The 53,852-nt window shown below is 72.2% G+C and carries 56 protein-coding genes, 2 tRNA genes and 1 pseudogene (2 of these 59 cut by a window edge); 16 read left to right on the top strand and 43 right to left on the bottom strand.

All coding sequences use genetic code 11. The annotated features are described in order from the left end of the window. From P3T35_RS22780 to P3T35_RS22750, 7 genes are all read right to left on the bottom strand, one after another. Window positions 1–624, bottom strand: the 5' portion of a protein-coding gene (locus P3T35_RS22780; RefSeq protein ID WP_101381645.1) for an adenosine deaminase. The gene continues 408 nt to the left of window position 1, outside the view; 624 of the gene's 1,032 nt are visible here — the first part of the coding sequence; its start codon is at window positions 622–624; its stop codon lies beyond the left edge, outside the window. A 50-nt stretch (window positions 625–674) separates the two neighbouring features. After that, window positions 675–1,946, bottom strand: a complete 1,272-nt coding sequence (locus tag P3T35_RS22775; RefSeq protein ID WP_280707506.1) for a DUF445 domain-containing protein — start codon at window positions 1,944–1,946, stop codon at window positions 675–677. A gap of 131 nt (window positions 1,947–2,077) precedes the next feature. Continuing rightward, window positions 2,078–3,037 carry an ATP-binding cassette domain-containing protein gene (locus tag P3T35_RS22770; RefSeq protein WP_101381643.1) on the bottom strand — a complete coding sequence of 320 codons (960 nt, stop codon included), beginning with the start codon at window positions 3,035–3,037 and terminating at the stop codon, window positions 2,078–2,080. 12 nt (window positions 3,038–3,049) lie between these two features. Further along, window positions 3,050–3,922 (bottom strand): ABC-2 family transporter protein, encoded by an 873-nt coding sequence (locus P3T35_RS22765; protein ID WP_101381642.1) that lies wholly within the window; start codon window positions 3,920–3,922, stop codon window positions 3,050–3,052. Further along, entirely contained in the window at window positions 3,915–4,721 is an 807-nt protein-coding gene (locus P3T35_RS22760) for an ABC-2 family transporter protein (protein WP_101381641.1), read from the bottom strand. Before P3T35_RS22760 ends, P3T35_RS22765 begins: the two co-directional genes overlap by 8 nt. 226 nt (window positions 4,722–4,947) lie before the next feature. Further along, complete coding sequence (locus P3T35_RS22755; RefSeq protein ID WP_101385175.1) at window positions 4,948–5,250, bottom strand: co-chaperone GroES; 303 nt, start codon at window positions 5,248–5,250, stop codon at window positions 4,948–4,950. A 153-nt stretch (window positions 5,251–5,403) separates the two neighbouring features. Next, on the bottom strand, window positions 5,404–5,748 hold the full coding sequence (locus tag P3T35_RS22750; protein ID WP_280707479.1) for a DUF3618 domain-containing protein: 345 nt from the start codon (window positions 5,746–5,748) through the stop codon (window positions 5,404–5,406). Window positions 5,749–5,911: 163 nt separating this feature from the next. Here P3T35_RS22750 and bcp point away from each other — a divergent pair, with 163 nt between their 5' ends. Continuing rightward, on the top strand, window positions 5,912–6,385 hold the full coding sequence (gene bcp / locus P3T35_RS22745; RefSeq protein WP_101381640.1) for a thioredoxin-dependent thiol peroxidase: 474 nt from the start codon (window positions 5,912–5,914) through the stop codon (window positions 6,383–6,385). A gap of 42 nt (window positions 6,386–6,427) precedes the next feature. Here bcp and P3T35_RS22740 read toward each other — a convergent pair whose 3' ends face one another. The 3 genes from P3T35_RS22740 to P3T35_RS22730 are packed head-to-tail and all read right to left on the bottom strand — an operon-like array spanning window position 6,428 to window position 10,171. Then, the gene (locus P3T35_RS22740) at window positions 6,428–7,444 is read right to left on the bottom strand and encodes an ABC transporter permease (protein ID WP_101381639.1); all 1,017 of its coding nucleotides are present in this window, start codon (window positions 7,442–7,444) and stop codon (window positions 6,428–6,430) included. After that, window positions 7,441–9,114 (bottom strand): sugar ABC transporter ATP-binding protein, encoded by a 1,674-nt coding sequence (locus tag P3T35_RS22735; protein ID WP_280707476.1) that lies wholly within the window; start codon window positions 9,112–9,114, stop codon window positions 7,441–7,443. Before P3T35_RS22735 ends, P3T35_RS22740 begins: the two co-directional genes overlap by 4 nt. A 10-nt stretch (window positions 9,115–9,124) precedes the next feature. Continuing rightward, entirely contained in the window at window positions 9,125–10,171 is a 1,047-nt protein-coding gene (locus tag P3T35_RS22730) for a substrate-binding domain-containing protein (protein WP_101381638.1), read from the bottom strand. Between the two features lie 334 nt (window positions 10,172–10,505). On the opposite strand from P3T35_RS22730, the gene P3T35_RS22725 reads away from it, so the two are divergent. Next, window positions 10,506–10,592 (top strand) — tRNA-Leu (locus P3T35_RS22725). Between the two features lie 60 nt (window positions 10,593–10,652). On the opposite strand, the gene rdgB is transcribed toward P3T35_RS22725, so the two are convergent. The 3 genes from rdgB to P3T35_RS22710 form a co-directional block, all read right to left on the bottom strand. Further along, a complete protein-coding gene (gene rdgB / locus P3T35_RS22720; RefSeq protein WP_101381637.1) occupies window positions 10,653–11,264 on the bottom strand; it encodes an RdgB/HAM1 family non-canonical purine NTP pyrophosphatase in 612 nt (203 codons plus the stop codon). 82 nt (window positions 11,265–11,346) lie between these two features. Beyond that, window positions 11,347–12,072, bottom strand: coding sequence for a ribonuclease PH (gene rph, locus P3T35_RS22715; RefSeq protein WP_101381636.1), 726 nt, complete (start codon window positions 12,070–12,072; stop codon window positions 11,347–11,349). A 108-nt stretch (window positions 12,073–12,180) separates the two neighbouring features. Beyond that, complete coding sequence (locus P3T35_RS22710) at window positions 12,181–12,414, bottom strand: PTS glucose/sucrose transporter subunit IIB (RefSeq protein ID WP_101381635.1); 234 nt, start codon at window positions 12,412–12,414, stop codon at window positions 12,181–12,183. A 363-nt stretch (window positions 12,415–12,777) separates the two neighbouring features. Between P3T35_RS22710 and P3T35_RS22705 the strand changes: the two genes are divergently transcribed. Beyond that, complete coding sequence (locus tag P3T35_RS22705; protein WP_101381634.1) at window positions 12,778–14,022, top strand: PTS transporter subunit EIIC; 1,245 nt, start codon at window positions 12,778–12,780, stop codon at window positions 14,020–14,022. Window positions 14,023–14,246: 224 nt separating this feature from the next. Then, the gene (locus P3T35_RS22700; RefSeq protein WP_101381633.1) at window positions 14,247–15,521 is read left to right on the top strand and encodes a PTS transporter subunit EIIC; all 1,275 of its coding nucleotides are present in this window, start codon (window positions 14,247–14,249) and stop codon (window positions 15,519–15,521) included. 60 nt (window positions 15,522–15,581) lie between these two features. Here P3T35_RS22700 and P3T35_RS22695 read toward each other — a convergent pair whose 3' ends face one another. Together P3T35_RS22695 and P3T35_RS22690 are read right to left on the bottom strand one after the other, a co-directional pair. After that, entirely contained in the window at window positions 15,582–16,328 is a 747-nt protein-coding gene (locus tag P3T35_RS22695) for an MBL fold metallo-hydrolase (protein WP_101381632.1), read from the bottom strand. Between the two features lie 214 nt (window positions 16,329–16,542). Then, window positions 16,543–16,734 carry a MerR family transcriptional regulator gene (locus tag P3T35_RS22690; protein WP_180356543.1) on the bottom strand — a complete coding sequence of 64 codons (192 nt, stop codon included), beginning with the start codon at window positions 16,732–16,734 and terminating at the stop codon, window positions 16,543–16,545. 147 nt (window positions 16,735–16,881) lie between these two features. On the opposite strand from P3T35_RS22690, the gene P3T35_RS22685 reads away from it, so the two are divergent. After that, window positions 16,882–17,361, top strand: a complete 480-nt coding sequence (locus P3T35_RS22685) for a type II toxin-antitoxin system PemK/MazF family toxin (protein ID WP_101381630.1) — start codon at window positions 16,882–16,884, stop codon at window positions 17,359–17,361. 16 nt (window positions 17,362–17,377) lie between these two features. On the opposite strand, the gene P3T35_RS22680 is transcribed toward P3T35_RS22685, so the two are convergent. From P3T35_RS22680 to clpS, 6 genes are all read right to left on the bottom strand, one after another. Beyond that, a complete protein-coding gene (locus tag P3T35_RS22680) occupies window positions 17,378–18,346 on the bottom strand; it encodes a cysteine synthase (RefSeq protein ID WP_101381629.1) in 969 nt (322 codons plus the stop codon). Window positions 18,347–18,357: 11 nt separating this feature from the next. Next, window positions 18,358–18,636, bottom strand: a complete 279-nt coding sequence (locus tag P3T35_RS22675; protein ID WP_101381628.1) for a MoaD/ThiS family protein — start codon at window positions 18,634–18,636, stop codon at window positions 18,358–18,360. 109 nt (window positions 18,637–18,745) lie between these two features. Beyond that, window positions 18,746–18,865 carry a putative leader peptide gene (locus P3T35_RS40440; protein WP_323809093.1) on the bottom strand — a complete coding sequence of 40 codons (120 nt, stop codon included), beginning with the start codon at window positions 18,863–18,865 and terminating at the stop codon, window positions 18,746–18,748. 139 nt (window positions 18,866–19,004) lie between these two features. Beyond that, window positions 19,005–19,427, bottom strand: a complete 423-nt coding sequence (locus tag P3T35_RS22670) for a M67 family metallopeptidase (protein ID WP_101381627.1) — start codon at window positions 19,425–19,427, stop codon at window positions 19,005–19,007. An 88-nt stretch (window positions 19,428–19,515) separates the two neighbouring features. Beyond that, window positions 19,516–20,094 (bottom strand): DUF2017 domain-containing protein, encoded by a 579-nt coding sequence (locus tag P3T35_RS22665; protein WP_101381626.1) that lies wholly within the window; start codon window positions 20,092–20,094, stop codon window positions 19,516–19,518. Window positions 20,095–20,185: 91 nt separating this feature from the next. Continuing rightward, window positions 20,186–20,479 (bottom strand): ATP-dependent Clp protease adapter ClpS, encoded by a 294-nt coding sequence (gene clpS, locus P3T35_RS22660; protein ID WP_035848862.1) that lies wholly within the window; start codon window positions 20,477–20,479, stop codon window positions 20,186–20,188. 187 nt (window positions 20,480–20,666) lie between these two features. Here clpS and P3T35_RS22655 point away from each other — a divergent pair, with 187 nt between their 5' ends. Together P3T35_RS22655 and P3T35_RS22650 are read left to right on the top strand one after the other, a co-directional pair. After that, window positions 20,667–22,022 (top strand): nicotinate phosphoribosyltransferase, encoded by a 1,356-nt coding sequence (locus P3T35_RS22655; protein ID WP_101381625.1) that lies wholly within the window; start codon window positions 20,667–20,669, stop codon window positions 22,020–22,022. A gap of 203 nt (window positions 22,023–22,225) precedes the next feature. Further along, a complete protein-coding gene (locus tag P3T35_RS22650) occupies window positions 22,226–22,813 on the top strand; it encodes an isochorismatase family protein (protein ID WP_101381624.1) in 588 nt (195 codons plus the stop codon). Between the two features lie 105 nt (window positions 22,814–22,918). On the opposite strand, the gene P3T35_RS22645 is transcribed toward P3T35_RS22650, so the two are convergent. Continuing rightward, window positions 22,919–23,959: a hypothetical protein gene (locus P3T35_RS22645; protein ID WP_101381623.1), complete on the bottom strand. Its 1,041-nt coding sequence runs from the start codon at window positions 23,957–23,959 to the stop codon at window positions 22,919–22,921. A 247-nt stretch (window positions 23,960–24,206) separates the two neighbouring features. Between P3T35_RS22645 and P3T35_RS22640 the strand changes: the two genes are divergently transcribed. Beyond that, a complete protein-coding gene (locus P3T35_RS22640; protein ID WP_101381622.1) occupies window positions 24,207–24,509 on the top strand; it encodes a hypothetical protein in 303 nt (100 codons plus the stop codon). Window positions 24,510–24,602: 93 nt separating this feature from the next. Here the strand turns inward: P3T35_RS22640 and P3T35_RS22635 are convergent, their stop codons facing one another. The 6 genes from P3T35_RS22635 to P3T35_RS22610 form a co-directional block, all read right to left on the bottom strand. Continuing rightward, complete coding sequence (locus P3T35_RS22635; RefSeq protein ID WP_348533430.1) at window positions 24,603–25,040, bottom strand: helix-turn-helix domain-containing protein; 438 nt, start codon at window positions 25,038–25,040, stop codon at window positions 24,603–24,605. Beyond that, a complete protein-coding gene (locus tag P3T35_RS22630) occupies window positions 25,021–25,404 on the bottom strand; it encodes a glyoxalase (RefSeq protein ID WP_101381621.1) in 384 nt (127 codons plus the stop codon). The genes P3T35_RS22635 and P3T35_RS22630 overlap by 20 nt, the downstream gene beginning before the upstream one ends. A 33-nt stretch (window positions 25,405–25,437) precedes the next feature. Then, window positions 25,438–25,911 carry an HIT family protein gene (locus P3T35_RS22625; RefSeq protein ID WP_101381620.1) on the bottom strand — a complete coding sequence of 158 codons (474 nt, stop codon included), beginning with the start codon at window positions 25,909–25,911 and terminating at the stop codon, window positions 25,438–25,440. Next, window positions 25,908–27,074 (bottom strand): S8 family serine peptidase, encoded by a 1,167-nt coding sequence (locus tag P3T35_RS22620; RefSeq protein ID WP_101381619.1) that lies wholly within the window; start codon window positions 27,072–27,074, stop codon window positions 25,908–25,910. The genes P3T35_RS22625 and P3T35_RS22620 overlap by 4 nt, the downstream gene beginning before the upstream one ends. A gap of 32 nt (window positions 27,075–27,106) precedes the next feature. Then, window positions 27,107–28,621 (bottom strand): PPE domain-containing protein, encoded by a 1,515-nt coding sequence (locus tag P3T35_RS22615; protein ID WP_143676868.1) that lies wholly within the window; start codon window positions 28,619–28,621, stop codon window positions 27,107–27,109. 64 nt (window positions 28,622–28,685) lie between these two features. Then, a complete protein-coding gene (locus P3T35_RS22610) occupies window positions 28,686–29,315 on the bottom strand; it encodes a hypothetical protein (RefSeq protein WP_101381617.1) in 630 nt (209 codons plus the stop codon). A 198-nt stretch (window positions 29,316–29,513) separates the two neighbouring features. Here P3T35_RS22610 and P3T35_RS22605 point away from each other — a divergent pair, with 198 nt between their 5' ends. Continuing rightward, complete coding sequence (locus P3T35_RS22605; RefSeq protein WP_101381616.1) at window positions 29,514–30,275, top strand: type VII secretion target; 762 nt, start codon at window positions 29,514–29,516, stop codon at window positions 30,273–30,275. 391 nt (window positions 30,276–30,666) lie between these two features. Here the strand turns inward: P3T35_RS22605 and P3T35_RS22600 are convergent, their stop codons facing one another. The 3 genes from P3T35_RS22600 to P3T35_RS22590 all read right to left on the bottom strand — a co-directional run bounded on the left by P3T35_RS22600 (window position 30,667) and on the right by P3T35_RS22590 (window position 33,450). Then, window positions 30,667–31,359: an endonuclease V gene (locus P3T35_RS22600; protein WP_101385172.1), complete on the bottom strand. Its 693-nt coding sequence runs from the start codon at window positions 31,357–31,359 to the stop codon at window positions 30,667–30,669. A 125-nt stretch (window positions 31,360–31,484) separates the two neighbouring features. Continuing rightward, window positions 31,485–32,132: an RDD family protein gene (locus P3T35_RS22595; protein WP_101381615.1), complete on the bottom strand. Its 648-nt coding sequence runs from the start codon at window positions 32,130–32,132 to the stop codon at window positions 31,485–31,487. An 82-nt stretch (window positions 32,133–32,214) separates the two neighbouring features. Then, window positions 32,215–33,450, bottom strand: a complete 1,236-nt coding sequence (locus tag P3T35_RS22590; RefSeq protein ID WP_101381614.1) for an RDD family protein — start codon at window positions 33,448–33,450, stop codon at window positions 32,215–32,217. A gap of 209 nt (window positions 33,451–33,659) precedes the next feature. Here P3T35_RS22590 and P3T35_RS22585 point away from each other — a divergent pair, with 209 nt between their 5' ends. Continuing rightward, on the top strand, window positions 33,660–34,103 hold the full coding sequence (locus tag P3T35_RS22585; protein WP_101381613.1) for an SsgA family sporulation/cell division regulator: 444 nt from the start codon (window positions 33,660–33,662) through the stop codon (window positions 34,101–34,103). Window positions 34,104–34,216: 113 nt separating this feature from the next. On the opposite strand, the gene P3T35_RS22580 is transcribed toward P3T35_RS22585, so the two are convergent. Further along, window positions 34,217–35,539, bottom strand: coding sequence for a glycosyltransferase 87 family protein (locus tag P3T35_RS22580; protein ID WP_280707454.1), 1,323 nt, complete (start codon window positions 35,537–35,539; stop codon window positions 34,217–34,219). A gap of 219 nt (window positions 35,540–35,758) precedes the next feature. On the opposite strand from P3T35_RS22580, the gene P3T35_RS22575 reads away from it, so the two are divergent. After that, window positions 35,759–36,238: a hypothetical protein gene (locus P3T35_RS22575; RefSeq protein WP_101381612.1), complete on the top strand. Its 480-nt coding sequence runs from the start codon at window positions 35,759–35,761 to the stop codon at window positions 36,236–36,238. 71 nt (window positions 36,239–36,309) lie between these two features. Here the strand turns inward: P3T35_RS22575 and hppD are convergent, their stop codons facing one another. Next, complete coding sequence (gene hppD / locus P3T35_RS22570) at window positions 36,310–37,443, bottom strand: 4-hydroxyphenylpyruvate dioxygenase (protein ID WP_101381611.1); 1,134 nt, start codon at window positions 37,441–37,443, stop codon at window positions 36,310–36,312. Window positions 37,444–37,662: 219 nt separating this feature from the next. On the opposite strand from hppD, the gene P3T35_RS22565 reads away from it, so the two are divergent. Continuing rightward, complete coding sequence (locus P3T35_RS22565; RefSeq protein ID WP_101381610.1) at window positions 37,663–38,181, top strand: Lrp/AsnC family transcriptional regulator; 519 nt, start codon at window positions 37,663–37,665, stop codon at window positions 38,179–38,181. A gap of 14 nt (window positions 38,182–38,195) precedes the next feature. Here P3T35_RS22565 and P3T35_RS22560 read toward each other — a convergent pair whose 3' ends face one another. The 5 genes from P3T35_RS22560 to P3T35_RS22540 form a co-directional block, all read right to left on the bottom strand. Continuing rightward, window positions 38,196–38,987, bottom strand: coding sequence for a S16 family serine protease (locus tag P3T35_RS22560; protein WP_280707449.1), 792 nt, complete (start codon window positions 38,985–38,987; stop codon window positions 38,196–38,198). A 25-nt stretch (window positions 38,988–39,012) separates the two neighbouring features. Continuing rightward, window positions 39,013–39,663, bottom strand: a complete 651-nt coding sequence (locus P3T35_RS22555) for a helix-turn-helix domain-containing protein (RefSeq protein ID WP_101385169.1) — start codon at window positions 39,661–39,663, stop codon at window positions 39,013–39,015. A gap of 451 nt (window positions 39,664–40,114) precedes the next feature. After that, window positions 40,115–41,866 (bottom strand): DEAD/DEAH box helicase, encoded by a 1,752-nt coding sequence (locus tag P3T35_RS22550; RefSeq protein WP_101385168.1) that lies wholly within the window; start codon window positions 41,864–41,866, stop codon window positions 40,115–40,117. Window positions 41,867–42,102: 236 nt separating this feature from the next. After that, window positions 42,103–42,486, bottom strand: a complete 384-nt coding sequence (locus P3T35_RS22545; RefSeq protein WP_101381609.1) for a type II toxin-antitoxin system death-on-curing family toxin — start codon at window positions 42,484–42,486, stop codon at window positions 42,103–42,105. Beyond that, complete coding sequence (locus P3T35_RS22540; RefSeq protein ID WP_180356542.1) at window positions 42,483–42,686, bottom strand: Arc family DNA-binding protein; 204 nt, start codon at window positions 42,684–42,686, stop codon at window positions 42,483–42,485. The genes P3T35_RS22545 and P3T35_RS22540 overlap by 4 nt, the downstream gene beginning before the upstream one ends. A gap of 136 nt (window positions 42,687–42,822) precedes the next feature. Here P3T35_RS22540 and P3T35_RS22535 point away from each other — a divergent pair, with 136 nt between their 5' ends. Further along, window positions 42,823–43,257 carry an SsgA family sporulation/cell division regulator gene (locus P3T35_RS22535; RefSeq protein WP_101381608.1) on the top strand — a complete coding sequence of 145 codons (435 nt, stop codon included), beginning with the start codon at window positions 42,823–42,825 and terminating at the stop codon, window positions 43,255–43,257. Window positions 43,258–43,291: 34 nt separating this feature from the next. Here P3T35_RS22535 and P3T35_RS22530 read toward each other — a convergent pair whose 3' ends face one another. Next, window positions 43,292–43,951: a class F sortase gene (locus tag P3T35_RS22530; protein ID WP_101381607.1), complete on the bottom strand. Its 660-nt coding sequence runs from the start codon at window positions 43,949–43,951 to the stop codon at window positions 43,292–43,294. Next, entirely contained in the window at window positions 43,951–46,560 is a 2,610-nt protein-coding gene (locus P3T35_RS22525; protein ID WP_101381606.1) for a phosphatidylglycerol lysyltransferase domain-containing protein, read from the bottom strand. Before P3T35_RS22525 ends, P3T35_RS22530 begins: the two co-directional genes overlap by 1 nt. Before the next feature lie 252 nt (window positions 46,561–46,812). On the opposite strand from P3T35_RS22525, the gene P3T35_RS22520 reads away from it, so the two are divergent. Both P3T35_RS22520 and P3T35_RS22515 read left to right on the top strand, forming a co-directional pair. Further along, window positions 46,813–48,069: a hypothetical protein gene (locus tag P3T35_RS22520; RefSeq protein WP_101381605.1), complete on the top strand. Its 1,257-nt coding sequence runs from the start codon at window positions 46,813–46,815 to the stop codon at window positions 48,067–48,069. Window positions 48,070–48,219: 150 nt separating this feature from the next. Further along, window positions 48,220–48,783 (top strand): hypothetical protein, encoded by a 564-nt coding sequence (locus P3T35_RS22515; protein ID WP_101381604.1) that lies wholly within the window; start codon window positions 48,220–48,222, stop codon window positions 48,781–48,783. 15 nt (window positions 48,784–48,798) lie between these two features. Here P3T35_RS22515 and P3T35_RS22510 read toward each other — a convergent pair whose 3' ends face one another. Continuing rightward, the gene (locus P3T35_RS22510; RefSeq protein WP_280707443.1) at window positions 48,799–50,247 is read right to left on the bottom strand and encodes an MFS transporter; all 1,449 of its coding nucleotides are present in this window, start codon (window positions 50,245–50,247) and stop codon (window positions 48,799–48,801) included. Window positions 50,248–50,374: 127 nt separating this feature from the next. Between P3T35_RS22510 and P3T35_RS22505 the strand changes: the two genes are divergently transcribed. Continuing rightward, a tRNA-Cys gene (locus tag P3T35_RS22505) sits at window positions 50,375–50,446 on the top strand. A 79-nt stretch (window positions 50,447–50,525) separates the two neighbouring features. Here the strand turns inward: P3T35_RS22505 and P3T35_RS22500 are convergent. After that, window positions 50,526–52,805, bottom strand: coding sequence for a molybdopterin cofactor-binding domain-containing protein (locus P3T35_RS22500; protein WP_101381602.1), 2,280 nt, complete (start codon window positions 52,803–52,805; stop codon window positions 50,526–50,528). Window positions 52,806–53,494: 689 nt separating this feature from the next. Continuing rightward, window positions 53,495–53,852: pseudogene (locus P3T35_RS22495) on the bottom strand ((2Fe-2S)-binding protein); its annotated part runs 146 nt beyond the window's last position; the annotation flags it as partial.

Below are 53,852 nucleotides of genomic sequence, written 5' to 3'. Positions count from 1 at the left end.
CTCCGGGCCGGTCGACTCACCGGCGTGCGGCACGCTGTGCAGGCCGGCGGCCCGGGCCCGGTCGAAGTACGGCTTGAACTGCGGACGCGGCACGCCGATCTCCGGGCCGCCGAGGCCGAAGCTCACCAGGCCGTCGGCGCCCACCTCCAGCGCCAGCCGGGCGGTCTCCTCTGCCGACTGCAGGCCGGCCTCGCCCGGGATGTCGAAGCACCAGCGCAGCACGATCCCGAAGTCCCGCTCGGCGGTGATCCGGGCGTCCTCGATCGCCTCCATGAACGCCTTGTCCGGGATCCCGCGGCGCACCGAGCTGTACGGGGTGACGGTCAGCTCGGCGTAGCGGATCTGCTGCCGGGCCATGTCCTCGGCCACGCCGTAGGTCAGCGCCCGGACGTCCTCGGCGTCCCGGATCAGGTCGACCACCGACAGGTACACCTGGATGAAGTGCGCGAAGTCGGTGAACGTGAAGTACTCGGCCAGCATCGCAGGGTCGACCGGCACCTTGCTCTGGCCCTCGTAGCGCGCCGCCAGCCCGGCCACCACCCGCGGCGAGGCGGAGCCCACGTGGTGCACGTGCAGCTCGGCCTTGGGCAGACCGGCGATGAACGCCTCGATCCCGCGCGACATCTCTTCTCCTCCACTGATCGTCAAGCCACCATTAGACCTCGCGCCGCCCGCTATCCGCCCAGGGCGGTGGCCACGGTGTGGATCAGCAGGCCGGCCAGCGCGCCGACCACGGTGCCGTTGATCCGGATGAACTGCAGGTCGCGCCCGACATTGGCCTCGATCTTGCGGGAGGCGTCCTCGGCGTCCCAGCTCGCCACGGTGTCGGAGATCAGCGAGGTGATCTCGGCGCGGTAGGTATCCACCACATAGGCCGCCGCGTCCTGCAGCCAGCCGTCGGTCTTGCGCTGCAGCCGCCGGTCGGTGGCCAACCGCAGGCCGAACGAGCGCACGCCGTGCCGGATCCGGCGGCGCAGCTCGCTCTGCTCGTCCGCCGCGGCGGTCAGCACCAGGGAGCGGACCGCGCCCCACGAGGAGGCGATCAGCTCCTGCACCTCGGGTCGGGCCAGCAGCTCGGCCTTGGCCCGCTCGACCCGCTGCTGGGTGGCCGGGTCGCTCTGCAGCTCCACCGCGAAGTCGGCCAGGAAGGTGTCGATGGCGCCGCGCGCCGGGTGCTGCGGGTCGTCCCGGATCGCGGTGGCGAACCGCAGCAGCTCCTTGTAGACCCGCTCGCCGACCTGCTGGTCGATGAACTTCGGGGTCCAACCCGGAGACTTTATGGCGACCTTGGCCACCACGTCCTCGTGGTGCTCGGTCAGCCAGTCGTGCACCCGCACCGTCACCAGGTCGACCACCCCGTGGTGCCCGCCGTCGGCCACCACCCGGCCCAGCATCCGGCCGAGCGGGGCGGCGACCTGGGTGGCCGCGGCCCGCCGGGTGATCGCCTCGCTTATCACCGCCTGCACGTCCTCGTCCCGCAGCACGGCCAGCACCCCGCGCAGCGCGGCCGCCGCCTCCGTGGTGACCCGCTCGGCGCTGCCGGGCGCGGCCAGCCACTCGCCCAGCCGCCGCCCGACGCCCAGCCCGGCGAGGCGCTCACGGACCACCGGGGCGGCGAGGAAGTTCTCGCCGACGAAGCTGCCCAGCGAACGCCCGAAGGCGTCCTTCTTGGTCGGGATGATCGCGGTGTGCGGGATCGGCAGGCCGAACGGGCGCCGGAACAGCGCGGTGACGGCGAACCAGTCGGCCAGCGCACCGACCATGCCGGCCTCCGCGGCCGCCGCCACGTACCCCGTCCAGCTCCCCCACCCCGCCGCCTTGGCCCAGGTCGACAGCCCGAACACCAGCGTCGCGACCGCCAGGAACCCGGTCGCGATCGCCTTCATCCGCCGCACCCCGCGGCTCTTCTCCTCATCGGCCGCGGTGAACCGCACCCCCGCCGCCATGGCCCCGCTGCGCTCGCTCTCCACCGCACCAGTGTCGCCGATCGCCGCGCTGTCAGACCGTAGCGATGAGCCCGCCTTCCCCCAGCCGCCCACCGCCATCCCCCGGCGGCAGGCGGCCCGGGAATCCCGCCCTACCCGATCGCCACCTCCCTCGCGTACATCCGCGCGATCACGTCCTCGATCACCGGCTCCCGCACCGACAGGTCGACCAGCGGGTACCGCTGCGCGACGGCGGCCACCAGCGGGGCCGCGCTGTCCTCGGCGGGGAACGCCAGCCACTGGCGGGCGCCCGCGACCTTGACGACGCGGGTGCCGGGGAGGTCGATCGGCGGGTGTTCGCGCACCAGGTCGACCACCAGGGTGCGTTCGCTGCGGCCGGTGGCGTGCAGGCCGGGCAGGTCGCCGTCGTAGACCACCCGGCCGTGGTCGATCACCATCACCCGCCCGCAGAGCTGCTCGATGTCGGTGAGGTCGTGGGTGGTGAGCAGCACGGTGGTGCCGGCGGTGTTGACCTCGCGCAGGAACTCCCGCACCCGGGCCTTGCTGAGCACGTCGAGCCCGATGGTCGGCTCGTCCAGGTAGAGCACCCGCGGGTCGTGGAGCAGCGCGGCGGCCAGGTCGCCGCGCATCCGCTGGCCGAGCGAGAGTTGGCGCACCGGGGTGTCCAACAGCTCGCCGAGGTGCAGCAGTTCGACGCAGCGGGCGAGGTTGGCCGCGTACCGGGCGGGCGGGATCCGGTAGAGGCGGCGGGCCAGTTCGTAGGAGTCGCGCAGCGGCAGGTCCCACCAGAGCGTGGTGCGCTGCCCGAAGACCACGCCGATCCGGCGGGCCAGCGCGGTCCGTTCCCGGGCCGGGTCGACGCCGGCGACCCGCAGCCGGCCGCCGCTGGGCACCAGGATCCCGGTGAGCATCTTGATGGTGGTGGACTTGCCGGCGCCGTTCGGTCCGATGTAGCCGACGCATTCGCCGGCCGCCACGGTGAAGCTCAGGTCGTCGACGGCGCGCACGGTCCGGCGCTCGCGGCGCCACCGTCCGGTCTTGGCGCGGACGGTGAAGGTGCGTGACACATGGTCGAGTTCGATCAGTTCCACGGTGGTCCTTCCTCAGCTTCCGGTGGAGCGGTAGGCCCGCAGGCCGGCCCGCCAGGCGAGCCCCGCGGCCAGCACGCAGAGCGCGGCGGCGAGCGGCGAGGCGTACTGGAAGGCGGTGGGCAGGCCCAGCGGGTCGGGGCGGTGCAGCAGGCGCAGGGTGGGCAGCCAGTTGACGAAGGCCAGCGGCAGCCCGAAGGTGACGCCGGCCACCAGCTCCTTGGCGAAGACGCTGGGCGGGTAGTGCAGCAGGGTGGCACCGCCGTAGGTGAAGGAGTTCTGGAACTCCTTGGCCTCGCCCCACCAGAACTGCAGGGTGGCGCCGCCGACGAACAGCGCGCTGAAGATCACCGTGCCGCAGACCAGCATGCCGGCGAGCAGCAGCAGCCGGGGCAGGGTCCAGGTCAGCGCCAGCGCCTGCATGGACCAGCCGAGCACCAGCAGCGACTGGACGGGCCGGCCTAGCCGGCGCAGCGCGAACCGCTCGGCGCAGACCAGGGCGAGTGCCGGGGCCGGGCGCAGCAGCAGCACGTCGAGGTCACCGGAGCGGATCCGCTGGCCGAGGCTGTCGACGCTGCCGACCAGCAGGTCGGCGGCGCCGAGGGCGAAGCCGGAGGTGCCGTACAGCAAGCCGATCTCGGGCAGCGTCCAGCCGCCGAGGCGGTCGGTGTGCCGGAACATCAGCACCAGCACCGCGAAGTCCAGCGAGGTGATCAGCAGGTTGCCCAGCGAGGTGAGGACGAACGAGGCGCGGTAGGACATCTGGGCGCGCGTCCACATGGCGGCGGTCAGCCGCCAGCAGGTCACCGACCAGCGGACCTTGGCGATCAGGGGCTCCCGATCCACGGGCGCCGTCGGGGCCTCGGCGGCCGTCAGGGTCTCAGCCACCCTGCACCACCACCTTGCGCACGGCCCAAGCCTGGGCCGCCCGGCCCGCCGCGAACAGCACGACGGCCCAGAGCAGTTGGGCACCGAGCTCGCCGGGCACCCGGGAGCCGCGCTCCAGGAAGACGTCGCACGGAGCCTGGATCAGCGCGGACCACGGCAGCGCCTGGGCGAGTTGGCGCAGCCCCTCCGGGAAGAGCGTCAGCGGCAGCAGCATCCCGGACATGAACATCGAGACCACCACCATCAGGGCCCGCAGCCCCTCGGAGTCGAGCAGCCAGAAGGAGCTGATCGAGATCAGGAACCGCAGTCCGAAGCTGACCAGCAGCGAGAGCAGCACCGATAGCAGGAAGACCGGCCAGGTGAGCAGGGAGTGCGGCAGCCGGGCGTGGCAGGCCAGCACCCCGACGGTCAGCGGCACCGCACCGCGGGTGAGCAGTTGGAAGCCGGCCCGGCCGAGGTCGCCGGCCAGCCACCAGCCGAGGAAGTCGACGGGGCGCTGCAGGTCGACGGCGATGTCCCCGTTGCGGAACCGCTCCTGCAGGTCGTCCTGGAAGCCGCCGCCCCAGGCGGCGACCGCGACCAGCAGGGCCTGGCTGACCCAGACGTAGGTGACGGCCTGCCCGGTGTCGTAGCCGCCGAGGTGCGGCCTGGTGCGCCAGAGGGCCAGGAAGCCGGCGGCCAGGATGAAGCCGAAGACGGTGTTGGTGAAGGCTCCGGCCACGGTCGCCGCCCGGTAGGTCGAGTAGCGGCGGAAGGAGCCGCGGGCGATGGCCAGGTAGAGCCCGGCCGAACCAGCCATCATTTATCTCCTTATCGACTTTTTTGCGGCGCGACCACCGCGCCGTCCGACATGACCCCACAGCGCATCAGCCCCGACCGACAGCCCTGGGGGGTACCCAGGCGTCGCTCGGGGCTCTGCGGAATGTGAAGTTGTGTCAGTTCACGCTAGCGGCACGGACCTTGATCACGCAGCCGATTAAGGGGTCGTTCGGGGGACGGCCGGCCGGCTTCGGCCACCGGTACGGCTACAGGTAGAGCCCGGTGGAGCCCTCGGCGTCCTTCAACCGCTCCGCCGCCACCGCGTGCAGGTCGCGCTCGCGCAGCAGCACATAGGTGGCGCCGCGCACCTCGACCTCCAGCTTGTCCTCGGGGTCGTACAGCACCCGGTCACCGGGCTCCACCGCCCGCACGCTCTGACCCACCGCAACGGCCTCGGCCCAGGTGCAGCGCTTGGAGAGTTCCGCCGTCGCGGGGATCAGGATGCCGCCCGTCGAACGGCGCTCGCCCTCACCGGCGTCCGTCTTCACCAGCACCCGGTCGTGCAGCATCCGGATGGGCAGCTTCTCGCCCAGCCGGTCGTGCCGGCCGTGCTCGGTCTGCCTGTTCTGCTCGTCGTCGTTCACGCTCACGCTCACGCCCAGACGGTACCTGGCCGGGGCCCGGGCCGGTGCGCGGGCCCGGGCCGATCCGGGGAAAACCGATCAGCTCTCCCGCTTGCGCTTGCGGGAGGCCAGCAGCACCAGCAGGCCGCCGCCGACCAGCGCCACCGGCACGATCCGGTCGGCACGCGGCTTGCCGTGCTCGTCGGTGAACTCGGCACGCAGCCGCTCCACCCCGCGGCTGGCGGCCACATAGGCCTTGCCGACCCGCTGCTCCACCGAGGCCAGCACCTTCGCCCGGGCCTGCGCGGTGATCGTGGACGGATGCACCCGCATGGCCAGCTCGTCGAGCGTGTCGGCCAGCTGGGTACGGGTCCGCGCGATGTTCTCCTCGATCTCCACGAGGGTCCGCCCCGCGCCGTCACGCACGTCCTTCGTCTTGCCCACCCGGGCCACCTCACTCACCTGACGTCCAGTCTGCTCCGGCCCAGTCTGTCAGCTCGACTCGCGGCTCGCTCGGCCCCACCCACCATCGGAGTCAGTACGGCCCACCAACGGCGGTAGGTTGGCATCCGGTACGACAGTGGTCCCGCACGAGGAGAGAACTACCGTGAGTGAGCGCCTCCAGGCGGGGGACACCGCCCCCGCATTCTCGCTGCCCGACGCCGACGGCAACCAGGTGTCGCTCGCCGACCACCTGGGCCGCAAGGTGATCGTCTACTTCTACCCGGCCGCCCTCACCCCGGGCTGCACCACCCAGGCCTGCGACTTCACCGACAACCTGGAGGTCTTCGCCGGCGCCGGCTACGACGTGATCGGCATCTCACCGGACAAGCCCGAGAAGCTCGGCAAGTTCCGGGAGAAGGAGGACCTCAAGGTCACCCTGCTGTCCGACGTGGACAAGAAGGTACTGGAGGCCTACGGCGCGTTCGGCGAGAAGAAGCTGTACGGCAAGACCGTGGTCGGCGTGATCCGCTCCACCGTGGTCGTCGACGAGCAGGGCAAGGTCGAGCGGGCCCTGTACAACGTCAAGGCCACCGGGCACGTCGCCAAGCTGCTGCGCGACCTCAAGGTCGAGGCGTAGCGGACGGGTGGTGGTCCCGGCTCCCGGGACCACCACCACCGGTCAGCCCGGCAACCCCACGGCCCGCTCACCGCTGCGCCGCTGCTGGATGACCACCGCCACCACCAGCAGCGACCCCTGGGCCACGTTCTGCCAGAACGAGTTGATGCCCTGCACGGTCAACCCGTTCTCCAGCGCCCCGAGCAGCGCCACCGCCAGCAGCGTGCCGCCGATCCCGCCCTTGCCGCCCTTGAGCGCGCAACCGCCGAGCGCGGCCGCCGTGATCGACTTCAGCTCCAGGCCCTCACTGCCGGAGACGGGCTGCCCGGAACCGGTCCGGGCGGTCAGCAGGATGCCCGCGACCGCGGCCACCACCGCGGCCAGCACATAGGCGGAGATCAGGTACTTGTTCAGGTTGATGCCGGCCAGCCGGGCGGCGGTGGGGTTGCCGCCGATCGCGTAGATGTTCCGGCCGATGTCGGTGTACTTCAGCAGCACGTGCACGGCCGCGGCCGCCACGATCAGGATCCACACCATCACCGGCAGCCCCGCGATCTTGCCGCGGCTGAGGAAGACGAAGACGGCGTCGTTCAGCACGTAGCCCTGCGCCGCGCCGTTGGAGATCAGCTGGGCCACGCCCTTGTAGGCGGCCAGGCCGGCCAGGGTGGCGATGGTCGCGTTGACCCGGCCGTAGACGATCACCGCGCCGTTGAGCACGCCCACCACCACGCCGACGCTGATCGCCGCGGCCATCCCCACCAGCGGACTGCTGCCCGCCGAGGTGAACGCCATCGCGCTGACCACCGAGGCCAGCCCGGCCTGCGAGCCCACCGAGATGTCCAGGCCGCCGCAGATGATCACCACGGTCTGCACCACCGCCAGCAGGCCGGTGATGGTCACCGCCTCGGCGATCACCTGGACGTTGGTCCAGCTCAGGTAGTTGCCGTTCAGCGAGCCGAACAGCGCCAGCACCACGGCCAGGGCGGCGATCAGGCTCAGGTTCTGGCCGCCGACCGCGGCCAGCGCGCCGCCGGCCCGCCTGGCCGCCGGTGCCCTCCGCTCAGCGGTGGACGTGGTCATGGCCGCCCTCCTTCGTGCCTCAGGTCGTCTTCGCCACTCGGATCGCCTTCGCCGCCCGGGCCGCCTTCGTCGCTCAGGTCGTCTTCGCCGCTCGGATCGCTGTCGCCGCCCGGGCCGCCTTCGTCCCTCAGGTCGCCCTCGCCACCCCGGCCGCCTTCGTCGCTCAGGTCGTCGGCCATCGCCAGCGCGAGGATCCGCTCCTCGGTGGCCTCGGCACGGTCCAGTTCCCCGGTGATCCGGCCGTTCTGCATCACCACGACCCGATCGGCCAGCCCCAGCAGCTCGGGCAGCTCGGAGGAGATCACCAGCAGCGCCACGCCCTCCCTCGCGAGGTCGGCGATGATCTGGTAGATCTCCGCCTTGGCGCCGACGTCGATACCGCGGGTCGGCTCGTCCAGGATCAGCACCTTGGGCTTGCGGGCCAACCAGCGGGCCAGTACCACCTTCTGCTGGTTGCCCCCGGAGAGCGTGCGCACCTCCTGCTCGATCCCCGGCGCCCGCACCCGCAGCCGGTCCACGAAGCCCTGCGCCAACTCCCGCTCGGCGCCCCGCCGGACGAACCGCCACCGCCGCAGCCGGTCCAGCACCACCAGCGAGGTGTTCTCCCGGATCGAGCGCTGCAGGAACAGCGCCTGCGCCTTGCGCTCCTCCGGCGCCAGCCCCAGACCGGCCCGGATCGCCTCACCCGGCCGCCCCGGCCGCAGCCGGCGACCGTCCAGCCGGACCGTGCCGCCGCGCACCGGCAGGTCGCCGGCCAGCGCCAGCGCCAACTCCGAGCGCCCGGCCCCGATCAGACCGGCCAGCCCGACCACCTCGCCGGCCCGCACCGCCAGGTTGACCCCCTGAACGTCGTCCGTGGTCAAGTCCTCGACTTGGAGCACCACTTGGTCGGTCGCCGCACGCTGACGGACGAACAGTCGGGAGAGATCGCGGCCCACCATCAGCCGCACCAGCTCCTGCTCCCCCGCCTCGGCCGCATCCAGCACACCGGCCAGCATGCCGTCCCGCAACACCGCTATCCGGTCGGCCAGTTGGAAGATCTCCTGCATCCGGTGCGAGACATAGACCACCGCCACGCCCTGCGCGCGCAGCCGGCGGATCAGCGCGAACAGCGCCGCCACCTCCTGCTCGGAGAGCGAGCTGGTCGGCTCGTCGAACGCGATCACCTTCGCCTCGCCGGTCAATGCCCGGAGGATCTCGACCAGTTGGCGCTGCGCCGGGGTCAACTGGAAGCCCAGCAGCTCCGGTTCGAGCACCCGGGAGAAGCCGAGCCGGTCCAGGTCGGCGGTGATCCGCCGGTGCAGTTCGGCCCGGTCCAGCCGGCGCCCGGCCCGGCGGGGCAGCGCACCGGCGTAGACGTTCTCGGCCACCGAGACATGCGGGATGATCTCCGGCTCCTGGGGGATGATCCGGATCCCGGCGGCCCGGGCCCGGGCGGGCGAGCCGAGCGCCAGCTCGGTGCCGCCCAGCAGCACGGTGCCCTCGGTGGGCTGGTGATCACCGGTCAGGATCTTCAGCAGGGTGGACTTGCCGGCCCCGTTCTCCCCCATCAGCGCGGTGACTTGGCCGGCCGGGAAGTCCAGGGTCACCCCGTCCAGCGCCCGGACCTCGCCGAAGCGTTTGCCGAGGCCGCGCACGCCCGCGCCGGCGGTCGTGGTCGTGGTCGTCACGGCAGCTCCCTCAGCTGCACTGGACGCCGGTCGACTGCCAGTTGGAGGCGTCGACCATAGTGGTCTTGGCGAACGCCTCCTGCGGGAAGTCCTTGCCGTTCCTGAGCTTGTCGTACATGGTCTGGACGGCGAGGGCGCCCACGTCGCCGCCGTTGATGTAGAGCGCGGCCTTCATGCCGGACGGCTTGCCGCTGCCCCAGTCCTTGCAGGCCAGGTAGGCGCCGAGGCCGACGCCGATCATGTTGTCGGCGCTGATGCCCGCGTTCTGCATGGCGGTGATGCCGCCCTGCACGTTCTCGTCGTTGCAGCCCCAGATCACCCAGTGCTTGACGCCCGGGTTGGCGGTGAGGGTCGCGGCCACCTTGTCCTGCGCGCCGGTCGGGGTGTTGTCGGTGGCGACGTCGATGTTCTGCACGCCGGGGACGGACTGCCCGAAGGCGTCCTTGGCGGCCTTCACCCGGTCGCCGCAGACCGTCACGTCCTGCTGCCAGGCGGAGATGGTGCGGGTGTCCGCCGCGCTCCAGCCGGCCTTCTTGAACTCCTCGGCGGCCCGCTCGCCGACCTGCTGGCCCATCTGCTGGCCGGAGAAGCCGATCCGCGGCACCAGGTCGGACTTGGCGCAGTTGGCCGGATTGGGGCCGGTGGTGCAGATCTGGTCGTCCGAGGTGAGCAGCGCGACCTTGTCGTCCTTGGCTATCTGCACCACCTGCGGGCCGACCGACGGGTCCGGCACCACGATGATCAGACCATTGCTCTTCTGCGCGATCGCCGCCTGGACGTCGCTGACGGTCTGGTTGGCGTCGCTGCCCAGGTTGACCACCTTCAGGTCCACCCCGAGCTCGGCGGCCTTCGCCTTGGCCCCGGCGGCCTCGCCGACGAAGTACTGCTGATCGCCCTGCTTCTGCAGGTACGTCATGCTGATCTTGCCGGCCACCTTGGCGGTGTCACCACCTGGGCCGCCGCTCTGCTGCCCGGTCGAGCAGGCCGCCAGCCCGAGCGAGACCAGCAGGCCGAACGCGGCCAACGCGGTGCGGGGACGGTTGTGCACAGTGGTCATGAGCTCGGGCTCCTAGCGGGAATGAGGACCACAATCCATCAGAACCGAACAGACTCACGTGAGATGGGGTCATGACACCGCCACCAGTCCCACCGGTCAAGAGCTTTCGCACAGATTCGCACAGGCCGCAACAGAATCGTTGTGCACGCGTCAAGCACCGACCACTCAACCGCCGCACCCGACCGGTCCAACGCCGCCCCCTGACGGGTCGTGAGCCCCTCACCCTTGAGGTCGACCACGTCGATGCCGAACTGCCCTGGCCCCACCTACTGCCGCCGTGAGAAGGCAGGTGCAGGCACTGCGGCCTGGCAAGTAGCATGATGCCTTGACAGGGGCGGCCTTGGCGTAATTGGCAGCCGCGCTGGGTTTAGGTCCCAGTGGGGGAAACCCCGTGAGGGTTCGAGTCCCTCAGGCCGCACCAGGCAGTATCCGAGAACCGAAGGCCGGGCCCCCAGGGCCCGGCCTTCGGCGTACAGCGGTCCTACCCCAGCAGCTCCCCCGCCACCTCCGCCAGTGCCCGGAACGCCTTGCCCCGGTGGCTGATCGCGTTCTTCTCATCCGGCGTCAGTTCCGCACAGGTGCGGGTCTCCCCCAGCGGCTGCAGGATCGGGTCGTAGCCGAAGCCGTGCCCGCCGGCCGGGGCGGTGCGCAGGGTGCCGAGGAGGCGGCCCTCGACGACGCGTTCGGTGCCGTCGGGGAGGGCGATGGCCGCGGCGCAGGCGAAGTGGGCGGCGCGGTGCTCGGGGGCGATGTCGGAGAGCTGGGCGAGCAGCAGGTCCAGGTTGGCCTGGTCGTCGCCGTGCTTGCCGGACCAGCGGGCGGAGAAGATGCCGGGTGCGCCGCCCAGCACGTCGACGCAGAGGCCGGAGTCGTCGGCGACGGCGGGCAGGCCGGTGGCGCGGGCCAGGGCGTGCGCCTTGAGGAGGGCGTTCTCGGCGAAGGTGACGCCGGTCTCGGCGACGTCCGGAACCTCGGGGTAGGCGTCGGCGCCGACGAGTTCGACGTTCAGGCCGGCGGCGCCGAGGATGGCGCGCAGTTCGGTGACCTTGTGCTGGTTGCGGGTGGCGAGGATCAGACGGCGGGGGGTGCTCATGGCTCCCCAGTATCCCGGACTGCCCGCGGGTGCGGGCGGTGGGCCGCACGGCCCGCCACCCGCCCGAGTCCCTGGGGGAGGGTCAGCCGGCCAGCACCTTGCGCTGGATGGCGTCCAGCTCGGCGCAGCCCTGGGCACCGAGGTCGATCAGCCGGTTGAGCAGGTCGCGGTCGAAGGGCTGCCCCTCGGCGGTGCCCTGGACCTCGACGAAGCGGCCGTCGGAGGTGCAGACGATGTTCATGTCGGTCTCGGCGCGGACGTCCTCCTCGTAGCGCAGGTCGAGCATCGGGACGCCGTCGATGATGCCGACGCTGACCGCGCTGACGCCGCCGGTGATGGGCTGGCCCTTGGCGCGCAGCAGCTTCTTCTCGCGGGCCCAGGCGACGGCGTCGACCAGGGCGACGTAGGCGCCGGTGATGGCGGCGGTGCGGGTGCCGCCGTCGGCCTGGAGCACGTCGCAGTCGAGCACGATGGTGTTCTCGGCGAGCGCCTTGTGGTCGACCACGGCGCGCAGCGAGCGGCCGATCAGGCGGCTGATCTCGTGGGTGCGGCCGCCGATCTTGCCGCGGACGGATTCGCGGTCGCCGCGGGTGTTGGTGGCGCGCGGCAGCATGGCGTACTCGGCGGTGACCCAGCCTTCGCCGCTGCCCTTGCGCCAGCGCGGAACGCCTTCGGTGACGCTGGCGGTGCAGAGCACCTTGGTGTCGCCGTAGGAGACCAGGACGGAGCCTTCGGCGTGCTTGCTCCAGCCGCGTTCGATGGTGATCGGGCGGAGCTGGTCGGGGGTGCGGCCGTCGATGCGTGACATAGTGCCTGAGCGTAGTCGCTTCGGACCCGGGTGGTCCGCCAGTGGGGCCGTACGCCGAGGGCCCGTCAGCGGTGGATGCTGACGGACCCTCGGCGAAGCGGTGCGGGACTACATCATGTCCTCGATGTCGGCGGCGATCGGGTCGGCGTCGGTGCCGATGACGACCTGGATCGCGGTGCCCATCTTGACGACGCCGTGGGCGCCGGCGGCCTTGAGGGCGGCCTCGTCGATGAGGGAGGGGTCCTTGACCTCGGTCCGCAGGCGGGTGATGCAGCCTTCGACCTCTTCGATGTTGTCGATACCGCCGAGACCGGCGACGATCTTCTCAGCCTTGGTGGCCATGGTCTTTCTCCCTCTGTCTCGGCGCTCCGGCGCTGATGCCGGGGCCGTCCTGCGGTGTGCCGTGCTGCGGGTGCCGGGAGGGGTGACGCGGACTCAGTTCGCCCGCGCCGCGTCTCCGGCGCGACCAGGATCGCCCGGTTCGGGTTGATCCGCCACGCTGGGCCTCGATCGGCCCAGTCCCGCGCGCGCCGGTCGGATCGTCCTCCCAGGATGACGGTGGGCGGGAGCCCGGGTCCTCCGGCGCTTTCGGCCGTACCACAACTGGTCTACACCAATGTGGTCGCACTTCCCAAAACGCGCGGGCCGGCGCCGGGGTTCCCACCGTCCGTTCGCACCCGGACCGGCCACCGCGGAGGGACGACGATGAGTTCAGCGAGCGCCGCGCCGCCGCGGAAACCGTGGTGGCAGACCTTCTACGGCGGCCTGCAGAAGATGGGCCGCTCCCTGCAACTGCCGGTCGCGGTGCTCCCCGCGGCCGGCATTCTCAATCGGCTGGGCCAGCCGGACCTGTTCGGCCCGCACGGCAGGATCGCCGACTGGCCGAACGTCGCCAAGGTGCTCGCGGCAGCGGGCGGCGTGCTGCTGGACCCGGTGCTCGGACTGCCGCTGCTGTTCTGCGTCGGAGTGTCGATCGGGATGGCCAAGAAGGCGGACGGGTCGACCGCGCTGGCCGCCGTGGTCGGGTTCCTCGTCTACTACAACATCCTCCGCCAGTTCCCGGTGACGCCGCCGACCAACCCGCCGACCTACCAGAACCCCGGGGTGTTCGGCGGCATCCTGCTGGGTCTGCTGACGGCCCGGCTCTGGGCGCGCTTCCACCGCACCAAACTGCCCGACTGGCTGGGCTTCTTCAACGGACGCCGGCTGGTGCCGATGATCACGGCACTGGTCGGCATCGCCCTCGCGGTGCTCGCCCTGTGGATCTGGCCGCCGATCGGGCGCGGCCTGGTGCACTTCAGCGACTGGCTCGCCGGGCTGGGCTCGCTCGGGTCGGCGATCTTCGGCGTGGCCAACCGCGCGCTGCTGGTGATCGGCATGCACCAGTTCCTGAACACCTTCGTGTGGTTCCAGTACGGCACCTACACGGACGCCCAGGGGAACGTCTGGACCGGTGACATCCCGCGCTTCCTGCACGGCGACCCGACGGCGGGGCAGTTCACCTCGGGCTTCTTCCCGATCATGATGTTCGCGCTGCCGGCCGCCGCGCTGGCGATCGTGCACAGCGCCAAACCGCACCGGCGCAAGGAGATCTACGGCCTGATGTTCTCGGTCGCGCTGACCAGCCTCGTGACCGGGGTCACCGAGCCGATCGAGTACTCCTTCCTCTTCGTGGCCCCGCTGCTCTATGTGGCACACGCGCTGCTGACCGGCGCCTCGATGGGCATCACCTGGGCACTGGGCGTGCACGACGGTTTCAGTTTCTCGGCGGGCCTGATCGACTATCTGATCAACTGGAGCCTGGCCACCAAACCTTGGCTGATCATCCCGATCGGACTCTGTTTCGCGGTGGTCTACTACGCGCTCTTCCGACTGATGATCCGCACGTTCAATCTGGAGACGCCGGGCCGCGAACCGGAGGAGGAAGTGGAGGACCTCACCAAGGCCTGAACCGCCGACTGAACCGGCCGTAATTACGCCGGGTAATGGTGATCATTAATCCTCAACAAGGTTTCGATTTCATAGCACTTCCGACCTGCGGGCCTATCGGCCCTTCCAGCCCCTCTCGCGGCATGCTACAAAACTGGTCTACACCACTAGTGGTGTAGACCAGTTCGCGTACTGGTCCCGGACCGCACCCCGCCCGGTACGCCATGCCGTGAGGAACCACCCGCATGAGTACGACAGCGCAGGCAAAGTCGCCCGCCGCTCCGTCCCCCGCCAGGAAGTTCGGCCAGAGCCTGCTGCAGGGCCTGCAGAAGATGGGCCGCAGCCTCCAGCTGCCGATCGCCGTGCTGCCGGCCGCCGGCCTGCTGCTGCGCCTCGGCCAGGACGACGTCTTCGGCAAGGACGGCCTCGGCTGGGACAAGGTCGCCGCCGTGTTCAACGCGGCCGGTGGCTCCATCCTCGACACCAAGTTCGGCCTGCCGCTGCTCTTCGCCATCGGTATCGCCATCGGCTTCGCCAAGAAGGCCGACGGTTCCACGGCGCTGGCCGCCGTGGTCGGTTTCCTGACCTACAGCAAGGTCCTGACGGCCTTCCCGATCACCGACGGCCACATCGCCGACGGCAAGTGGGTCGAGCCGACCTACCAGAACCCCGGTGTGCTCGGCGGCATCGTCATCGGCCTGCTCAGCGCGGTGCTCTGGCAGCGGTTCCACCGCACCAAGCTGGTCGACTGGCTCGGCTTCTTCAACGGACGCCGGCTGGTCCCGATCATCATGGCCTTCGTCGGCACCATCGTGGGTGTGCTGTTCGCCCGGTTCTGGGGCCCGGTCGGCGATGCGATCGGTCACCTGAACAACACCCTGATCAGTGCCGGCGCGCTCGGCGCGGGTGCCTTCGGCCTGGTCAACCGCGCGCTGCTGCCGGTCGGCATGCACCAGTTCGTCAACTCCTACGCCTGGTTCCAGGCCGGTGACTTCACCAAGCCGGACGGCACCGTGGTGCACGGCGACCTGACCCGCTACATGTTCGGCGACCCGCACGCGGGCCAGTTCATGTCCGGCTTCTTCCCGATCATGATGTTCGCGCTGCCCGCCGCCGCGCTGGCCATCGCGCACTGCGCCCGCCCGGAGCGCCGCAAGGCCGTGATGGGCATGATGATGTCGCTCGCGCTGACCTCCTTCGTCACCGGTGTGACCGAGCCGATCGAGTTCGCCTTCGTCTTCATCGCCCCCGCGCTGTACGTGGTCCACGTGATCCTGACCGCGGTCTCGATGGCCGTGACCTGGGCGCTGGGCGTGCACCTCGGCTTCACCTTCTCGGCCGGCCTGATCGACCTGCTGCTCGGCTGGAGCCACGGCCGCAACCAGTGGCTGGTCATCCCGATCGGCCTGGTCTTCGCCGCGATCTACTACTTCGTGTTCCGCTTCGTGATCACCAAGTTCAACCTGCCGACCCCGGGCCGCGAGCCCGATGACGAGATCGAGGACCTCACCAAGGCCTGAGCCGGTACCGCCGGAGGGGCCCGCTCGGCAGCGCCGGACGGACCCCTCCGGCGTGGGTGCTCAGACCTCGTACACCGCTCCCGCCTTGGCCAGCTCCACCGGGCCGGCGAAGGCGGCCTCGGCGTCCCGCAGGTTGCGCTGCGGGTCGGTCCACGGCGGGATGTGGGTCAGCACCAGGCGGCGGGCCCGGGCGGCGGCGGCGTGCTCCCCGGCCTCCCGGCCGTTGAGGTGGATCGCCCGGTAGGTCTCCTTGCCGTCGGTGTAGGCGGCCTCGCAGAGGAAGAGGTCGCAGTCGCGGGCCAGCTCGACCAGTTCGGGGCTCTCCCCGGTGTCCCCGGAGTAGACCAGCGAGCGGCCGTCGTGCTCGACCCGGAAGGCGAAGGTCTCCACCGGGTGGTTGACCCGGGCGACGGTGACGGTCAGCGGGCCGATCTCGATGGTGCCGGGGCGCAGCGTGCGGAAGTCGAAGACCTCGGTCATGCCGGGGGCCTCGGGCATGTCGTAGGCGCGGGCCATCCGGCCCGGGGTGTCGGCGGGGCCGTAGACCGGCAGCGGGGCCGGCACGCCCTCCAGGCGGTAGTTGCGGGCCACCCAGTAGCCGCACAGGTCGATGCAGTGGTCGGCGTGCAGGTGGCTGAGGGCGATCGCGTCGACGTCGTAGAGGCCGATGTGGCTCTGCAGGGCGCCGAGCGCACCGTTGCCGAGGTCCAGGACCAGCCGGAAGCCGTCGGCCTCGACCAGGTAGCTGGAGCAGGCGGATTCGGGGGACGGGAAGCTCCCGGAGCACCCCACCACAGTCAGTTTCATCCCGAGCCCCTCCGCCGGATCCAGGTCCCGCGCACGCTGGTTACCGCCGGGTCACACCGGTGGGTAGCGGCAGCGGTCGCCTGTCGAGGGTAAGGGCGGAGCGGCACTTTGCCCCCGTCTCCGTGCCGGGCTGTGGCTGGAATCACCAGAACGGGGCGGCGCGCGGATCCCGTGGCGCGCCAACGCCTTCGGGCGGCCCGGTGCGGTCGGCGGGTCAGCGGTGGCCGGGGCGGCGGCGGGCCCAGGCCTTGATGGTGGCGGGGTACCAGCGGGGGTGGCCGCCGTCGTCGACGAAGTCGGGCTCCGGGAGCAGGCCGTGCCGGCGGTAGCTGCGCACGGTGTCGATCTGGACGCCGATGTGGTGGGCGATCTCCGGGTAGGACCACGCTTCCCGCACGCCAGTCACCTCCAGGGGTTGCGACGGCTGTGCCGAGGCCAGTCAATCCGCTCCGGGTGGGCGGCACGGGGTGCGGCGGGCGCCGTGGCGGTTCCGTGACGAACCGGCAGCATGGGGCGGATATCTGCCCAACTGTCACACCGGTACGGTCATCGCATGAACCTCGCGCAGCACGCCACTGCCTCGACCTACCCCCTGCTCGGTCTTGCCGCCCTGGTGCTGCTCGTCCTGACGGTGCTGCTCGGTCGCCGCTCGCGCGGTTCCGGATCGAGCACCGCCCCCGCCCGCACCCCCGCACCGCGCCGGCCGGTCGCGGCGGCGGGCACTCCGGCGCCGCGCGAGATCTGGTGGGCCGAGGTGCCCTTCGAAGACGGGCCGGGTCACAAGGACCGCCCCTGCCTGGTGCTTTCGGTGCACGGGCGCTCCGCGACCGTGGTCAAGATCACCAGCAAGCACCACCAGCGCCCCGGGGTGCTGGCGCTGCCGCCGGGGTCGGTGGGCGACCGGGAGGGCCGGGCCAGCTGGCTGGAGACCGACGAGCTGCGCGAGGTGGCGCTGACCGCCTTCCGCCGCCGGGTCGGACTGGTGGACGCACCGACCTGGGCCCGTACCGAGCGTGCGGTACGGGCCCGTTGAGCGATCTGGCGGCGCGTCAGGCCCAGAGCTGGCCCTTCAGCGCCTCGACGGCCTCGTCGGTGGTCGCGGCGGTGTAGATGCCGGTGGACAGGTACTTCCAGCCGCCGTCCGGCACCACGAAGACGATGTCGGCCCGCTCGCCCGCCGCGGCGGCCTTGCGGGCGACCCCGAGCGCCGCGTGCAGGATCGCGCCGGTCGAGACACCCGCGAAGATGCCTTCCTCGGCGAGGAGTTGACGGGTGCGCCGGACCGAGTCCTCGGAGCCGACGCTGAACCGGCTGGTCAGCACCTCGGCGTCGTAGAGCTCGGGGACGAAGCCCTCGTCGAGGTTGCGCAGCCCGTAGACCAGGTCGTCGTAGCGCGGCTCGGCGGCCACGATCTGCACGCCCGGCACCTTCTCGCGCAGGTACCGGCCGACGCCCATCAGGGTGCCGGTGGTGCCCAGGCCGGCCACGAAGTGCGTCACGGTCGGCAGGTCGGCCAGGATCTCCGGGCCGGTGGTGGCGTAGTGCGCGCCGGAGTTGTCCGGGTTGCCGTACTGGTAGAGCATCACCCAGTCCGGATGCTCGGCGGCCAGCTCCTTGGCCACCCGCACGGCGGTGTTGGAGCCGCCGGCGGCCGGTGAGGGGATGATCTCGGCGCCCCACATCCGGAGCAGCTCGCGCCGCTCCTCGCTGGTGTTCTCCGGCATCACGCAGACCATCCGGTAGCCCTTGAGCTTGGCCGCCATGGCGAGCGAGATGCCGGTGTTGCCGCTGGTGGGTTCGAGCACGGTGCAGCCGGGGGTGAGCCGGCCGGCCGCCTCGGCCCGCTCGATCATGTGCAGGGCCGGGCGGTCCTTGATCGAGCCGGTCGGGTTGCGGTCCTCCAGCTTGGCCCAGAGCGTCACCAGGCCCGCGTCGTTGCCCGGCACGGCCGCGGAGAGCCGGGGCAGCCGGACCAGCGGCGTGTTGCCGACGGCTGCCAGCGGGCTGTCGTAGCGCATGAGCCGGCGCCTTACTTCGCGCCGCCGGCCACGGCGGGGAGGATGGTGACGCTGTCGCCGTCGGTCAGGCCGGTGGCGAGGCCCTGCAGGAAGCGGACGTCCTCGTCGTTCAGGTAGACGTTGACGAAGCGGCGCAGCTCACCGTTGTCCAGCAGGCGGGCGGCGATGCCCGGGTGGCGGACATCGAGGTCGGCGATGAGCTCTCCGAGATTGCTGCCGGTGCCGTCGACGGCCTTGGCGTCGTTGGTGTAGCTGCGGAGGATGGTCGGGATGCGGACCTCGATGGCCATGGCTGTGCTCCTGGGCAGGTGGTGGTGGGGGCCGCAGGGGCGCGGCGGGTTCGGGCGGAAGGCGGGGCGTGCGGCCGCGCGCACCCGGCTCGGGCCGGGCGGCGCGCCCTCAGGTGTCGCAGCGGGAGGCATCCGGACAGATCGCCGCGGCGTGCCGGCACAGGTCGATGTGCAGGCGCGCCACGAGGCGGATGCCCGGGGCCTGAGTACTCACATCGACGGAACGCATGCGGGCATCGTATAGATTCCCGGCCGGGTTCCTCCATGCCCGTCTCGCTGCTCGGATGATTTCCTCCCGAGTGCTGAGATCCGCTGGGAGCGCCCGGGCGGCCGGCGGGTCGGCCGGCCCGGACCGCCGGCCCTGCCGGTCAGGCGTCGACCACCTGGACGTCCTCCTCGGTGATCACACCGTCCACGATGCGGAACGAGCGGAACTGGAACGGGTCGCCGGCCCCGGTGCCCTCGGCGGTCGAGACCAGCACGTAGTGGGCGTTCGGCTCGGAGGCGTAGCTGACGTCGGTGCGCGAGGGGTAGGCCTCGGTCGCGGTGTGCGAGTGGTAGACGACCACCGGATCCTCGTCCCGGTCGTCCATCTCGCGGTAGAGCTTGAGCAGGTCGGCCGAGTCGAACTCGTAGAAGGTGGGCGAGCGGGCCGCGTTCAGCATCGGGATGAACCGCTCCGGGCGGTCGCTGCCGGCCGGTCCGGCGACGACCCCGCAGGCCTCGTCCGGGTGGTCGGCGCGGGCGTGGGCGACGATCGCGTCGTGCAGCTCTCGGGTGATGGTCAGCATGCGGCCAGGATAGGGGCAGCCCCGGCCGGCCCGTCGGCGCCTCCGACTGCCGGACGGCGGCGCCAACTCGCGGGCGCGACGGCCCCGATCAGCCGGTCATCGCCTCCAGCAGCGACTCCTGCATCGCCCCGAGCCACAGGTAGGCCATCACCAGCGGCTTGCGCTCGTCGCTGTCCGGCAGCTGGTACAGGCCCTCCTCGTCGTCCTCGGTGACCTCCAGCCGGATGCCGATGGTCAGGCGCAGGTCGTTGAGCGCGCCGAGCCAGCGCCGGCACTCCTCGCCGGTGGGGCTCAGCACCCCGCCGTCGCCGCCGAGGGTGTCCAGCGAGCGGACCACGAACAGCGCGTCCTCCCGCTTGCGGGCCCGCAGGTCCAGCTCGGTGTAGCGGCGGAACTCGCCGGCCAGCGCCCGGGTCTGCGGGTCGGCCGCCTCGGCGGGGTCGCCGTAGGCGTCGGGGAAGAGCCGGGCCAGCGCCGGGTCGCTGGGTGCCTCGGTCGGGCCCTCGGCGAACAGGGCGGCCAGCGGGTCGGCGCCCGGATCGCCGCCCGGGCCGGGCCCGATCAGCTCCAGCATCTGCACCTCCAGCGAGCGGAGGATGTCGGCCTCCACCTGGTCGAGCGCGATCGCCGCGCCCCCGTCTCGGGTCCGCTCGAACAACCCAGCCATCAGTGCAACTACCGTCCCACGCTTGTGATTGATTGGAGTGCGATTGTGTGGAGTGCGATTTCCTCGAGTGACCAGTGGAGCTGACTGATCGTCAGTCATGTTGCAGGGTGGCCCACAGGCCGTAGCCGTGCATGGCCTGGACATCCCGCTCCATCTCCTCGCGGGTGCCGCTGGAGACCACCGCGCGCCCGCGGGTGTGGACGTCCATCATGAGCTTGCGGGCCTTCTCCTTCGGGTAGCCGAAGTAGGCCTGGAATACGTAGAGGACATAGCTCATCAGATTGACCGGATCGTTGTGGACGATCGTCACCCACGGCGTGTCCGGCTCCGCCACCGGGAGGCTCTCGGCCTCGGGGCGTTCGATCTCGGCCGGCGCGACACTCACGGCGGGCTCTCCTCACGGGACGGGTCACGGGCTCTGCGTCTGGCACTGCCGGGCACCCCTCCCCGACTCGGCAGAGGCCCCCTCTGACCTCCCATGCTGCCATCCGAGGGAGCGCGGAGCGATTCCGACCCGGCAGTTGGGCGCACAAATCGTCAAACTGACGCTAAGTGGTAGTAGCATCATCCCCATGGACGCCCAGGCATTCGCGGCGGCACCGACCGCCCTGCCCACCTCGCCGGCAGCCGACTCGACCGCGCTGCTCACCGACCGCTACGAGCTCACCATGCTGCAGGCCGCGCTGCGCAGCGGTGCGGCGCACCGCCGCTCGGTCTTCGAGGTCTTCACCCGGCGGTTGCCGGACGGTCGCCGCTACGGCGTGCTGGCCGGGGTCGGCCGGGTCCTCGACGCGGTGCAGAACTTCCGGTTCGGCACCGCCCAGCTGGACTGGCTGGCCGACCAGCGGGTGGTGGACGAGCCGACCCTGCGCTGGCTGGCCGACTACCGCTTCACGGGTGACATCCACGGCTACCCGGAGGGCGAGGTCTACTTCCCCGGCTCCCCGCTGCTGACCGTCGAGGGCAGCTTCGCGGAGTCCGTGATCCTGGAGACGGTGATCCTCTCCATCCTCAACTTCGACTCGGCGGTGGCCGCCGCCGCGTCCCGGATGACGGCCGCCGCAGGGGAGCGGCCGTGCATCGAGATGGGCGCCCGGCGGGCCCACGAACGGGCCGCGGTCGCCGCCGCCCGGGCGGCCTACGTCGCCGGCTTCGCCGCCACCTCCGACCTGGAGGCCGGCTACACCCACGGCATCCCGACCACCGGCACCGCCGCCCACGCCTTCACCCTGCTGCACGACAGCGAGAAGGACGCGTTCACCGCCCAGATCGCCTCGATGGGCACCGGCACCACCCTGCTGGTCGACACCTATGACCTGGCCGAGGCGGTGCGCACCGCCGTCGAGGTGGCCGGGCCCGAGCTCGGCGCGGTCCGGATCGACTCCGGCGACCTGACCATGCTGGCCCACCGGGTCCGCCGCCAGCTCGACGAGCTCGGCGCCCAGCAGACCCGCATCATCGTCACCTCCGACCTGGACGAGTACGCCATCGCCGCACTCGCCGCCGCGCCGGTCGACGGCTACGGGGTCGGCACCAGCCTGGTCACCGGCAGCGGCCAGCCGACCTGCGCGATGGTCTACAAGCTGGTCGCCCGGGCCGCCTCCACCGATCCCGGCGCCCCGCTGGTGCCGGTGGCCAAGCGCTCGGCCGGCGCCAAGACCAGCATCGGCGGCCGCAAGTGGGCGGCCCGCCGCCCGGACGCCGACGGAGTGGCCGAGGCCGAGGTGGTCGGCACCGGCGAGCTGCCCGCCGAGCTCGCCGAGCACACCCTGCAGGTGCCGCTGGTGCGGGCCGGCGAGGTGGTCGGCCGGGAGCCGCTGTCCGCCGCCCGGGAACGCCACCTGCGCTCGCGGGGCGCCCTGCCGATGTCGGCCACCCAGCTCTCCCGCGGCGAGCCGGTGATCGCCACGGAGCTGCTGCTGCACTGACCGGGGGCGGGCGGGACGCCGCTTTCGTGCTCCAGCGGGGCGGTTGCTTCAGCGAGGCGCATCCTTCGGCGGGGAACGTCCTTCAGTGAGGCGCATCCTTCGGCGGGGCGCCCCTTCCACCCTCCACTGGCACTCCCTAGAGTGGCCACACTCCCGAGCGGCCACCCCGCTCGCCACCCGACCCTCAGCAAGGATCCAACACCATGTCCCGGGCCCTGATCGTCATCGATGTGCAGAACGACTTCTGCGAGGGCGGCAGCCTGCCCGTGGCCGGCGGGGCCGAGGTGGCGGCCGCGATCACCGAGCTGATCGCCACCGAGCGTGGCGCCTACGACCACATCGTGGCCACCCGGGACAACCACCTCGACCCGGGCGACCACTTCTCCGCCGAGCCCGACTACGTCGACAGCTGGCCGCCGCACTGCGTGGCCGGCACCGAGGGGGTCGGCTTCCACCCCAGCTTCGCGCCCTCCGTCACCTCGGGCGCGATCGAGGCGGTCTTCTCCAAGGGCGCCCATGCCGCGGCCTACAGCGGCTTCGAGGGCTTCGACGAGAACGGCAGCACGCTCGCCGACTGGCTGCGCGAGCATGCGGTGGACGAGCTGGACCTGGTCGGCATCGCCACCGACCACTGCGTGCGGGCGACCGCGCTGGACGCGGTGCGGGAGGGGTTCGCCACCCGGGTGCTGCTGGACCTCACGGCGGGTGTGGCACCGGAGACCACGGCGAAGGCGCTGGAGCAACTGCGGGCGGCGGGCGTGGTGCTGAGCGGCGAACCGGTGCTGGGCTGAGCGGTGAGCGACTGCTGGGCCAAGCGGGGAGCGGCAAGCGGCTGCTGGGCCAAGCGGGGAGCCGGCGCTGGGCCGAGCCTTCTCGGAGTCTTCGCCAGGGCTGGGTCAGCCCTCGGTGATCTGCAGTTCCACCAAGTCGGTGCCGCCGGTCAACAGGGCCTGCCGCAGTTCATCGGCCACCGCGGCCGGCTCGTCCGCCACCTGGTTCGCGGTCAGGTGCAGCACCCGCACCCCGAGGTACGTCATCCGGTGCTGCCCGGCCCGCACCCAGGCGGTCTCGCCGTCGCTCAGGCAGCGCAGCGCCGAGTCCACCTCGACCGCCACGCCCTCCTGCGGCCAGTAGAGGTCGGGCACCGCGACGAAGGTGCCGCCGCGCATCCGCAGCTCGGGCCCGGTCAGCGGGTCCGGCAGCAGCTCGGCGGCGGCCAGCTCCAGCACCCCGCCGAGCGTCGACTGCCGTTCGGCGGCCAGCAGTTCGTCCACCGCGGCGCGGATCCGCGGCTGCGCCAGCAGGTCCGCCTCGCGCAGCTCCGCGAGCAGCTCGGCCGGCGGGCAGGCCCGGGGACCGTCCGCCCAGCCGTCGGCCACCGCCTCGCGCAGCACGGTCCGCAGCACCTGGGGCCCGAGCAGCCCCGCCTCCAGCACCCCGCTGTCGGTCCACTCGCGCAGCGCGTCCGCCACCGCCCGCGGCACCGGGGCGCAGGCCAGCCCGTGCACCTCGCGGGCCTCCAACTCCCGGGCGGTGCGCCGGATCCGCACCTCCCCCACGTCCCGCAGCCGGCGCTGCCGGGGCACCAGCACCTGCACCCCGGTGACGGCCGGCAGCCGCGGCACCCCGCTGAAGCCGTAGAGCGCCAGCGCGGCCGCGCCGGTGATCACCGCGCCGGTGCCGCTGCCCTCCTCGCGCCCGTTCTGGGCCGCGTAGAGCAGCGCGGCCCACATCCGCTGTTCGGGCGTCGGCTCGCCGGGCTGCAGCAGGTAGACCCGGGGCAGCAGACGCTGCCAGGGGCCGCCACGCCGGCAGTGCTCACTGACCACCCGGGACGGAACTCCCCGGGCCCGCAACTGACTTGCCGTGATCACGTTCTGCTGGCGGCGGGACAGCTCTTCGAGGGACAGGGCGGTGGGCGGCATCTGGAAGCTCATGCGACAACCCTCCCCCGTCACCCGGGCGCCGGAGTCGTGCACTGACGCACCGTTACGGAACCGTCGTCAAACCGGGACAGCTCCGCACTAAAGTCGCCATACCCTCACTCATTCGGAGCAATTGGACGCGATTTGCTTGCGTGCAGTACCCAAGTTATGTATTCCCCAATCGCCATGTGACCCGGACCACTCACGCGGAATCCTCCCTCCCCGCGAGCAACCCGAGCCCATTGCCTACCATCGGGACATGCCATATGACGAAACATCAGGTCTGAGCGCGGCGCAGCTGCGCCTGGGCCGGCTGCCCGGTTACGTCCGGCGGCCCGACCCCGCCCGCCGGGCCGGCGAACGGGGGTCGACGTACAAGAAGGGCTGGGAGGTCCGCTTCACGGCCCGCAGCGAGGCGGAGATAGCAGAGATCCGCGAACTGCTCGTCGCGGCCGGGTTCGCCCCGGCTCGGCCGTTCTTCAAGGGCCAGCAACTGATCCAGCCGGTGTACGGCATGGCAGTGGTGCGGACCTACCTGGAGGCCCGCGAACTGGTCGCCTGACCGGTCGCGGAGCCACCGGGCAACGGGGGTAACGGGGGTAACGGGGGCTTCTCTCCACGGCCGGCTCGCCACGTTCGACGCCGGCCCCGACGCCTACTTCGACGGTGCCGGATGCGCCTCGCGGGCCGCCAGCAGCCGGCCCAGGTTCTCCCTGGCCCAGCCGCAGACCGCGTCCATCGGGCCGAACAGCGAGTGGCCCAACGTCGTCAACTCGTACTCCACGCGGGGCGGGTGCTCCTGGAACTCGGTCCGGGTCAGCAGCCCGTCCCGCTCCAGCGAGCGCAGCGTCTCGGTCAGCACCTTGGGCGTGACCCAGTGCAGCGGCACCCGCAACTCCGAGAACCGCCGAGGCCCCGGCTCCAGGCAACGCAGCACCAACCAGGCCCACTTCTCGCTGAACCTGATCGGCACCGGATTCGGCAGGCAGTCCGGATCGAACAGATCACGCGGCAGCGGCTCCGGCGGGGCCGGGGCGAAGGTGTTCCCAGTCATCGTCGCGGGCAGGTCGTTCTCAAGCCCGGTGGGGCTCAAGGAACTCCAGGCGGTTGCCCAGCTTGTCGAAGGCGTAGAAGCGGTCGTGCCCCGGGAACTCACCGTCCCACTGCACCGGGTGGCCATGGGCCTCAAGCCGCTCGGCCAGCGCCCGCAGGCCGTTCACCAGGATGCCCGGGTGCGCCTTGCGGGCGGGGGCGAAATCCTGCTCCACGCCGAGGTGCACCTCCAGGCCGCCGCCGCGGAACCAGCAGCCGCCGCGGGCTGCCAGCACCGGCGGCTTCGCCAGCTCGGTCATCCCCATCACGTCACCCCAGAACTCCCGGCAGAGCGGCTCGGCCCCCGGCGGAATAGCGAGCTGGACGTGGTGCAAGCCGGCGAAGAAGTCAGTGGAATCGGACATGCCCACGACCCTAGTCCCGCACCTGGCGCCTTGTCAGGAGCCAAATCGATCTTGAGACGATGCCGACCGCCCGAGCCGGGCGCCCAGGCGCAGCGCGAACTCGTCCCGCTCCCGCTCCGACGGACCGGCCTCATCGCCGAGCAGCCCGAAGACCCTCGGCCCGCGCAGCTCCTGCGCCAACTCCGGCGGCCGGGTCACCAGATGAAAATGCACATGCCCGAACCCGGGCGCCTCGGCGAACTGGGCCACGTAGACCTTCCGGCAACCGGTCTCCGCGGTCAGCGCCCGCGACAGCCGCACCTGCCAGCGGCCCAGCGCCGCCGCCTCGTCGTCGTTCAGCTCGGCGATGCTCAGCACATGCCGTCGGGGCAGCAGCACCAGCCAGCCCAGCAACCCCGCCCCGAACGCGTGCGCCACCCGCCAGTGCTCATCCACCGCCACCCGCTCACGCGGCGGCAACTCGTCGAGCACCGCCGTCCGGGCGCAGCTGTAGCACTCCCGCGTCACGCCGTGACCCGCCGCACCAGCACGACGATCCCGCCCACCACCAGCAACAGGACTACCCCACCCGCGACATACAGCCACACCGACACCCCGCCACCACCACCCGCCGCCGCCTGCGGCACCGGCGCGGGCGACGCCGAATCGGGCGCGCCCTGCGACTCCACCCGGTTCAGCAACGGATTGTCCTTCGGCCCGCCGTCCACTGCGGGGTTCGCCGCCAGCGCCTTCGACGGGGACGCGATCCCGTAGCCGTAGCGGTCATTGGGCACCGCACTGCCGTCAGGCGGCGCGACAGCAGTAGTGATCAGCCGGCGGATCACCTGGCCTGCGGTGAGGTCGGGGTACTTGGAACGCACCAGGGCGGCGATGGCGGAGACGTAGGCGGTGGCGTCGGAGGTGCCGTCGGCGAAGCGGTAGTCGGTCGGGGAGGCGTTGCCCGCGCTGTAGATGCCGACACCGGGGGCGACCAGGGTGGTCTCGGGGCCGTGGTTGGACTTCGCCCAGACGTTGCCATGCTGGTCGACCGCACCGACGGCGACGACTCCGGGGAAGGCGGCGGGGTAGGAGACGTCGGAGGCGAGGTTGCCAGTGGCTGCCACCAACACCACATCGTGAGACAGCGCGTACTGCACTGCTTCTCGTGCTGAGGGATCGGTCCGAAGCCCCCCGCCGAAGGACATATTGACGACCTTTGCGCCCTTATCCACCGCAAAGCGAAGAGCCTGATCGAACTTCAGATCCGGCCCTCCCGAGATGTCGTCAACCTCATGAATTCCGATCCGGACTGGCAGGATCTTGGCTTTGGGAGCCAGACCCATTACTCCAGCCTGATCTCCATGTCCATGACCAGCAATGATGCTCGCCATGGCAGTGCCATGGCCGATGCTGTCCGTCCGGCCGTCCGTCTCGGCCCCGGTTAGGTCGGTACCCGGCAGCACCTGGCCCGTCAGGTCCTGGTGGTTGGCAGCAACACCGCTATCCAGGACCGCAACCGTGACACCATCGCCCTGGCTGATCGGCCACACCTTGTTCGGGGCGTCATAGACCTTCAGTGCCCACTGCTGGTCCCGAATGTTGTCCGCCACGGCAGGCCCGGCCGCCAAGCCCCACACCAGGGCCCCAGCCGCCAGAGCAGCCATTCCCCGCATCGACCGCCTGCCGGTCATGACCGCTCCCCCATCTCGTCGACGTCAGCCCCTCATTCCACCACGTCGGGGTTGGCGTCCTCATCCGACGCCCAGGTCTCCTCGTCCTCGACCAGGTAGTCCGCCCGCTTGCCCGTGGGCTTCTTCTTCCGCCGTGTGTCCCGCGTGCCGGGAGGCACGCCCATGCCCTCCTCACCGGGTTCCGCGACGCGCTCCGCGCCGGCCCTGCCGCGAGCACCGAGGCCCGTGCCACCCTCGGTGAAGGCCCTCTCACGCGCGGCTCCACTCGCCGCGCCACCCACCGGCTCCTCCGGTTCGCCGACCGCACCGATCCGTCGGCGGCTCGCAGCACCACCACGCATCCCGGCTGCGGCCCGGCCGCCCGGCATCCCGGCCGCTTCGCCTGATCCTGACGTTCCGCCAGGAACGCGCCCGCCACCGCTCGCAGTCGGCTCGCCCTCGCCGGTGAAGACACCCTCGCGAGGCGTCGATCCCGCACCTGGCCGTCCCCCACGAGGCGTCAGCGGCGCATCGAACGCGCCGCGTGAGCCGCGCTCGCCCAGCAGCGGGCTCTGACCGGCGCTGGTGCCGAGGCCCACCGGCATCGGATTGGTGCCGCTCGGCGCGATGCCGTTCGGCACGCCGCTCGGTGCGCCGCCGGTGGCGATCGCCGGAGGCCGACCGGCGAGTGCCGTGTGGTCCAGACTGGTGCCCGTCGTCGGCGCGGTGGGCAACGGAGCCGTGCCCTGCGGCGCGGCTGTGGACGCCACCGGTGCAGTTCCCGAGCCGATCGCGACGGACTTCGGCGCCGTGGGCGCCGAGTTCGGGACACCGCCCTTGATCCCGGAGTCCGTGGGCCCTGCCGAGGTGGTCGACGAGACCTGACGGGGCTTCGGAGCCGGGGTACTCGCGGTGGCCGCCCGGTTCGCTGCCTGCCGGGTATCCGGCGCCGTCGCATAGCCGCCGATGGCTCCCGCGCCAGCGCCCATCACAAATGCACTCAGCGCCGCGGCGGCGGTTGGATCCGGGGGCGGAACCGTTGGATCGTCAAACCCAAGTGCCGGCGGCTTCAGCACCGGCACCGCAGTCCGGTACTTGTTCGCCAGCGTTTGCATCACCGCGACGGCCTGGGCCTTGCGCTGGTCGGCGATCGGGGTCTTGGTGCTGTCGTCGCCGGTCCCGATGGTGTTCTGGACGGTGTCCGAGATCCCGTTGCCCAGTTGCTCCCAGAAACCCGGCTCCTCGGGCATGTCGTGCTTGGCCTGGTCGATGGCCTCGGACATCATCTGCAGCGTGTTGGCCGCGTCGTTGGCGTAGGCGGCGGTGTTGTTGACGTTGCCGGCCAGCTTGGTCATCGCGCCGTAGAAGGCGTCGCTGGTATTGCCTTCCCACTTCTGGGTGGCGTCGCCGGAGGCGGTGTCCAGGGAGGTGCGGATCTGCTTGAGGGTGTTGGCGGCGCGACGCCAGGGGTCGCTGGCGGACATCACGTCGCCGGAGTTCAGCGACTCGACCATGTTCCGCAGTTGGGAGTGGCTGTAGGCGCTGAAGTCCGTCACATCGTCACTCACGCCGACTCACCCCGTGTCGTCCTAGGCATCGCCACCAAGTCCACCACCAGCTCCTGACGAGTCGTCACCACTGCGGAAGCTCCGTCCCGTCCTGGCCATCACTCGCCGGCGCGCCCTGGTCCGGCTTCGCGCCGCCCGGCTTGCGCTTGCCGCCCGCAGGCGCGCCCGCCGGGACCCCCGCCAGCGAGGGCACCGCACCGTCGCGCGCCGCCGCGTCACCGGTGCTCGGATCGGCACCCGCCCGGTCCGCGGCCCGGTTGGCCGCCGACCGACCGGCCACGGCGCCCGTCGCCGCGCCGCCGGCGGCGGACGCGCCGTAGGCGGCGGCGGTCGCGGGGCTGCCGACCGACCAGCCGTCGGAGGTGACCTGGAGGCTCTGGGAGGTCTGGTGCTCCTGCTCCTCGTAGTTACTGGCGGTCAGGTCGGCCTTCTTCTGGGCCTCGTCGACCGCCTGCTGCAGGGCGGTGAGGACGTCCTTGAGGCCGTCACGCATCACGTCGTACTGATTGTGCAGCGCGGTGGCCTCGGCGAAGTCGCCGAGGGAGCCGCGGGCGATGCCCGACTTGGCGTGCGCGGTGGGTCCGTCGGCGTTCGCCTGGAAGTCGGCCAGCAGGCTGCGCACCTGTCCGGCGAACGCTCGCAGGCTGTCCACCTCGACCTGGTAGCCGGAGCCGCTGCTCCCGTTGTCGGCCACGGTTCGCGCCCTCCCCGTCCTCGTGTCCGTCCGAGCCTGCCCAGTATTCAACGCAACGCCAACCGTCGTGTCCACCACCACGGGTGTCCGTCCGGCAGTCGTGCGCCGCCAAACTGGGTTTCCGTACTCATGTGCGAGTGTCGGATGCTCCTGCTACGGTGCCTACCCAGAGTATCCGATGAGACACGTGGGGGGACCATGCAGGAGCCCGAGGGGAGCCAGACGCTCCAGGTGAATCCCGATGTGCTGACCGCCAGCGGAAAGAGCGGCCAGCAGATCGCCGAGCAGATACCGGGAGAGACGACGAAGATCGTCCAGCCGAGCGACCAGGCTTCCGGGAGCCTGCAGGGCTGGGCGACAGCCGGCGCGCTGCACGACTGCACCGCCGCCTGGAAGACGCTGCTCGACGGGCTCGCCAAGGACATGGACGGCTACGGCGGCAAGCTCGTGGCGATGGCGCAGAACTACCGCAGCACCGACCAGTCGGTGGCCAACCAGCTGGCGGCCATCAACCAGGCGCCCCCCGGCCCCGCCACCACCAGCCAGTCGGCCACCACCGCGAGCACCATGAGCGCCGTGATCGACGCGCCGTACGTGCTCCCGCCGGGCAGCCCCGACCCATTCGCCACCAAGCTCATCAACGCGCCCTACGTGGTCCCCGCAGGTGATGGCCAGTTCGAACTGCCGCCACGCAACACGCCGTACGTCCCCAGCGGGGAGTTCCAACTCCCGCCACGCAACACGCCCTACACCCCCAGCGGCGAATTCGAACTCCCGCCACGCAACACGCCCTACACCCCCAGCGGCGAGTTCCAACTCCCGCCACGCAACACGCCCTACACCCCCAGCGGCGAGTTCCAACTCCCGCCACGCAACTCCACCCAGTTGCCGACGCCGGACCCGGCGGCCATCGACCGCGAGATCAACGCACGCGGCGCCGACGCCCCGAAGGGGATGTAAAGGGGACGTAGTCGTGGAGATCGCTACTCTGCAACACGCGAACTCGATGACGCGGTCGCGGCACGCACCCCCTACGACACGCTGACCACCACGGGCACCTCAGCCGGGCTGGCTGAGCTGGCTGAGCTGGCTGAGCTGGCCGGCCAGAGTCGCTGTACTCCCCGCAGAGCGTCTCCCCGGCCAGGCGACGAGGTCGCCAGGACCCTGCGGAGCTACCTGATCGGCAAGCGCTCCAGCGTGGAGTCCGACACCCCCGGAACGCGGACCATGCGCGCCGCGTTCGACAAGGCGACCTGAGCACGTTCTCCAGGTGCGTCCGGCCCTACGGCACCCCCCACGTCACCGGCGACCCCAGCAGACACGACCCCACCCAGCCCGGCCCACCCCCGCCTCAGCCCTTCACCGCCTCCCCCAGCGCCCGCCGGCAGAGCGAGTCGGCCTGCCGGGTGGTCTCCGGCAGGCGGTACTTGGGGGTCAGTGCCAGCACGGCGGAGACGGCCTCGGACAACCCGATCCGGTGGCCCACCGAGACGAAGACCGGTTTCACTCCCGCGCGGGTGCGCAGCGCGCGGCCGACCTCGCTGCCGTCGCCGGTGTCGACCAGCGGGGTCCAGGCGCCGCGCTCGGGGCCCGGGTCGGTGCTGCTGAAGGTGAACGGGGTCTTGGCCACGCCCATGGTGGCCAGGCCGGTCAGCACGCCCAGGTGGCTGGCCAGGCCGAGGCGGCGCGGGTGGGCCAGGCCGTAGCCGTCGCAGACCACCAGGTCCGGTCGGCGGGTGAGCCGGGACAGGGCGTCGATCACAGCGGGGAGCTCACGGAACGCCAGCAGGCCCGGCAGGTAGGGGAAGGCGATCCGGCCGACGGCGGTGGCCTGCTCGACCACTTCCAGGGTGTCGAGGTCGAGCAGGACGGCCGCGGCGGCGACCACGTCCCGGTCGTCGTCGTAGGCGACGTCGACTCCGGCCACCAGGGCGCCGGGGGCGGGTGCCGGGCCGTGCGGCTCGACCAGGGGGCGCAGGCGGTGCTGCTCGGCCAGCGCCGCCGCCTCGGTGGTGGGCCAGGCGGCCAGGTCGACGGTCGTGATCACGGTGTTCCCCCGGGTGTCAGGCGGGTCCGGCCGGCGCGGACCGGACCCGGGCAACGCTAGCGGGTGGGTCCGCCAGTCGCCCGGGGGCTGCCGGTACGTCAGCCGGTACGTCAGCCGGTACGTCAGTTGGTGGACACCACCACGGTCTTCGCCGCCTTGTCGTGGATGCACTGGCGGTAGGGCTTGTCGAAGACGCCGAACATGCCGTCGACCAGCCACCACAGGCCGCAGCAGAGCACCGCGGGCACGGTGTAGACGGCGGCCCGGGTCCAGGCGGCCTGGCGGTTCGGGCGGGCGCCGTCGCTCAGCATGGCGACCCGGACGTTCATCACCTTCTTGCCCAGGGTCTGGCCGTCCCGGGAGAGCATCACGCCGTCGTAGACCAGGTACAGCGCGTAGTACACCCAGACGCCCTCGGTCCAGCCGTTCCGGTCGAAGCCGCTGATCGGCAGGGTCACCGCGAAGGCGACCACCTGGATGATCACGTAGTCGATCAGGCGGGCGAGGATCCGGCTCGGCCAGGTGCCGAGCGGGGGCATGCCGGCGATCTGGGTCGGGCCGCCCTGGGGGACACCGCCGGGCGCGCCGCCGTAGGAGCTGTACGGGCTGCCGCCGGGCGCCGGGCCGCCGTAGCTGCCCTGGTAGTCACCGGGGTCGGAGGGCTTGCCGTTGTACGGGGAGCCGTTCGCGCCGGGCTGCGACGGCTGCTTGTCGAAGGAGGGCTTGCCGCCTCCTTCCGGATCGGCGTTCGACGGGTCGTAGCTGCTCATATGAGCAGTAGATCACCGCAAATCGTATCTTCTACGGATATCCGACCCGTTTCGCCGACCTTGAACCGATCCTGACCGCCGGTCAGCCGCGCACCACCGTGGTGCGTGCCGCCTTGTCCGGCCAGGCCGCCAGGCCGGCCAGTCCCAGCACGGTGACCAGCAGCAGCTGACCGACCAGCCAGCGGCCGCAGGCCCGGCCGACGCCCGGCGGCTGCCTGGTCCCGGCCCTGACGACCCGTAGCCCGAGCAAGCGCTTGCCCAGGGTGCGGCCGGTCCGCGCGGTGGGCAGCACCTCCAGCAGCAGGCCGGCCAGCAGCAGCGCGCCGAGCAGCAGGGCGACCCGCCCGATGACCGTGCCGTCGATCAGCCAGACGTCCACCTCGCGGCGGGTCAGCTGACTGACCGTCCGGGCCTGGTCGAGTTTCTGCTGCAGGTAGGCGCTGGTCTGGGTGGCCAGCGGCAGACCGACGGCGGTGCCGACGGCGGCCAGTGGCAGCAGGTCCACCAGCCTGGCCAAAAGCCGGCGACCGATTCCCGCGAGTTGTGCCGCCGGCGCCCTGGTGGCATCGGAGGTCGGCGGGGCCGACTTCTGGCGCACGGCCGGCACCGGAGCAGGCACGGGCACCACCGGAGCGGGCCCGGGAGCGGCCATGGATGCGGGCCCCGGCACCGGCGCGGCAGCCGCCACCGGCGCAGGCACAGGCACGGGCACGGGCACGGGCGCAGACACAGGGGCAGGAACGGGAGCCGGTGCGGGAACGGGAGCCGGTGCCGGAACGGGCGCGGGAGCCGAGGCCGGCGCGAAGGCGGGTCCCGCCTCGGCAATCGGAGCAGCCCCCGCGGCAGGCGCCCCCGCCGCGCCGTGCGCGCCGGTACCCTCCGTGACCCCCCAGGACACCCAGCGCGGCGCTCCCCCCGTCTCCAGCAGCCCGCGCTGCTCATGCGGATCGGCCCGCCACCCCGGCTCGTCCAGTTGGGCCGCCGGACCGAGCGTGAACACCGCGTTGGCGCCCGTCTCGTCCAGGAAAACCGGCCCGGTCTCGCAGTCCTCGCCGGCCACCACCACGGCCGGCTCCGGCGCGGTGGGCGGGGCGGGCACCACGGGCGGCGGGATGTAGCGCGCGTTGGGCCGCGCCGCCGGCCGGTCGGCGAACGGCGGCGGGGGCAGCACCTCGCCCGCGGCGGGTGCCGGACGGCTGGTCCCGGGCACCCAGGTACCGCCGTTCCAGTAGCGGACGAAGCCCGGCACCGACGGGTCCGGGTAGTAGCCGGGCTCGGGTGCGGCCGCCCGGCTGGCGACCATTGGCTGGTCCGACATGGCTGATCCACTCTCCTGGGGCCTCGGCGGGGACGCACGCCACGTCGCCGGGCAGTCACAAAGGGTAGCCCTTTCGGGGCGCCCTCCGCTCGTGTTGGAGATTCCCGGGACATCCGCCCGGAATGTGTGTAAGACCTCGGCGCCCCCGCGCTCTCTCCGGGTGAAGCGGCCTGCACGGGCCGGTGGGAGCGATCGAGAGGAACGACGCCATGGACGTCCAGCCGAGCGTGGTGGAGCAGGAACTGCAGCTGAAGCTGGTGCTCTCGCCCGAGCGCAGCATCCCGGTCCCGGCCCGGCTGTCGTACGGCAGCCACGACCCGTACGCCGTGCACATCACCTTCCACCTGGACACCGGCTCCCCGGTGACCTGGGTGTTCGCCCGCGAGCTGCTGGTCGAGGGCACCTTCCGCCCGTGCGGTCAGGGCGATGTGCGGATCTGGCCCACCCTCCCCCAGCCTTCGGCCGGGGGTGCCCCCATCGGTCGGCAGAGCGTGCTCTGCCTCGCGCTCACCTCACCGGGCGGTGACGCGCTGCTGGAGGCGCCGCTGCCGACCGTGGCGGCCTGGCTGGAGCGCTGCCACCGGCTGGTGCCGCCGGGCAGCGAGCTGGGCGTCCTCGACCTGGAGGGCTCGCTCGCCGCGCTGCTGGCCTGAGCCGGTGCGGCCGGCGGCTCGGATCAGCGCACCGCGGGGGTGCGCTGCTCCACGGGCGGGCGCTGCTCAGCGGGCGGGAAGCTGGCCTGAGCCGGTGCGGCCAGCGGCCCGGATCAGCGCACCGCGGGGGTGCGCTGCTCCACGGGCGGGCGCTGCTCGGCGGAGGTGCGCGGGGCGATCAGCGCCCCGGGTGCCCGGGAGGCGGAGCGCGGCTGGGGCACCACCGGACGTCCCACCGCCAGTCGCCGGGCCCGCACCCGCAGGGCGGCCACGGTCAGGAAGCAGAGCCCGATCCACGGGTAGAGGCCGGCGGGCAGCTGCTGGAACAGGCTGAGCCGGAGGTCGACTATGCCGACGTGCGGCACCATCCACATCGCGAAGGAGCAGAAGCCGAGCAGCGTCATCACGAAGATCGGCCGCCAGCGCAGGCGGCGCACCGCGACCGGCCGGGTGCGCTCATGGTCCGCCTCGGCGGCCAGCAGCACCAGCAGCGGCACGCACCAGACCCAGTGGTGGGTCCAGCTGATCGGCGAGACCAGCAGCGCGGTGACGGCGGTGCAGCAGACGCCCCAGGCCTCGGCGCGGGGCAGTCGGCGGTTGTTGCGCCAGAGCTGGGCGGCGATCGCGAGGCCGGCCACCGCGACCACGGCGACCAGCAGCGCGGCCCCGGGCCCGGGGACGTGCACCTGCTCGAACCGGGCGACGATCCCGCGCAGCGACTGGTTGTCGACGATGTCGGTGCGGCCGACTCGGGAGGAGTCGTAGAGGTACTTGGTCCAGAAGCCCTTGCTGGCGTCGGGGAGCACCAGCGCGCTGGCGGCGAAGGTGACCAGGAAGGTGACGCCGGCGGTGATCGCGGCCCGGATCCGGCCGGTGAGCAGCAGGTAGACGGCGAACAGTCCCGGGGTGAGCTTCATGCCGGCCGCTATCCCGATGCCGACGCCCTTCCAGCCGCGGTCCCGCGCGACGTTGAAGTCCCAGAGCACCAGGCAGAGCAGCAGCAGGTTGATCTGGCCGTAGCGCAGATTGGTGTAGATCGGCTCCAGCCAGACACCGAGCCCGGCGACCAGCACCACGCCGATCGGCCGCAGCTGCCGGTTGGGCCAGCCGGCCAGCCGGAACGAGAGCAGCGCCGCCAGGGCGAGCAGTCCGACGTTGCCGGCGGTGACCGCGACCCGTAGGAAGCTCACCGAGAACCAGGTGGTCGGCACGAAGAGCAGCGCGGCGAACGGCGGGTAGGTGGCCGGCAGGTTGGCCGCGGTGACCCGCAGCCCGTAGAGGTCGAGGTGGTGGACCACCGCGTTGCCCTCGGCCCGGTAGACGATCATGTCCACCATGGCGGTGCCGATCAGGTGCCGGACCAGCGCGTAGCCGAACAGCGAGGCCAGCGCCAGCAGGGTGGCGATCCACATCGGCTTGCGCGGTGCCTCCCGCACCGCCCGCACCGGGGCGGTGACCCAGGGTCGCCACCTCGTTGCAGGCGAAGGGGCGGGCCGGGGGGCGGTTCGCACCGTCCGCTGGTCCTCATGCACCACTGTCACTTGCCCGCTCCATCCCGCCGGCCGGTCGACCAGCCATCGACCATACCGGAGGGGTGTGGCTGTGGCGTGTGCTGCGCAGGAGGTGATTGCGAAGGACCGCGGCCACCTCAGGCGATGCCGTCGCGCCACCTGCGGGCCCGTCCCCGCCTGCGGGCGGCCGGGGCCGGCGGGGACGTGTCGACGCCCAGCCGCAGCCGGATCTCGGCGCCGCCGAGCCCCGCCGAGCGGCCCAGTGCCAGGTCACCGCCGGTGGCCGCCGCGCCGACCCCGCAGCCCCCGCAAACCGCCGCCCCTGAGCACAGCCCGACCCCGGTGTCCGAGCGGCACCCGGTGCCGAGCGACGCGGGCCCGCCGAGCGCCCCAGGCGGCGGCGGCACGGTGCGGAGCTATCTGGTGCCGGGCGGCCGGGTCGCGGTGAACCTGCGCCCGGACAGCGCCGAGCTGGTCTCAGCCGTACCGGATCCGGGCTGGCAGCTGCAGATGTGGACCGGCGACCAGTGGCTGCGGGTCGACTTCACCCAGGCGGACAGCACCAACTCGGTCTTCGTCACCTGGAACGGGCATCCGCCGGACGTGCAGACCGTGGTGCGCTGATCCGGCGCCCGGGCAGCCCGACGGCCCCCGGTCCGGACGGAACGGACCGGGACCCTGGGCCACCCGCGGTGCTACAGGTTGCCGCGCTTCTCCTGCTCGCGCTCGATCGCCTCGAACAGCGCCTTGAAGTTGCCCTTGCCGAAGCCCATCGAGCCGTGCCGCTCGATCATCTCGAAGAAGACGGTCGGCTTGTCCTGGACCGGCTTGGTGAAGATCTGCAGCAGGTAGCCGTCCTCGTCGCGGTCGGCCAGGATCTTCAGCTCGCGCAGCTCCTCGATCGGCACCCGGGTGTCGCCGACCCACTCGCCCAGGGTGTCGTAGTAGCTGTCCGGGGTGTCCAGGAACTCGACACCGGCCTCGCGCATCTGCCGGACCGACGCCACGATGTCGTTGGTGGCCAGCGCGATGTGCTGGACGCCGGGGCCGCCGTAGAACTCCAGGTACTCGTCGATCTGCGACTTCTTCTTGGCGATGGCCGGCTCGTTCAGCGGGAACTTCACCTTGCGGGTGCCGTCCGCGACCACCTTGGACATCAGCGCGGAGTACTCGGTGGCGATGTCGTCGCCGACGAACTCCTTCATGTTGGTGAAGCCCATCACCTGGTTGTAGAACTCCACCCAGGTGTTCATCTTGCCGAGCTCGACGTTGCCCACGCAGTGGTCGATGGCCTGGAAGTTGCGGCGGGCGAGCGGCGCCACGATGGGGTTCTTGGCGGCGTAGCCGGGCAGGTACGGGCCGGCGTAGCGGGAGCGGTCCACCAGGGTGTGCCGGGTCTCGCCGTAGGTGGCGATCGCGGCCAGCACCACGGTGCCGTGCTCGTCGTCCAGCTCGTGCGGCTCGACCAGGCCGGTGGCGCCGTGCTCGATGGCGTAGGCGTAGGCGGCGTGGACGTCCGGCACCTCGATGGCCAGGTCGGTCACGCCGTCGCCGTGGGCGGCCACGTGCTGCTCGATGAACTTGCCGTGGTCGGTGGTCGCCTTGATCACCGAGGTGAAGACGAACCGGGCGGAGCCGGACTCCAGCACGTAGCTGGCGGTCTCGCGGTGGCCGGTCTCCGGGCCGCGGTAGGCGACGCAGCGCATCCCGAACGCGGTGGAGTAGTAGTGCGCGGCCTGCTTGGCGTTGCCCACTGCGAACTCGACGGCGTCCATCCCCTTCACCGGGAAGGAGTCGGCGGGGACGGACTGAGCGGCGGTGTCGGTCATGACTGCCTCCCTGTAGGCGTGAGGACCTCGCCCGCCCCGGGGTGTGGGGCCGGCGGCCCGTGGCGGCGGGTGGGGGGTGCCCGTCACGGGGTCGTGGGTGGAGAGTGGCCCCGCTCACGTCGCTGCGCAACTGTTCGGTCGAACGCTGGTCAAGCTGTGCGCTCTGGTCGCAGAATGCGTCTGCCGGCTGTACAGACTGCCCAGCCCTGGAGGCCTCCGATGCACGTGCCAGCTTCGCCCCATATCGGTGCTGCGTCCCGAATCGACGCCTTGGACGCCCGGCTGATCGAACTGCTGGCCGCCGAGCCGCGGATCGGGGTGCTGGAGTGCTCGCGCCGGCTGCAGGTGGCCCGGGGCACGGTGCAGGCCCGGTTGGACCGGTTGATGGCACGCGGGGTGGTCGGGGGCTTCGGGCCCGAGGTGGATCCGGCGGCGCTCGGCTATCCGGTGACGGCCTTCGCCACCCTGGAGATCTCGCAGGGCCAGGGCTCCGACGTGCGGGCCCACCTCGCCGCGGTGCCCGAGGTGCTGGAGCTGCACACCATCACCGGGCAGGGCGACATGCTCTGCCGGATCGTCGCCCGCTCCAACGCCGACCTGCAGCGGGTGATCGACCGGGTGGTGGGCTTCGACGGGATCGTCCGGGCGGCGACCGCGATCGCACTGGAGAACCCGGTGCCCTACCGGGTGCTGCCGCTGGTGGCGCAGGCCGCCGGCGAGGAGCCGCCGACGGCCTGATCAGACGGGCGGTCTCAGCAGCTGGGCACCGGCCCGCCGCTGCCCAGCGCGTTCAGCGCGGCCACCGAGTCGCTGAGCGTGTTCACCGGGACCAGCCGCAGCCCGGACGGGGTGTTGACCTTGGCGTCGGCGCACTCGGCACGCGGCACCAGGAAGACGCTGGCACCGTCGCGGGCCGCTGCCTGGGTCTTCAGCGCCACCCCGCCGACCGTGCCGATGTCGCCGTTGGCGTCGATGGTGCCGGTGCCGGCGATGTCGCGCCCGCCGGTCAGGTCGCCGCCCTTGCCGTTGCCGGCCAGCTTGTCGATGATCGCCAGGGTGAGCATCTGGCCGCCGCTGGGGCCGCCGATGTCGCCGAGGTCGACCGAGACCTTCACCTGGTCCGGGGAGAGGTGCAGATAGCTCAGCGCGGCGGCGGTGGCGCTGTCCTGGGACTGCACCACCTCCTGGCGGGCCTGGCTCATGTCGCCCTGCGGGTAGACGCTGTCCCGGGGCAGCACCGCCACCTTCGGGTCCAGCCAGCCCTGCAGCGCCGCCTCCAGGCTGATCGACTCCTTCGGCCCGGTGGCCAGGATGGTGGTCACCAGCAGCGTCCCGCTGGTCGCCCGGACCGGGGCACCGGTGATGGTCACCACCTGGTTGCCCTGGTAGCTGCCCAGCGCGTTGGCGGTGGCGCCCGGCCAGGTCTTGGTGAACGGCAGCGGGGCGAACGCGGCCACCAGGAACAGCACGGCCAGGACGGCGCCGCAGAGCGTCAGCGCCCGGCGGCGCGGGGTCAGCCAGGAGGTGTGGGAGTCAGCAGGCACAAGGGGAATCCAAACACACCGCGGCTCAGCGCAGGGCGTCCGCCACCTCGGTCGCCGCCTCCACCACCCGCGGCCCGACCCGCTCGGGCACCAAACCGTTGAGCATCACCACACCGACGCTGCCCTCGATCCCGCTCAGGCCGATCAGCGCGGCGGCGGCGCCGCTGGCGCCCGACTGCTCCTCCGCCCGGGTGATCACGAAGGCCTGCTCGGGCCGCCGCTGGCCGGGGTGCTTGCGGGCCTCCAGGATGGCCTTGCCGGCCGCGCTCTCGTCCAGCGGGTGCCGCAGGCCGGTGCGGTAGGCGACGTGGAAGTCGGTCCAGCTGGGCTCCACCACGGCGACGGCCAGCGCCTCGGTGCCGTCCACCAGGGTGAGGTGGGCGGTCGCCCCGAGGTCCTCGGCCAGGCTGCGCAGCGCGGGCAGCGCCGCCTCGCGCAGCAGCGGGTGCACCCGGTGGGCCAGCCGCAGCACCCCGAGGCCGACCCGGGCCCGCCCGCCGATGTCGCGGCGGACCAGCCCGTGCTGCTCCAGGGTGGCCAGCAGCCGGTAGACCACGGTGCGGTTGACGGCCAGCCGGGCTGCCAGCTCGGTGACGGTCAGCCCGCGCTCCGAGTCGGCCAGCAGTTTGAGCACCCGGACACCGCGGTCAAGGGTCTGGGAGGTCTCGGCGGTCACGACACGCATTCCTTTCCACGGCGTCGGCCGACCGACAGGCCGCCGCGCCGACCGAGTGAGTCGCGCGCAGGGGTGATGGACGCGGCAGGCCTGCTGCGACGTCATCGGCACACGCGGCCCTGCGCGCTCCGGTAGGAGGTCGTGCCTACGGCAGAGCGTGGGGAGAAAGTAGTAACTGAATCGGCGCTGCGGAAGTGCTTGTCCAAAATTCGGTCAAGATCGATTTTTTGGATTCGGACCAACCCGGGCAATAGTCGGCAATTCGCGGGCCTGTTCGGGCCGCCGCCGGCACCGTCGTTCCGGGTAACGGACACCTGGGAGTTTCCGGGGAACTCGCCGGTCGGAATGCGGACGGCCCGGCGCACTCGTGGTGCGCCGGGCCGAAATCACCGTGACGAACCGTCGGCAGAACGGTGACGGACCGTTGTTCCCGCCGGCTGGAAAAGCGAGGTCAGCGGGCCCATTCCTTGACCTTGGCGATCCGGGCCCTGAGCTGGTTGGCGGTGGCCTGGGCGGTCAGCGGACCGCCGCACTGGCGGCGCAGCTCGTTGTGGATGGTGCCGTGCGGCTGGTTGGTCCGGTGGTGCCAGGCGGCCACCAGGGTGTTCAACTCCTTACGCAGTTCCCGCAGTTCCTGATGGGTCACCACCGGGCGCTGCTCGGCCGGCAGTTCGAGCAGGTCGGCCTCCTCGGCGGGCTTGGCCTTGGAGCGCTGGATCTGCCGGCTCTGCCGCTTCTGCAGCAGCAGGTGCACCTGGTCCGGCTCCAGCAGGCCCGGGATTCCGAGGTAGTCCTCTTCCTCCTCGGAGCCCGGGTGCGCCTGCATCCCGAACTCCATGGCGTTGTAGAGCACGCGGTCGAACACCGCGTCGGACCCGAGCGCCTCGTAGGAGAGCTCCTCGCCGCCGGCCCCGTCCGGACCGTCGTTGGCCCGCTCGGCCTCGGCGAGCAGCCGGTCCTCCTCGTCGAAGAGCCCGTCGCCCTCCTTCTTCGGCCGGTCCAGCACGTGGTCGCGCTGCAGTTCCATCTCGTTGGCGAAGCCGAGCAGCATCGGCACCGAGGGCAGGAAGACCGAGGCGGTCTCGCCGCGCTTGCGGGCCCGGACGAAGCGGCCCACCGCCTGGGCGAAGAACAGCGGGGTGGAGATCGAGGTGGCGTAGACGCCGACCGCCAGGCGGGGCACGTCGACGCCCTCGGAGACCATCCGGACCGCGACCATCCAGCGGTCGTCCGAGGCGGAGAACTCGGAGATCTTCTTGGACGCCTCGGCCTCGTCGGAGAGCACCAGGGTGGCCTTGCTGCCGCTGATCTCGCGGATCATCTTGGCGTAGGCGCGGGCCGAGTTCTGGTCGCTGGCGATCACCAGGGCGCCGGCGTCCGGGATCGCCTTGCGCACCTCGGTGAGCCGCTTGTCGGCGGCCCGCAGCACATTGGGGATCCACTCGCCCTGCGGGGAGAGCGCGGTCCGCCAGGCCTGGGCGATCAGGTCCTTGGTCATCGGCTCGCCGAGCCGGGCCTCCAGCTCGTCGCCGGACTTGGTCCGCCAGCGCATGTTGCCGCTGTAGGAGAGGAAGATCACGGGGCGGACGACGTGGTCGGCCAGCGCGTGCCCGTAGCCGTAGGTGTAGTCGGCGACCGACTTGCGCAGGCCGTCGGCGTCGGGCTCGTACTGGACGAACGGGATCGGGTTGGTGTCCGAGCGGAACGGGGTACCGGTCAGCGCGAGCCGCCGGGTGGCCGGCTCGAACGCCTCCAGGCAGGCCTCGCCCCACGACTTGGAGTCGCCGGCGTGGTGGATCTCGTCCATGATCACCAGCGTCTTGCGGGACTCCGTGCGGTTGCGGTGCAGCATCGGGTTGACCCCGATGCCCGCGTAGGTGACCACGATGCCGTGGTAGTCCCGGGAGAGCGGACCCGAGGAGTACGCCGGATCCAGCCGGATGCCGATCCGCGCGGCCGCCTCGGCCCACTGCTTCTTCAGGTGCTCGGTGGGCGCCACCACGGTGACCTGCTGCACCAGGTGGTTGTGCAGCAGGTAGGAGGCCAGGGTCAGGGCGAAGGTGGTCTTGCCTGCGCCCGGGGTGGCGACCGCCATGAAGTCCCGGGGCTGGGTCTCGATGTACTTGTCGAGCGCCCCCTGCTGCCAAGCCCGCAGCTTGCCTGCGGTCCCCCAGGGCGCCCGGCCCGGGAACGCCGGAGACAGGTGCGTAGCGGCGGAGGTCCCGCTGGGCCGAAGCGCCTGGTGCGGGTCGGCGGCATCGGAGAACAGCGGCGAGATGGACGGCGCGGGCGAAGAGGCGGCAGTACTCACGGTCTCCGGAAAAGGTGATTGTCGCAGGTCAGGGCGGTGTTCCCGGCCCCACCCCGCAGTCGGCGGGCGATCGGACAACCCGCCTAGCGTACCGGGCCCAGGGCCGTCGCCGAGCTCGACACAGACCCTCACTGGGCGTCGTGCAGCTCCCGCAACCGCCGCGCGATATCGCCCAGCTCATGGATCGCACCCGCCGCCACACCCACCACCAGCTTGTATGCCCCGTCCTGATCGACGGCCGGCATCTCGGCCCCGTTGAGGTCGAGGAAGACCACCGTGCACATCCACGCGGTGCGCTTGTTCCCGTCCACGAACGGATGGTTGATCAGCAGCGAGTGCAGCAGCGCCGCCGCCTTCTCCCATACGGTGGCGTAGGCCTCGATCCCGAACATCTCGGACCCCGGGCGGTGCACCGCCGAGTCGAGCAGACCGAGATCCCGGACCCCCATGCTCCGCCCCTGGCAGGCGAACTCCGAAAGCTCCAGGACCTCCCGGACTGTCAGGTACTTCACTCGCCCAGCCTCCGGAGCAGATCGGCGTGGCGGGTCGCGTACTTGGCGCCGAGCTTGCGCACCGAGTCCCGATCGGACTCCTCGCGCAGGTACCGCTCGATGGCCAGCAGTACGACGGCGTGCATGCTGCGCCCCTCCTCCTCCGCCCGGGCCTTCAGGGCTTCCTGCTGTTCGTCGCTGAGTCGCAGATTCATGGCCATACCGAAACGGTACTTGGGATGGGGTCATTATGGTACTTGATCAACGTGACCCACATCACCCGTCCGCCCCGGTAATCCCCCGCCCCCGCGCCGCTCTCTCCTGGTGACCGCATGTCCCGTCCCCAAGGAGCCCCCCATGCGCAGCGCCAGTGTCGAGCACGTCGTCCAGGCCCGGCTGATCCTCAGCACCCAGGTGTCCACCGGCCTCACCGTGGTGCTGCGGTACCGGCGGAACGATCCGCTGGCGGTGCGGATGGTGTTTCCGGCCGAGTACTCGCTGGACGAGCGGTCTGCGCCGCAGGGTGGGGCCGAGGTGGTGTGGGTGTTCGCGCGGCAGTTGCTGGCCTGCGGGCTGGAGCTGCCGAGCGGGCTCGGGGACGTGCACGTCCGGCCCTGCCGGGGCGCGCACACCATGGTCGAGCTGCGGGCGCCGGAGGGGGTGGCGCTGGTGCGGTTCGAGGCCGGCGATCTGCGCCGGTTCCTCTGGGCCAGCTACCAGGCGGTGCCCGAGGACCGGGAGCTGCGGCACCTGGACGCCGACCGGGCGCTGGCCGAGCTGCTGGGTTCCTGAGATCGGGCACCCCCGGCCGAAGGCTGGGGGAGCGTCACCCGGGTCCGCGGTGGCCGGCCAGATGGGCGTAGACCACCACGTTCCCCTGGTAGCCGTCGCCCTTGCGGTAGCCGCCGCCGCAGGTGATCAGGCGCAGCTGGGGGTCCGGGGCCTGGCCGTAGACCTGCTGGTCGGGGAAGGCGGTGCGCGGGTAGACCTCGACCCCGTCGACGGTGAACCAGGCGGTGCTGCGGTCGTCCCGGAGCACGTCGATCCGGTCGCCGCGGCGCAGCGCGCCCAGCCCGTGGAAGACGGCCGGGCCGGTCGCGGTGTCCACGTGCCCGGCCAGCAGGGCGGTGCCGCGCTGACCCGGCGTCACCCCGGCCTGGTACCAGCCGGCCAGGTTGCGGTCCTGGTCCGGCGGGGTGGCCAGGTGGCCCTCGGGGTCCAGGCCGACGCCGGCGATCGGGGCGTCCACCCCGATCGCCGGGATTCTGATCCGCGCCGGCCGCGACCGGCCCATCGGGGTGCCGCTCAGCCCGGCCGGGCGCACCCCGCCGGCGCCCAGTGCCTCGGCGGGCGCGGGGGCGGGCGGCGGCGAGCCGTGCAGGCCGTCCTGCACCAACCAGGCGCCCGCGACCATCGCCGCCCCCAGCAGCGCCGCCCCCGGCCAGGGGCTTCGGTGTCCGGTCGGCCCGCCGTCCGGTCTCGCCATCAGTCCACCGCCCCTTCGGTCCGGCCCGATCCAGCCAAGTCGGAGGTCCGCCGCCGCGCATCGGCTGCGCCTGCGGACGGGTGATCGGTGGACGAGCGGCGCAGCGCGCCGACGCCGAGCAGCCGCGGCCGGACCAGGAACCCCTCGGCCATGCCGTTGGCGATCGCGATCACCGGCAGCTCTGAGGACTTCTCGTAGAGCACGAACCGCGGCTCCCAGACCGGCTGGTACTTGGCGTTGGCCCGGTACAGCGACTCCAGCTGCCACCAGCGGGAGAGGAACCGCAGCACGGTCCGGAACAGCCGCAGCACCGGACCGGCCCCCAGCTTGCCGCCGGCCTCGAAGACGTAGCGGAACATCGCGAAGTTCAGCGAGACCCGGGTGACCGTGGGCTCGCCGTGCGCGGCGCGCAGCAGCAGCTCGGTGACCAGGAACTCCACCAGCCCGTTCTCCGACTCCCGGTCACGGCGCATCAGGTCCAGCGAGAGGCCGTGCGCGCCCCACGGCACGAAGCTGAGCAGCGCGCAGGTGCGGTCGTTCTCGTCGCGGCACTCGACCATCAGGCAGTCGCCGTCGGCCGGGTCGCCGAGCCGGCCGAGCGCCATGGTGAAGCCGCGTTCGGTGCGCCCGTGCCGCCAGGCGTCGGCCAGGTGCACCAGTTCGGCCAGCTCGGCTTCCGGGATGTCCCGGTGCCGGCGGATCACGGCGGTGCAGCCGGCCTTGCGGACCCGGTTGTGCGCCTGCCGCAGGGTCCGCATCGAGCGTCCCTCCAGGGTGAAGCCCGCCACCTCCACGATGGCCTCGTCGCCGAACTCCAGGGCCTTGAGGCCGGCCCGGCGGTAGGCGATGCCGGCCTGCTCGCCGGCGCCGGTGACGGCCGGCACCCAGGCGTTGGCCCGGGCCAGTTCGCGCCACCGGTCGATCGCCTGCGGCCAGGCCTCCGGGTCGCCGATCGGGTCGCCGGAGGCCAGCGCCACCCCGTTGACCACCCGGTAGAGCACCGCGGCCTTGCCGGACGGCGACCAGCAGACCGCCTTGTCGCGGCGCAGCGCGAAGTAGCCCAGCGAGTCGCGGGCGCCGTGCCGCTCCAGTAGGGCGCGCAGCCGCTGCTCGTCCTCGGGCTGCAGCCAGACCCGGTCTCGCGGGGAGCGGAAGAAGACCCGCAGCACGATCAGGAACACGGCGGCGGCGAGCACGTTGATCGCCAGGTCGGCCCAGCGGGCGACGGCCACCGTGGGCACCAGTTCGCCGAAGCCCGTGGTGGTGAAGAGGCGGATCGCGGCGTACCGGACGCTGTCGTCCCAGTCCGGTACCGGCGGCGAGCTGCTGGCCCGGATCAGCACCGCGCCCAGGCCCAGCACCAGCGCGGCGCCGACCACCGCGCTGCTCAGCCCGATCAGGACGTTGCCGTGCGCGCCACGCGCCTGGTAGACGCGCCGGCTGAGCAGCAGCGCGGCGAGCACGCTCGCGGTGAGGGCGGCCGATACCCAGTTGAACGGGTGCCCGCGGTCCTCGGGCAGCGCCAGCAGGGCCAGCCCGAACAGCACGGCGTAGCCGGCGACCACTGCGGTGGCCACTATCCAGGCGGCCCGCTTGCGGCGGCGCAGCATCACGGCCAGCAGGGCGGCGAACAGCGCGGCGGTGAAGCCGGCGGTGAACAGCACGGGGGTGAAGTACTCGCCGCTGTCGACCTTGTGCACCCGCTCCCGGAACGGCGTGACCAGCCCGGTCAGCAGGTTGACCGCGGCGGCGATCCGCAGGTACCACTCGGCGTAGCCGCCGCAGCGCTGCCGCCAGCGAGCGGGCGGTGGTGGCGGCGGCACCTGCGCGGGTGCGGCGAGCGGCGGCGCGGCGGCGACCGGTTCGGCGGTCACGTCGGGAGCGCCGGCCAGCAGGTTGTAGGCGGCCGTCTTGACGGCCATCAGCCGCCGGTGCACCCGGGCCTCGCGCCGCTCGGCGCGGGCCATCCGGCGCGGGCGGCTGCGGTAGCGCCAGCGGGCCCAGGGGCTGCCTGGGCGGGCCAGCCGGATCGCGCCGACCACCGCGAGCAGCGGGATCATCACGCCGAGCAGGCCCGTCCACAGCTTGCCCTTGAGCAGGCTGACCACGACCAGCACCAGCAGCACGCCGGCCACCGCCAGTTGGGAGGGCGAGACCTTGCCGACGAACCCGCCGAGCGGGAGCTGGCCGAGCAGCAGCAGGCCGATCAGCGCCACGGCCAGGATCACCGCGTCCACCGACTTGCGGCCCTGCTCCTTCCAGTAGACGTCCTCCAGGTGCAGCACCAGGGCGAACTCGTCGAGGACCAGGCCGCAGCCGATCCCGAAGGCCAGCGCGAAGGCCTCGCGCAGGTGGCCGCTCGGGCTGTGCAGCGTGAAGCCGCCGACGCCGGCGACCAGCATCAGCGCCTGCCCGAAGACCACGTGGTGGATGTGCAGGCCGCCGGGGGTGACGTTGCCGGGCCACCAGGGGGTGCCGCGGCGGATCAGCCGGGTGCTCAGCCGGATGAAGAGGAAGGCGGCGATCAGGCCGAGCAGCAGCAGGAAGAGCGGCTGCCGGCCGGGCTCGACGACTCGGGAGTGGTAGGCATTCAGTACCGACTGCCACATGGCGACCCGCGCTCCTCCCGCCCTGCCTGCGTTTCAATCTGAATGATCGTTCGCTCCGGCTGACGCGTCGACACGCCGATCGGCTGGTCCTAACGGGCGGTTGAACACCCGCCGGGGCCGCCGTCCAGGTCAGATCATGCGATTCTGTGACAAATCCCCGATAACGGTCAATCAGCGGACAGAGAACCACCCATCGGAAACCGCACGGCCGTTGGGGCGCAACCGTGCACGTCGCACCGACTTGGAGTGATCATGGACGCCCTGTCCCGCCGTTCCCTGCTCGCGGCCGGCGCCGCCACCGCCGCCACGGTGGCCGCCGGCTGCGCCCGACCCGCCGCCGCCGGCCACCAGGCGGCTCCGGCCGGGGCCGCGGCGGCGGGACGATCGTCCTCGCCGGCGGCCCCCAGCACCCCGGCCAAGCCGCCCGCAGTGATGATCGGCGACGGCTCCACCTCCGACACCGGCCCGCAGCCCAACCAGCCCGTCCCGGAACCCCTGGAGCTGGGCCAGCGCCCGCCGCAGTTCGTGGTGTTCTCCTGGGACGGCGCGGGCGAGCTGGACAACAGGCTCTTCTCCCGGTTCCGCACCCTGGCCAACCAGCACAACGCCTCGATGACGTTCTTCCTCAGCGGCATCTACACGCTGCCCGAGGGCAAGAAGGAGCTCTACCGCCCACCCCAGCACCGGATCGGCGCCTCCGACATCGGCTACCTGGCCGACGACCACATCCACGCCACGCTGACCCAGGTCGGCGCGGCCTGGCTGGACGGCCACGAGATCGGCACCCACTTCAACGGCCACTTCTGCGGCGGCAACGGGGTCGGCCGCTGGTCGTCCGAGGAGTGGGAGAGCGAGATCCAGCAGGCCATGGACTTCGTCATGAAGTGGAGGACCAACACCGGCTTCAGCGATCTGCCCGCGCTGCCCTTCGACTACCGCAAGGAGCTGATCGGCGGCCGCACCCCCTGCCTGGAGGGCCAGCGCGCCCTGCTGCCGACCGCGGCCGCCCGCGGCTGGAAGTACGACGCCAGCGGCCCGGGCGGGTTGCAGGTGTGGCCGCAGAAGTTCCAGGGCGGCGCGCTCTGGGACATGCCGCTGCAGTCCATCCCGTTCCCCGGGCACTCCTTCCAGGTCCTGTCGATGGACTACAACATCATGTACAACCAGTCGGGCGACGACACCAAGGGCAATCCGGTGATGCAGGACGCCTGGCAGCAGCAGGCCCGGGACTCCTACCTGATGGGCTTCGAACGCGCCTACACCACCAACCGCGCGCCGATGTACATCGGCAACCACTTCGAGCAGTGGAACGGCGGCATCTACATGAACGCGGTGGAGGAGGTGCTGAGGACCATCGCCGAAAAGCCCGAGGTGCGGCTGGTCTCGTTCCGCCAGCTGGTGCAGTGGCTGGAGGCGCAGGACCCGGGGGTGCTGCGCAAGCTGCAGGCGCTCGGGGTCGGCGAGAGCCCGGCCGGCGGCTGGTCGAGCTACCTCGGCAAGGCCGGCTGACCCCGTTTGGCGCCACCCCGGGTGATCGGACATCACCCCAGGTAGCAGCCGGTTTTCCGGCCCGCGGCCGGTCCGCTCGGGGTGCGGCGGGGCCGCGGAGCCCGTCCCCTGGTGTTCAGGACACTCACCGTTCGTAAGGAATCCCTCGCCATGCGTGCTCGTCACTTCGCCGTCACCGGGCTGCTCGCCCTGGCCGCCGGGTTGGCCGCGGCCGCCCCGGCCGCCGCCAACCCGGTCGTCATCGAGCCGGACCCGGTCTCCCCCGGCGGCCGGTTCACCCTGTTCGACGGCGGCAACTGCGACAGCGCGGGCGGCCAGGCCACCTTCAAGGCGCGCGAGCAGGCCGACGGCGCGTCCACCGGCCCCGCCGAGGACATCCCGGCGGTCAAGCTCGGAGCGCTGCGCGGCCTGGTCGGCGCGGTCGCCACGGTCCCCGAGCATGCCCGGCCCGGCGTCTACGACGTGACCATCACCTGCACCACTGCCACCAAGCACAAGGTGATCACCACCATCACGGTGCACGGCGGCGCGCCGGGCCGCGGCGACCACCAGGAGCACGGCGACCCGAGCGACCGTCCCAGCGGCCCGAGCGGCGCCAGCCACGCGGGCCTGGGCGGCAGCACCGGGCCGAACGTCCCGGAGGCGCTGGCCGGCGTCACCCTGCTGGGCACCGCGGCCGCCGCCGTCGCGCACCACCGGCGGCGCCGCTCCTGACGGTCCGACGGCGGCTCAGTCGCGCGGCCGCACCCGGCCGGCCAGTGCCGCGCCGCCCAGCGAGACCGCGGCCATCACCACGAAGATCATGCCGAACGCCGCCCTGGGCACGCTCGCTCCCGCGGTGGCCGCCGTGACCGCACCGCCGCCGCCCGCCGCGAACAGCACCCCGGCCAGGCCGACCAGCAGCACCGTGCCGAGCGAGTCCGACACCTGCAGCGACGCCGAGTTGGCGCCGGCCGCCTCGGGCGGCGAGAACTTCAGCATCAGCACGCTGATGCTGGCGATCAGCAGACCCATCCCGAGCCCGCCGAAGGCCCAGGCCACCGCCGCCGTCCAGGTCGGCATGGCGGGCAGCAGCACCAGGGCGGCGCCCGCGACGGCGACGCTGGTGAACAGGAAGCCGAGCCGGATCAGCAGCTCGCGGTGGCGGTCGGCGCCGGGCCGGCCCTGCAGCCAGGAGCCGAACGACCAGGAGAGCCCGCCACTGGTCAGGGTGAGGCCGGCCATGGTCGGCGACAGATGACGCTGCGTCACCATCATCAGCGGGATGAACGCCTCGGCGGCGAAGAACGCACCGGACGCCACCCCGCGCAGCAGGATCAGCGTGGGCAGCCCGCGCCCGGCCCGCAGGGTGCCGGCCGGCAGCAGCCGCAGCACCGCGGGCACCAGCAGCGCCAGCCCGACCAGCGCGGGCAGCAGTGCCACCGGGTCGCGTCGCTCGCCCGCCCACTGCAGCAGCCCGGCGCCGAGCGCGGCCATCGCGGCGAGCCCGATCCGCCGCCGGTTCAGCGCGCCGCCCGGTTGGGGGTACCCCCGGCCGGAGGCTGGGGGAAGCTCCTGCTCCCGCTCGGCCCGCCGCAGCGCCGGCCCCATCACCGCGAGCGGCAGCACCACCAGCATCGGCACGGCCAGGAACACCCAGCGCCAGCCCAGGTGCTGGGTGACCGCCCCGGAGACCACGGGGCCGATGATCGAGGGCAGCACCCAGGCCGCCGAGAACGCGGCGAAGACGGCCGGCCGCAGCCGCTCCGGAAAGGCCCGCCCGGCCACCACGTAGAGCGCCACGATCACCAGGCCGCCGCCGAGGCCCTGGATCGCCCGTCCGCTGACGAACAGCCACATGTTGGCCGCCGTGCCGGCCACCACCAGCCCGCCGGCGAAGACCCCGATCCCGGCGAACAGCGGCAGCACCGGCCCGCGCCGGTCGCACCACTCGCCGGACAGCACCATGGCGAACAGGGTGCTGGTGAAGTAGCCGGAGAACGCGAAAGCGTAGAGCCCCACCCCGTGCAGCTGACGGGCCGCCACCGGCATCGCGGTGTTCACCGCGGTCGCCTCGAAGGCGAGCAGCAGCACCACCGAGACGATCCCCAACGTCAGCGCGCGGTACCGCGCGCTCAGCACTCCGCCCTGGTCAGGCGGGGCGAGCTGGCTGAGCAGGGCGGAGTCGGTTGCGGTCATGACTGCCATGGTAAGCCGCGTTCGCCGGGTTTACTCCTGACCCTTTGGTCCTAGGACTTCATGCGGATGTCACATTCAGGCATTGACCGACCCCACAGGGTGTCGCCTAGGCTTCTTCCCGTCAGCCGGCCGTGTGCCCGAGTGGTTGAGGGAACCGCCTGCAAAGCGGTGTACACGGGTTCGATTCCCGTCATGGCCTCTTGAAAGCGGAATGCCGGGTCGACGTTTTCGTCGACCCGGCATTCCGGCGTTTTCAGGCCTTTTCGGCCGCCCGAACCTCAGCCCACCACCGCGTCCTGCGGGAGGATCGGGAGGCGGCCGACCGGGAGGTTGGTGGCGGCGCGGACGGCGGCGGCGACGGCGGCGGGGGCCACCACGGCGGGGACGGCGCTGACCGCCTTGGCGCCGAAGGTGGCGACCACGTCGCGCTCCTCCACCAGCTTGGCGATCCGCACCTCGGGGGTGTCCAGCGAGGTGGGCAGCCGGTAGCCGGTGAGCGAGAGGTCGTGCGGGACGCCGGCGGTGGTGCGCAGGTCCTCCAGCAGGGCCGTGCCGACCCCGTGGGCCACCGCCGCCTCGATCCGGTCCTCGATCTGGCCCGGGTTCAGGGCCCGGCCGACGTCCTGGGCCACCGTCACATCGACCACCCGGACGGCGCCCAGTTCGATGTCCACGTCCACCACGGCGCGCATCGCGCAGAAGGCGATCGAGACGAAGGCGTCACCCTGGCCGGCCTCGTCCAGTGGTTCGGTCGGGTGCGGGCGGCACTGCGCGGTGGCCCACAGCTCCTTGCCCTCCAGCGCCTCGCCGACCGGCATGCCGAGCACCCCGTCATAGGAGGTGATCTTGCCCTCGGCGATCGACAGCAGCTCCACCGACATGCCGAAGTCGGCGGCGATCGGCTGCAGCAGCTGGTGGCGGACCATCAGCGCGGCCTTCTCCACCGCCCCGCCGGAGACCCAGGTGTGCCGGCCGCGGGCGGACGGGCCGGCGATCGTCTGGTCGCTGTCCACCGGCGCGACGTAGACCTCGCTCACCCCGAGCACCGACTGCACGATCTGCCGGGCCAGCGTGGCGAAGCCCTGCCCGGCGTCGACCGCCGCGCAGATCACCGTGGCATGGTCCCCGCTGACCCGCACGGTGGCGGTGGAGACCTCGTCCGCGCCCTCCGCGCCCAGCATGTGCACCATGCCGACCGCATAGCCGATGCCGCGCCGCACCGCCGCCGGGTCGCCGGCGCCGCCCGGCCCGCCGGGCAGCAGCCAGGCGGTGTCCGGGTCGTCCAGCGGCAGCGCCGGCAGCGGCACCTCGTCGAGCGCCTCCAGCAGCGGGCCGACCGGGGCCGGGCAGGTGACGGCCTGTCCGGTGGGCAGCGAGTCGCCGGTGGTCATCGCGTTGCGGCGGCGGATCTCCAGCGGGTCCAGGCCGAGCCGGGCGGCCAGCAGGTCCATCTGCGACTCGTGCGCGAAGCAGGACTGCAGCGCGCCCTCGCCGCGCATCCGGCCGGCCGGCGGGTTGTTGGTGCGCACCGCCCAGGCGTCCACCGAGACGTTCGGGCAGACGTACGGTCCGGCCGCGAACGCGGTGGCGGCGCCCAGCACCTCCGCCGAGACGTCCGCGTAGGCCCCGCCGTCCAGCAGGATCTGCGCCTCCACCTTGACCAAGGTGCCCTGGGCGTCGGCGTGGTGGCGGTAGCGCAGCAGCGCCGGGTGGCGGCCGCTGTGCGCCTGGAACGACTCCTCGCGGGTCAGCACCATCTTCACCGGCCGCCCGGAGCGCAGCGCCAGCAGCGCCAGGGTCACCTGGAAGGAGAGCTCCTCGCGGTCCGCGCTGGCGCCGGGCACGCCGGTGACCACCAGCCGCACCCGGTCCGGCTCCAGGCCGAGCCGGGCCGCCACCCGGTCCCGGTCGCCGTGCGGGTCGGTGGAGGACAGGTGCAGCTCCACCCCGCCGTCCGGGCGCGGCACCGCCAGGCCCGCTTCGGTGCCGATCGGCGCCGGGTCCTGGCGCCCCACCTGGTAGAGCCCTTCGACCACCACCTCGCCGACCGGCTCCTGGTCGCCGTGGCGCAGCGGCAGGTGGCGCAGCAGGTTGCCGTTCGGGTGCAGGGCCGGGCCGTTGAAGGCCTGCTCCGGGTCGGTCAGCGGTTCCAGGAGCTGGTACTCGACCAGGATCGAGGCGGCGGCCAGCCGCGCGGTGTCCGGGTGGTCGGCGGCCACCGCGGCCACCGGCTCGCCGTGGTGGCGGACCACCTCGGCGGCCAGCACCGGGCGGTCGGCCTCCGTCGGTTGCGCGGGCAGGTCGGCGGCGGTCACCACGGCGTGCACCCCGGGGATCGCCAGCGCCGCCGAGGTGTCGATGGCGACGATCCGGGCGTGCGGGTGCGGCGAGCGCAGCACCGCGCCCCAGAGCAGCCCCTCCGCCCAGAGGTCGGCGGCGTACGGGTAGATGCCGAGCGCCTTGGGCAGCGCGTCGGTGCGCAGCGGCGAGCTGCCCAGGCCGTGGGCCGGGGCCGGCGCCGGGGTGCCCTCGGCCGGGTGGTCGAGCTGGTCGGTCATGCGTGGCCGTCCTCGGGGAGGTGGAGGCCGTGGGCGGGGGTGCCGGCCTCGGGCGTGCCGGGGGCGGTCTCGTAGACCGTGCCGTCGAACGGGGTGGCGGGCGCCGGGATGCCGTGCGCCGGGGTGGCCTGGTAGCCGAGCGGGTCGTAGGCGGTGCCCGGGTAGGGCGCCTGGGCGTACGGGTCGGCGGCGTACTGCGGCGCGGCCGGGTAGCCGCCGTCCTGGTGCGGGATGCCGTGCGCCGGGGTCGGGTCGTACGGGGTGCCCTGGGCCGGGGTGGTGTCGAACGGCGGGGTGGCGGTGCCGTGCGCGGGCGTCGGCTCGTACGGGGTGCCCTGCGCGGGGGTGGTGTCGAACATCGGGACGGCGGTGCCGTGCACGGGGGTGGGCTCGTAGCCGGACGCCGCGTCATAGCCGGTGCCCGGGGCGTATCCGGCCGTGTCGTAGCCGGGGTAGCCCTGGGCCGGGATGGTGCCGAGGCCGCCGCCGTCGGCGGTGCTGGGCACCGCCTCCTCGGCGGCGATCCAGTCGCCGTCGGCCTCGAAGATCGGCACCTCGCCGGCGGTCGCGGTGCCGCTCCAGGCGTCCTGGTAGACCGGCGGGTCGAGCACCTGGGCGACGGCGGGTTCCGGCGCGGGCGGCTCCTGGGCCGCCGGTTCGGTGGTGTCGGCGGGCGGTCCCGACGCCTCGTCAGCCGCCTCCGCGGCCGCCTCGGCCTCCAGCAGCAGCGCGGCCCGCTGGTCCGCGACGGTCTGCACGGCCGCCAGCGCGCTGCGGTACCCGGTGCACCGGCACAGGTTGCCGCAGAGCGCCTGCCGGGCCTCCATCTCGCTGGGCCGGTGGTTGCGCTGCAGCAGGTCGTGCACCGCCATCGCCATGCCGGGCGTGCAGTAGCCGCACTGCACCGCCCCGGAGTCGGCCAGCGCCTGCTGCACGTCGCTGGCCGCGCCGCCAGCCGACAGGCCCTCCACGGTGGCGATCTCGCTGTCCGCCGCGAGCGCCGCCGGCACCAGGCAGCCGGCCACCAACTGGCCGTCCACCTGCACC

Origin of the sequence: Kitasatospora sp. GP30 (assembly GCF_029892145.1) — a bacterium.
Classification (GTDB): Bacteria; Actinomycetota; Actinomycetes; order Streptomycetales; family Streptomycetaceae; genus Kitasatospora; species Kitasatospora acidiphila.
This window is presented reverse-complemented; position numbering and strand designations above follow the sequence as displayed.

What these genes read in the sequence shown, in the direction of transcription:
- P3T35_RS22645 (WP_101381623.1), bottom strand. Translation starts at nt 23,959, where the DNA reads ATGAGCTTCCAGATGCCGCCCACCGCCCTGTCCCTCGAAGAGCTGTCC.
- P3T35_RS40440 (WP_323809093.1), bottom strand. Translation starts at nt 18,865, where the DNA reads ATGCGTTCCGTCGATGTGAGTACTCAGGCCCCGGGCATCCGCCTCGTG.
- P3T35_RS22535 (WP_101381608.1), top strand. Translation starts at nt 42,823, where the DNA reads ATGCGCAGCGCCAGTGTCGAGCACGTCGTCCAGGCCCGGCTGATCCTC.
- P3T35_RS22650 (WP_101381624.1), top strand. Translation starts at nt 22,226, where the DNA reads ATGTCCCGGGCCCTGATCGTCATCGATGTGCAGAACGACTTCTGCGAG.
- P3T35_RS22730 (WP_101381638.1), bottom strand. Translation starts at nt 10,171, where the DNA reads ATGACCACTGTGCACAACCGTCCCCGCACCGCGTTGGCCGCGTTCGGC.
- P3T35_RS22500 (WP_101381602.1), bottom strand. Translation starts at nt 52,805, where the DNA reads ATGACCGACCAGCTCGACCACCCGGCCGAGGGCACCCCGGCGCCGGCC.
- P3T35_RS22700 (WP_101381633.1), top strand. Translation starts at nt 14,247, where the DNA reads ATGAGTACGACAGCGCAGGCAAAGTCGCCCGCCGCTCCGTCCCCCGCC.
- rph (WP_101381636.1), bottom strand. Translation starts at nt 12,072, where the DNA reads ATGTCACGCATCGACGGCCGCACCCCCGACCAGCTCCGCCCGATCACC.
- P3T35_RS22520 (WP_101381605.1), top strand. Translation starts at nt 46,813, where the DNA reads ATGGACGCCCTGTCCCGCCGTTCCCTGCTCGCGGCCGGCGCCGCCACC.
- P3T35_RS22530 (WP_101381607.1), bottom strand. Translation starts at nt 43,951, where the DNA reads ATGGCGAGACCGGACGGCGGGCCGACCGGACACCGAAGCCCCTGGCCG.
- P3T35_RS22740 (WP_101381639.1), bottom strand. Translation starts at nt 7,444, where the DNA reads ATGACCACGTCCACCGCTGAGCGGAGGGCACCGGCGGCCAGGCGGGCC.
- P3T35_RS22640 (WP_101381622.1), top strand. Translation starts at nt 24,207, where the DNA reads ATGCCATATGACGAAACATCAGGTCTGAGCGCGGCGCAGCTGCGCCTG.
- P3T35_RS22710 (WP_101381635.1), bottom strand. Translation starts at nt 12,414, where the DNA reads ATGGCCACCAAGGCTGAGAAGATCGTCGCCGGTCTCGGCGGTATCGAC.
- P3T35_RS22595 (WP_101381615.1), bottom strand. Translation starts at nt 32,132, where the DNA reads ATGAGCAGCTACGACCCGTCGAACGCCGATCCGGAAGGAGGCGGCAAG.
- P3T35_RS22510 (WP_280707443.1), bottom strand. Translation starts at nt 50,247, where the DNA reads ATGACCGCAACCGACTCCGCCCTGCTCAGCCAGCTCGCCCCGCCTGAC.
- P3T35_RS22685 (WP_101381630.1), top strand. Translation starts at nt 16,882, where the DNA reads ATGAACCTCGCGCAGCACGCCACTGCCTCGACCTACCCCCTGCTCGGT.
- P3T35_RS22760 (WP_101381641.1), bottom strand. Translation starts at nt 4,721, where the DNA reads ATGGCTGGTTCGGCCGGGCTCTACCTGGCCATCGCCCGCGGCTCCTTC.
- P3T35_RS22655 (WP_101381625.1), top strand. Translation starts at nt 20,667, where the DNA reads ATGGACGCCCAGGCATTCGCGGCGGCACCGACCGCCCTGCCCACCTCG.
- P3T35_RS22525 (WP_101381606.1), bottom strand. Translation starts at nt 46,560, where the DNA reads ATGTGGCAGTCGGTACTGAATGCCTACCACTCCCGAGTCGTCGAGCCC.
- hppD (WP_101381611.1), bottom strand. Translation starts at nt 37,443, where the DNA reads ATGACCGACACCGCCGCTCAGTCCGTCCCCGCCGACTCCTTCCCGGTG.
- P3T35_RS22755 (WP_101385175.1), bottom strand. Translation starts at nt 5,250, where the DNA reads ATGCTGCACGACCGGGTGCTGGTGAAGACGGACGCCGGTGAGGGCGAG.
- P3T35_RS22575 (WP_101381612.1), top strand. Translation starts at nt 35,759, where the DNA reads ATGCCGTCGCGCCACCTGCGGGCCCGTCCCCGCCTGCGGGCGGCCGGG.
- P3T35_RS22605 (WP_101381616.1), top strand. Translation starts at nt 29,514, where the DNA reads ATGCAGGAGCCCGAGGGGAGCCAGACGCTCCAGGTGAATCCCGATGTG.
- P3T35_RS22670 (WP_101381627.1), bottom strand. Translation starts at nt 19,427, where the DNA reads ATGCTGACCATCACCCGAGAGCTGCACGACGCGATCGTCGCCCACGCC.
- P3T35_RS22675 (WP_101381628.1), bottom strand. Translation starts at nt 18,636, where the DNA reads ATGGCCATCGAGGTCCGCATCCCGACCATCCTCCGCAGCTACACCAAC.
- P3T35_RS22665 (WP_101381626.1), bottom strand. Translation starts at nt 20,094, where the DNA reads ATGGCTGGGTTGTTCGAGCGGACCCGAGACGGGGGCGCGGCGATCGCG.
- P3T35_RS22620 (WP_101381619.1), bottom strand. Translation starts at nt 27,074, where the DNA reads ATGACCGGCAGGCGGTCGATGCGGGGAATGGCTGCTCTGGCGGCTGGG.
- P3T35_RS22565 (WP_101381610.1), top strand. Translation starts at nt 37,663, where the DNA reads ATGCACGTGCCAGCTTCGCCCCATATCGGTGCTGCGTCCCGAATCGAC.
- P3T35_RS22695 (WP_101381632.1), bottom strand. Translation starts at nt 16,328, where the DNA reads ATGAAACTGACTGTGGTGGGGTGCTCCGGGAGCTTCCCGTCCCCCGAA.
- P3T35_RS22585 (WP_101381613.1), top strand. Translation starts at nt 33,660, where the DNA reads ATGGACGTCCAGCCGAGCGTGGTGGAGCAGGAACTGCAGCTGAAGCTG.
- P3T35_RS22680 (WP_101381629.1), bottom strand. Translation starts at nt 18,346, where the DNA reads ATGCGCTACGACAGCCCGCTGGCAGCCGTCGGCAACACGCCGCTGGTC.
- P3T35_RS22775 (WP_280707506.1), bottom strand. Translation starts at nt 1,946, where the DNA reads ATGGCGGCGGGGGTGCGGTTCACCGCGGCCGATGAGGAGAAGAGCCGC.
- P3T35_RS22540 (WP_180356542.1), bottom strand. Translation starts at nt 42,686, where the DNA reads ATGGCCATGAATCTGCGACTCAGCGACGAACAGCAGGAAGCCCTGAAG.
- P3T35_RS22590 (WP_101381614.1), bottom strand. Translation starts at nt 33,450, where the DNA reads ATGTCGGACCAGCCAATGGTCGCCAGCCGGGCGGCCGCACCCGAGCCC.
- P3T35_RS22630 (WP_101381621.1), bottom strand. Translation starts at nt 25,404, where the DNA reads ATGTCCGATTCCACTGACTTCTTCGCCGGCTTGCACCACGTCCAGCTC.
- rdgB (WP_101381637.1), bottom strand. Translation starts at nt 11,264, where the DNA reads ATGAGCACCCCCCGCCGTCTGATCCTCGCCACCCGCAACCAGCACAAG.
- P3T35_RS22515 (WP_101381604.1), top strand. Translation starts at nt 48,220, where the DNA reads ATGCGTGCTCGTCACTTCGCCGTCACCGGGCTGCTCGCCCTGGCCGCC.
- P3T35_RS22705 (WP_101381634.1), top strand. Translation starts at nt 12,778, where the DNA reads ATGAGTTCAGCGAGCGCCGCGCCGCCGCGGAAACCGTGGTGGCAGACC.